The organism is Cupriavidus sp. 94F1 (assembly GCF_057798875.1).
The window spans coordinates 61,487-117,880 of the sequence record NZ_JBYOJT010000003.1 but is presented as its reverse complement, the minus strand read 5'-3'; the positions used below and the strand labels follow the sequence as shown (position 1 = coordinate 117,880).

At 66.2% G+C, this 56,394-nt stretch carries 52 protein-coding genes (1 of these 52 running past the window's edge); 34 read left to right on the top strand and 18 right to left on the bottom strand.

Annotated elements, in window-relative coordinates; all coding sequences use genetic code 11:
* Together AC3FJ6_RS08245 and bcaP are read left to right on the top strand one after the other, a co-directional pair.
* Positions 1-852 carry the 3' portion of a CoA-acylating methylmalonate-semialdehyde dehydrogenase gene (locus AC3FJ6_RS08245; protein WP_400394906.1) on the top strand. Its footprint begins 666 nt before the window's first position, so the window shows 852 of its 1,518 coding nt (coding positions 667-1,518); its start codon lies beyond the left edge, outside the window; its stop codon occupies positions 850-852.
* Between the two features lie 276 nt (positions 853-1,128).
* The gene (bcaP, locus tag AC3FJ6_RS08240) at positions 1,129-2,538 is read left to right on the top strand and encodes a branched-chain amino acid transporter BcaP (RefSeq protein ID WP_488771452.1); all 1,410 of its coding nucleotides are present in this window, start codon (positions 1,129-1,131) and stop codon (positions 2,536-2,538) included.
* On the opposite strand, the gene AC3FJ6_RS08235 is transcribed toward bcaP, so the two are convergent.
* The gene (locus AC3FJ6_RS08235; RefSeq protein WP_488771451.1) at positions 2,539-3,939 is read right to left on the bottom strand and encodes an aminotransferase-like domain-containing protein; all 1,401 of its coding nucleotides are present in this window, start codon (positions 3,937-3,939) and stop codon (positions 2,539-2,541) included.
* Between the two features lie 178 nt (positions 3,940-4,117).
* On the opposite strand from AC3FJ6_RS08235, the gene AC3FJ6_RS08230 reads away from it, so the two are divergent.
* The 4 genes from AC3FJ6_RS08230 to AC3FJ6_RS08215 all read left to right on the top strand — a co-directional run bounded on the left by AC3FJ6_RS08230 (position 4,118) and on the right by AC3FJ6_RS08215 (position 9,532).
* Complete coding sequence (locus tag AC3FJ6_RS08230) at positions 4,118-4,456, top strand: DUF2917 domain-containing protein (RefSeq protein ID WP_488771449.1); 339 nt, start codon at positions 4,118-4,120, stop codon at positions 4,454-4,456.
* Positions 4,457-4,762: 306 nt separating this feature from the next.
* The gene (gene icmF, locus AC3FJ6_RS08225; RefSeq protein ID WP_488771448.1) at positions 4,763-8,059 is read left to right on the top strand and encodes a fused isobutyryl-CoA mutase/GTPase IcmF; all 3,297 of its coding nucleotides are present in this window, start codon (positions 4,763-4,765) and stop codon (positions 8,057-8,059) included.
* 100 nt (positions 8,060-8,159) lie between these two features.
* Positions 8,160-8,597, top strand: a complete 438-nt coding sequence (locus tag AC3FJ6_RS08220) for an HIT family protein (protein ID WP_488771447.1) — start codon at positions 8,160-8,162, stop codon at positions 8,595-8,597.
* Between the two features lie 80 nt (positions 8,598-8,677).
* A complete protein-coding gene (locus AC3FJ6_RS08215) occupies positions 8,678-9,532 on the top strand; it encodes a 3-hydroxybutyryl-CoA dehydrogenase (RefSeq protein WP_400393989.1) in 855 nt (284 codons plus the stop codon).
* A 57-nt stretch (positions 9,533-9,589) separates the two neighbouring features.
* On the opposite strand, the gene AC3FJ6_RS08210 is transcribed toward AC3FJ6_RS08215, so the two are convergent.
* Entirely contained in the window at positions 9,590-10,270 is a 681-nt protein-coding gene (locus AC3FJ6_RS08210; protein WP_153949055.1) for a Crp/Fnr family transcriptional regulator, read from the bottom strand.
* Between the two features lie 240 nt (positions 10,271-10,510).
* Between AC3FJ6_RS08210 and AC3FJ6_RS08205 the strand changes: the two genes are divergently transcribed.
* The 7 genes from AC3FJ6_RS08205 to AC3FJ6_RS08175 all read left to right on the top strand — a co-directional run bounded on the left by AC3FJ6_RS08205 (position 10,511) and on the right by AC3FJ6_RS08175 (position 19,230).
* A complete protein-coding gene (locus AC3FJ6_RS08205; protein ID WP_488771446.1) occupies positions 10,511-12,475 on the top strand; it encodes an AMP-dependent synthetase/ligase in 1,965 nt (654 codons plus the stop codon).
* A 17-nt stretch (positions 12,476-12,492) separates the two neighbouring features.
* A complete protein-coding gene (locus AC3FJ6_RS08200; protein ID WP_488771445.1) occupies positions 12,493-13,434 on the top strand; it encodes an ABC transporter ATP-binding protein in 942 nt (313 codons plus the stop codon).
* Positions 13,435-13,452: 18 nt separating this feature from the next.
* Positions 13,453-14,367, top strand: a complete 915-nt coding sequence (locus tag AC3FJ6_RS08195) for a branched-chain amino acid ABC transporter permease (RefSeq protein ID WP_488771444.1) — start codon at positions 13,453-13,455, stop codon at positions 14,365-14,367.
* An 83-nt stretch (positions 14,368-14,450) separates the two neighbouring features.
* Positions 14,451-15,527 carry a branched-chain amino acid ABC transporter permease gene (locus tag AC3FJ6_RS08190; RefSeq protein WP_400393757.1) on the top strand — a complete coding sequence of 359 codons (1,077 nt, stop codon included), beginning with the start codon at positions 14,451-14,453 and terminating at the stop codon, positions 15,525-15,527.
* Positions 15,528-15,569: 42 nt separating this feature from the next.
* Positions 15,570-16,907, top strand: coding sequence for an ABC transporter substrate-binding protein (locus AC3FJ6_RS08185; protein ID WP_488771443.1), 1,338 nt, complete (start codon positions 15,570-15,572; stop codon positions 16,905-16,907).
* A gap of 237 nt (positions 16,908-17,144) precedes the next feature.
* Positions 17,145-17,960, top strand: coding sequence for an ABC transporter ATP-binding protein (locus AC3FJ6_RS08180; RefSeq protein ID WP_400393760.1), 816 nt, complete (start codon positions 17,145-17,147; stop codon positions 17,958-17,960).
* Positions 17,961-17,979: 19 nt separating this feature from the next.
* Entirely contained in the window at positions 17,980-19,230 is a 1,251-nt protein-coding gene (locus AC3FJ6_RS08175) for a phenylacetate--CoA ligase family protein (protein WP_488771442.1), read from the top strand.
* 28 nt (positions 19,231-19,258) lie between these two features.
* Here the strand turns inward: AC3FJ6_RS08175 and AC3FJ6_RS08170 are convergent, their stop codons facing one another.
* The 7 genes from AC3FJ6_RS08170 to AC3FJ6_RS08140 all read right to left on the bottom strand — a co-directional run bounded on the left by AC3FJ6_RS08170 (position 19,259) and on the right by AC3FJ6_RS08140 (position 24,981).
* Entirely contained in the window at positions 19,259-19,738 is a 480-nt protein-coding gene (locus tag AC3FJ6_RS08170; protein ID WP_228771005.1) for a YbaN family protein, read from the bottom strand.
* 30 nt (positions 19,739-19,768) lie between these two features.
* A complete protein-coding gene (locus tag AC3FJ6_RS08165; RefSeq protein ID WP_488771441.1) occupies positions 19,769-20,746 on the bottom strand; it encodes an NAD(P)H-dependent flavin oxidoreductase in 978 nt (325 codons plus the stop codon).
* Positions 20,747-21,108: 362 nt separating this feature from the next.
* Complete coding sequence (locus tag AC3FJ6_RS08160) at positions 21,109-22,302, bottom strand: class I SAM-dependent rRNA methyltransferase (RefSeq protein WP_488771439.1); 1,194 nt, start codon at positions 22,300-22,302, stop codon at positions 21,109-21,111.
* Between the two features lie 4 nt (positions 22,303-22,306).
* Positions 22,307-22,615, bottom strand: a complete 309-nt coding sequence (locus tag AC3FJ6_RS08155) for a DUF493 family protein (protein ID WP_092603078.1) — start codon at positions 22,613-22,615, stop codon at positions 22,307-22,309.
* Between the two features lie 41 nt (positions 22,616-22,656).
* Positions 22,657-23,862 carry a D-alanyl-D-alanine carboxypeptidase family protein gene (locus AC3FJ6_RS08150; RefSeq protein ID WP_153949047.1) on the bottom strand — a complete coding sequence of 402 codons (1,206 nt, stop codon included), beginning with the start codon at positions 23,860-23,862 and terminating at the stop codon, positions 22,657-22,659.
* Between the two features lie 43 nt (positions 23,863-23,905).
* Entirely contained in the window at positions 23,906-24,550 is a 645-nt protein-coding gene (locus tag AC3FJ6_RS08145; protein ID WP_488771437.1) for an alpha/beta hydrolase, read from the bottom strand.
* A 110-nt stretch (positions 24,551-24,660) separates the two neighbouring features.
* Positions 24,661-24,981, bottom strand: a complete 321-nt coding sequence (locus AC3FJ6_RS08140) for a (2Fe-2S) ferredoxin domain-containing protein (RefSeq protein ID WP_092603084.1) — start codon at positions 24,979-24,981, stop codon at positions 24,661-24,663.
* 462 nt (positions 24,982-25,443) lie between these two features.
* Here AC3FJ6_RS08140 and AC3FJ6_RS08135 point away from each other — a divergent pair, with 462 nt between their 5' ends.
* From AC3FJ6_RS08135 to cmdF, 4 genes are all read left to right on the top strand, one after another.
* On the top strand, positions 25,444-26,733 hold the full coding sequence (locus AC3FJ6_RS08135) for a dicarboxylate/amino acid:cation symporter (RefSeq protein WP_400395160.1): 1,290 nt from the start codon (positions 25,444-25,446) through the stop codon (positions 26,731-26,733).
* A gap of 130 nt (positions 26,734-26,863) precedes the next feature.
* On the top strand, positions 26,864-28,873 hold the full coding sequence (locus AC3FJ6_RS08130) for a sensor histidine kinase (protein WP_488771436.1): 2,010 nt from the start codon (positions 26,864-26,866) through the stop codon (positions 28,871-28,873).
* Positions 28,874-28,896: 23 nt separating this feature from the next.
* Positions 28,897-30,219: a sigma-54-dependent transcriptional regulator gene (locus tag AC3FJ6_RS08125; RefSeq protein WP_400395165.1), complete on the top strand. Its 1,323-nt coding sequence runs from the start codon at positions 28,897-28,899 to the stop codon at positions 30,217-30,219.
* A 67-nt stretch (positions 30,220-30,286) separates the two neighbouring features.
* On the top strand, positions 30,287-31,891 hold the full coding sequence (cmdF, locus tag AC3FJ6_RS08120; RefSeq protein ID WP_488771435.1) for a tyrosine 2,3-aminomutase: 1,605 nt from the start codon (positions 30,287-30,289) through the stop codon (positions 31,889-31,891).
* Positions 31,892-31,898: 7 nt separating this feature from the next.
* Here the strand turns inward: cmdF and AC3FJ6_RS08115 are convergent, their stop codons facing one another.
* The 3 genes from AC3FJ6_RS08115 to AC3FJ6_RS08105 form a co-directional block, all read right to left on the bottom strand.
* Complete coding sequence (locus tag AC3FJ6_RS08115) at positions 31,899-34,007, bottom strand: ATP-dependent helicase (RefSeq protein ID WP_488771434.1); 2,109 nt, start codon at positions 34,005-34,007, stop codon at positions 31,899-31,901.
* A gap of 151 nt (positions 34,008-34,158) precedes the next feature.
* Positions 34,159-34,695, bottom strand: coding sequence for a TlpA disulfide reductase family protein (locus AC3FJ6_RS08110; RefSeq protein ID WP_488771432.1), 537 nt, complete (start codon positions 34,693-34,695; stop codon positions 34,159-34,161).
* A 129-nt stretch (positions 34,696-34,824) separates the two neighbouring features.
* Entirely contained in the window at positions 34,825-35,319 is a 495-nt protein-coding gene (locus AC3FJ6_RS08105) for a thioredoxin fold domain-containing protein (RefSeq protein WP_488771431.1), read from the bottom strand.
* 137 nt (positions 35,320-35,456) lie between these two features.
* Here AC3FJ6_RS08105 and AC3FJ6_RS08100 point away from each other — a divergent pair, with 137 nt between their 5' ends.
* From AC3FJ6_RS08100 to AC3FJ6_RS08090, 3 genes are all read left to right on the top strand, one after another.
* On the top strand, positions 35,457-36,107 hold the full coding sequence (locus AC3FJ6_RS08100) for a hypothetical protein (protein ID WP_488771430.1): 651 nt from the start codon (positions 35,457-35,459) through the stop codon (positions 36,105-36,107).
* 93 nt (positions 36,108-36,200) lie between these two features.
* On the top strand, positions 36,201-36,854 hold the full coding sequence (locus tag AC3FJ6_RS08095) for a LysE family transporter (RefSeq protein ID WP_488771429.1): 654 nt from the start codon (positions 36,201-36,203) through the stop codon (positions 36,852-36,854).
* An 83-nt stretch (positions 36,855-36,937) separates the two neighbouring features.
* Positions 36,938-37,063: a hypothetical protein gene (locus AC3FJ6_RS08090; protein WP_302847671.1), complete on the top strand. Its 126-nt coding sequence runs from the start codon at positions 36,938-36,940 to the stop codon at positions 37,061-37,063.
* A gap of 72 nt (positions 37,064-37,135) precedes the next feature.
* Here AC3FJ6_RS08090 and AC3FJ6_RS08085 read toward each other — a convergent pair whose 3' ends face one another.
* The 3 genes from AC3FJ6_RS08085 to AC3FJ6_RS08075 form a co-directional block, all read right to left on the bottom strand.
* On the bottom strand, positions 37,136-37,969 hold the full coding sequence (locus AC3FJ6_RS08085) for a YEATS-associated helix-containing protein (protein WP_488771428.1): 834 nt from the start codon (positions 37,967-37,969) through the stop codon (positions 37,136-37,138).
* Positions 37,970-37,984: 15 nt separating this feature from the next.
* Complete coding sequence (locus AC3FJ6_RS08080; protein ID WP_488771427.1) at positions 37,985-39,523, bottom strand: YifB family Mg chelatase-like AAA ATPase; 1,539 nt, start codon at positions 39,521-39,523, stop codon at positions 37,985-37,987.
* An 85-nt stretch (positions 39,524-39,608) separates the two neighbouring features.
* The gene (locus tag AC3FJ6_RS08075) at positions 39,609-39,872 is read right to left on the bottom strand and encodes an accessory factor UbiK family protein (protein ID WP_066739835.1); all 264 of its coding nucleotides are present in this window, start codon (positions 39,870-39,872) and stop codon (positions 39,609-39,611) included.
* Between the two features lie 525 nt (positions 39,873-40,397).
* Between AC3FJ6_RS08075 and AC3FJ6_RS08070 the strand changes: the two genes are divergently transcribed.
* The 10 genes from AC3FJ6_RS08070 to bfr all read left to right on the top strand — a co-directional run bounded on the left by AC3FJ6_RS08070 (position 40,398) and on the right by bfr (position 49,837).
* Positions 40,398-41,201 (top strand): TorF family putative porin, encoded by an 804-nt coding sequence (locus AC3FJ6_RS08070; protein WP_488771425.1) that lies wholly within the window; start codon positions 40,398-40,400, stop codon positions 41,199-41,201.
* A gap of 64 nt (positions 41,202-41,265) precedes the next feature.
* Positions 41,266-41,604: a P-II family nitrogen regulator gene (locus AC3FJ6_RS08065; protein WP_066739826.1), complete on the top strand. Its 339-nt coding sequence runs from the start codon at positions 41,266-41,268 to the stop codon at positions 41,602-41,604.
* A 32-nt stretch (positions 41,605-41,636) separates the two neighbouring features.
* Positions 41,637-43,178: an ammonium transporter gene (locus AC3FJ6_RS08060; RefSeq protein WP_488771424.1), complete on the top strand. Its 1,542-nt coding sequence runs from the start codon at positions 41,637-41,639 to the stop codon at positions 43,176-43,178.
* Positions 43,179-43,706: 528 nt separating this feature from the next.
* Positions 43,707-45,002, top strand: a complete 1,296-nt coding sequence (gene gshA / locus AC3FJ6_RS08055) for a glutamate--cysteine ligase (protein WP_066739913.1) — start codon at positions 43,707-43,709, stop codon at positions 45,000-45,002.
* A gap of 99 nt (positions 45,003-45,101) precedes the next feature.
* Positions 45,102-46,055, top strand: a complete 954-nt coding sequence (gene gshB / locus AC3FJ6_RS08050; RefSeq protein WP_488771423.1) for a glutathione synthase — start codon at positions 45,102-45,104, stop codon at positions 46,053-46,055.
* Between the two features lie 125 nt (positions 46,056-46,180).
* Complete coding sequence (locus AC3FJ6_RS08045) at positions 46,181-46,636, top strand: PTS sugar transporter subunit IIA (protein ID WP_153949029.1); 456 nt, start codon at positions 46,181-46,183, stop codon at positions 46,634-46,636.
* Complete coding sequence (locus AC3FJ6_RS08040) at positions 46,605-46,874, top strand: HPr family phosphocarrier protein (protein ID WP_092603109.1); 270 nt, start codon at positions 46,605-46,607, stop codon at positions 46,872-46,874. Before AC3FJ6_RS08045 ends, AC3FJ6_RS08040 begins: the two co-directional genes overlap by 32 nt.
* A gap of 49 nt (positions 46,875-46,923) precedes the next feature.
* Positions 46,924-48,681 carry a phosphoenolpyruvate--protein phosphotransferase gene (ptsP, locus tag AC3FJ6_RS08035; RefSeq protein ID WP_488771422.1) on the top strand — a complete coding sequence of 586 codons (1,758 nt, stop codon included), beginning with the start codon at positions 46,924-46,926 and terminating at the stop codon, positions 48,679-48,681.
* Positions 48,682-48,906: 225 nt separating this feature from the next.
* Positions 48,907-49,188 (top strand): (2Fe-2S)-binding protein, encoded by a 282-nt coding sequence (locus tag AC3FJ6_RS08030; protein WP_488771420.1) that lies wholly within the window; start codon positions 48,907-48,909, stop codon positions 49,186-49,188.
* A gap of 169 nt (positions 49,189-49,357) precedes the next feature.
* Positions 49,358-49,837, top strand: a complete 480-nt coding sequence (gene bfr, locus AC3FJ6_RS08025) for a bacterioferritin (RefSeq protein ID WP_092603115.1) — start codon at positions 49,358-49,360, stop codon at positions 49,835-49,837.
* Positions 49,838-50,095: 258 nt separating this feature from the next.
* Here the strand turns inward: bfr and AC3FJ6_RS08020 are convergent, their stop codons facing one another.
* The 3 genes from AC3FJ6_RS08020 to gpmA all read right to left on the bottom strand — a co-directional run bounded on the left by AC3FJ6_RS08020 (position 50,096) and on the right by gpmA (position 53,513).
* On the bottom strand, positions 50,096-50,848 hold the full coding sequence (locus AC3FJ6_RS08020) for a HesA/MoeB/ThiF family protein (RefSeq protein ID WP_488771419.1): 753 nt from the start codon (positions 50,846-50,848) through the stop codon (positions 50,096-50,098).
* A 102-nt stretch (positions 50,849-50,950) separates the two neighbouring features.
* Positions 50,951-52,561 (bottom strand): S41 family peptidase, encoded by a 1,611-nt coding sequence (locus AC3FJ6_RS08015; protein ID WP_488771418.1) that lies wholly within the window; start codon positions 52,559-52,561, stop codon positions 50,951-50,953.
* Positions 52,562-52,766: 205 nt separating this feature from the next.
* Entirely contained in the window at positions 52,767-53,513 is a 747-nt protein-coding gene (gene gpmA / locus AC3FJ6_RS08010) for a 2,3-diphosphoglycerate-dependent phosphoglycerate mutase (RefSeq protein ID WP_488771417.1), read from the bottom strand.
* A gap of 144 nt (positions 53,514-53,657) precedes the next feature.
* Here gpmA and AC3FJ6_RS08005 point away from each other — a divergent pair, with 144 nt between their 5' ends.
* The 4 genes from AC3FJ6_RS08005 (at position 53,658) to AC3FJ6_RS07990 (ending at position 56,294) form a co-directional block, all read left to right on the top strand.
* On the top strand, positions 53,658-54,071 hold the full coding sequence (locus AC3FJ6_RS08005; RefSeq protein WP_249640892.1) for a rhodanese-like domain-containing protein: 414 nt from the start codon (positions 53,658-53,660) through the stop codon (positions 54,069-54,071).
* Positions 54,072-54,158: 87 nt separating this feature from the next.
* Positions 54,159-54,416: a glutaredoxin 3 gene (gene grxC, locus AC3FJ6_RS08000; RefSeq protein ID WP_066739793.1), complete on the top strand. Its 258-nt coding sequence runs from the start codon at positions 54,159-54,161 to the stop codon at positions 54,414-54,416.
* A gap of 202 nt (positions 54,417-54,618) precedes the next feature.
* A complete protein-coding gene (gene secB, locus AC3FJ6_RS07995; protein ID WP_066739790.1) occupies positions 54,619-55,137 on the top strand; it encodes a protein-export chaperone SecB in 519 nt (172 codons plus the stop codon).
* A gap of 131 nt (positions 55,138-55,268) precedes the next feature.
* Entirely contained in the window at positions 55,269-56,294 is a 1,026-nt protein-coding gene (locus tag AC3FJ6_RS07990; RefSeq protein WP_488771415.1) for an NAD(P)H-dependent glycerol-3-phosphate dehydrogenase, read from the top strand.
* The last annotated feature ends 100 nt before the right edge of the window (positions 56,295-56,394 follow it).

Sequence of the window (56,394 nt, the reverse complement as noted above, 5' to 3'; positions counted from 1 at the left end):
CACCCCGACGTGCAGGCGCTGTCGTTCGTGGGCTCCACGCCGATCGCCGAATACATCTACACCGAAGGCACGAAGCACGGCAAGCGCGTACAGGCACTGGGCGGCGCCAAGAACCACCTGGTGGTGATGCCCGATGCCGATCTGGACCAGGCCGTCGATGCGCTGGTCGGTGCCGCCTACGGTTCGGCCGGCGAACGCTGCATGGCGATCTCGGTGGCCGTGGCGGTGGGCGAGGTCGCCGACAAGCTCGTGCCGCGCCTGGCCGAACGTGCCGCATCGCTGAAGATCCGCAACGGCATGGAAGGCGACGCCGAGATGGGTCCGCTGGTCACGGCCGCGCACAAGGCCAAGGTCGAGGGCTATATCGCCAAGGGCGTGGCCGAGGGCGCGAAGCTGGTGACCGATGGCCGCGGCCACAAGGTGGACGGCCACGAGAACGGCTTCTTCGTCGGCGGTACGCTGTTCGACAACGTCAAGCCGGACATGACGATCTACAAGGAAGAGATCTTCGGCCCGGTGCTGTCGGTGGTACGCGTGCACGACTTTGCCGAGGCGGTGGACCTGATCAATCGTCACGAATTTGGCAACGGTGTGTCGTGCTACACCAGCGACGGCGGCATCGCCCGCGCGTTCGCGCGCCAGATCCAGGTGGGCATGGTCGGCATCAACGTGCCGATTCCGGTGCCGATGGCCTGGCATTCGTTCGGCGGCTGGAAGCGTTCGCTGTTCGGCGACCACCACGCCTACGGCGAGGAAGGCGTGCGCTTCTACACGCGCTACAAGAGCGTGATGCAGCGTTGGCCCGACAGCATCGCCAAGGGCGCGGAATTCACCATGCCGGTGGCGAAGTAAATCGCAGATTCCTGATTTCTCTGATTTCCCGATGCCGGCTGGCATCGTCGTCTTGAAAGCGCCCTGAACAGGGCGCTTTTTTTGTGCGTGCGCGGGCACGGTGGCGGGCATCGCGGTGCGGCCGGTCCGCCATGACAACGCGGCCGCTTGCGCGTATCATCGCGCCCTTCCGCCGGCGCCCCTGTCTTCCCACGATCCAAAAGATGTGCGGTCCAGGCCGCCGGTGCGACTTGTACAACCTATAGTCAATGCACGGACTATCGCCCGGAGCCGCCCATGAGTCTCTTCCGCACCAAGAACATCGAATCCATGCTGGATGTGAGCGAGCATGATGGATTGCGCAAGGTGCTGGGGCCGGTGGATCTGGTGCTGATGGGCATTGGCGCCATCATCGGCACGGGCATCTTCGTGCTGACCGGCACCGGCGCGCTGACGGCGGGGCCGGCGTTGACCGTGTCGTTCGTGATTGCGGCCATGGCCTGTGGCTTTGCAGCGTTGTGCTACGCAGAATTTGCGTCCGCGATTCCGGTTTCCGGATCGATCTACACCTACAGCTACGCCACGCTGGGCGAGATCATCGCGTGGATGATCGGCTGGGATCTGCTGCTCGAATACGGGCTGGCGACCTCGGCGGTGTCGGTGGGGTGGTCGGGCTACTTCCAGTCGCTGATGGCCGGCTTCGGGCTGCACCTGCCGGCCGCGATCACGGCCGCGCCGGGCTCGGTGCCGGGCGTCCATACGCTGGTGAACCTGCCCGCCATCCTGATCATGCTGGCGATCACGTGGGTGGTGTCGTACGGCGTGCGCGAATCGGCGCGGCTCAACAACGTGATGGTGGCCATCAAGATCACCGTGGTGCTGCTGTTCATCGTGGTGGGCATCTGGCATGTGAAGCCGGCCAACTGGCAGCCGTTCGCGCCGTTCGGCTTCACGGGCATCTTCAACGCGGCGGCGCTGGTGTTCTTCGCGTTCATCGGCTTCGATGCCGTGACCTCGGCGGCCGAGGAAGTGCGCAACCCGGGCCGCGACCTGCCGATCGGCATTATCGGATCGCTGGCGGTCTGCACCATCCTGTACGTGGCGGTGGCGGCCATCATGACCGGCATCGTGCCGTTCATGAAGTTCGAGGGCGTCGATCATCCGGTGTCGCTGGCGCTGCAGTACGCGGGGCAGAACTGGGTGGCCGGGTTTGTGGACCTGGGCGCCATCCTGGGCATGACCACGGTGATCCTGGTCATGACCTACGGCCAGACGCGCATCATCTTTGCGATGTCACGCGACGGCCTGCTGCCGGAGGCGCTGTCGGCCGTCCACCCCGTTCACGCCACGCCGTTCACGGCCACGTGGACGGTGGGCATCGTGTTCTCGGCCATCGCCGGGTTCGTGCCGCTGAACGTGCTGGCGGAGCTGATCAACATCGGCACGCTGTCGGCCTTCACGCTGATCTCGATCGCCACGCTGGTGCTGCGCCGTACGCAGCCGCACCTGCCACGTACGTTCCGCTGCCCCGGCGTGCCCGTGGTGCCGCTGCTGTCCGTAGCGTTTTGTCTATTTCTGATGGCGCACCTGCAGACGCTGACGTGGATCGCGTTCCTCTGCTGGCTGGCGCTGGGCCTGGTGATCTATTTCGCCTATTCGCGCCGCAACGCCGTGCTGCACAACCACGGCGGCGACGCCCAGGGCTGATCAGCGCGCGCCGGCCTGTTCGAAGAAGGCGCGCGAGCGCGGCTCGCCGGCGTAGGCCGAGTTGATGCGCACCCAGGCCGATGTCTCGCCGCCGGGGCGGAAAAAATGCCCCGGTGCCAGCGAGATGCCATGGGTCTCGGCCATCGCCACGAGGTCGCGCGAGTCCTCGATCGCGGGCGAGCGCGCCCACAGGAAGTTGCCGCCGGCCGGCTCGCAGAACACCTCCCAGCCGTACTGGCCCAGGATCTTCACGGCATCGGCCGTCACCTCGCGCGTACGCACGCGCAGCCGCTCCACGTACTTGCGATAGGCGCCGCGCTCCAGCATCGTCGCCGTCACGGCTTCGGCAAAATGCGATCCCGCCACGCTGGTCAGCACCTTCACGTCGATCAGGTCCTTGATGAGAGCCTTGTCGGCGACGATATAGCCCACGCGCAGCGCGGCCGACACCGTCTTCGAAAATCCGCCGATGTAGATCACGTGTTCGAGCTGGTCCAGCGTGGCCAGCCGGTCGGTGAAATTGAGCTGGAAGTCCGAAAAGATGTCGTCCTCGACGAAGCGGAAGTTGTGCCGGCGCGCCAGTTCGAGCAGGCGGAACGCCACGGGCGGCGCCAGCGTGGAGCCGGTGGGGTTCTGCAGCACGCTGTTGGTGAAGAACAGCTTGGGCTTGTGGTCGCGCAGCAGCCGCTCGCAGGCCTCGGGGTCCGGGCCGTTCGGCGTGTGCGGCACGCCAACCAGCTGCACGCCATGCATGCGCAGCAGCCCGAACAGGTTGTAGTAGCCCGGGTCCTCGACGAAAACCGTATCGCCGGGCTTGAGCAGGTGGCGCACGATCAGGTCCAGCGCCTGGCTGGCGCCCGACGTGATCAGCACCTGCGACAGTTCCGCTTGGATTCCCACCTGCCGCGCGCGGGTCAGCACATGCTTGCGCAGCGCCGGGTGGCCCAGCGGCGTGGCGTAGTGGATCACGCTGTCGATGTCGTGCCGGGTGATATGGCGGATGGCCTGCGTCAGCCCCTCCACATCGCGCCATTCCTCGGGCACGAAGCCGCCCGCCAGCTTCAGCGTGCCGCTGGGATGGTGGAACTGGTCGATGATATGCAGCGACAGGTCTTCGGCCAGGCTCGGGTCGGACCATCCGCGCCCACGGCGCCCCGTCAGCGCGCTTTCGGCCACGTAGAAGCCCGAACCCTGGCGCGAATCGACCAGACCTTGCGACACCAGCCGGTCGTACGCCTCGATCACCGGAAAGCGGCTGATGCCGTGTTCGGCGGCCAGTGCGCGGATCGACGGCAGGCGGGCGCCCGGCGCGGCCTCGCGCGAGCGGATCCAGTCCTTCACGCCGAGCACGATCTGCTCGGTCAGGGGCACGCCGGTAGAGGAATCGATGACGAGTTTCATGGGTGACGGGAACGGCAACTGTCAGTCAAAACTACTGAACAGTTCAACGAAAACTGTTCGGAACTGTGCATGGGATTGTAGTCCCCGCCATGAATAATGGAAGCGTGGTGCGGCGCCCCCCTTTTGCCTCCGATCCCTTGATCCAGAGCGGCTGCACCGGCAAGACAAGGAGACACCCATGCGTGAACTCAGGACTTTCGAACTCGATGAACCGGGCCGGCCCGTCAGCTGGCGTGCGCGCCATGGCCAGAGCGTGACCGCGCTGGAAGGCAGCCTGTGGCTGACCCTGGAAGGGCAGATGGCCGACATCTGGCTGCGCCCCGGCGATGTGTACGCACTGGTCGAAGGCGAGCGGGTCTGGCTGTCCGGCGAGGCGCCGGTGTCCCGCTTCCTGCTGACCGAGACGCCGGCGCCATGGTCGCTGCGCCGCGCCTGGTGCGTCCTCCGCCAGTTCAAGCGCCGCTGGGACGCCCGCAAGACCGACGCCTTCGGCGACTGCCCGCAAATCCACGCCTGACCGGGCGTCAGGCACGCTCTCCTGGGATCCGGAGCCGCCATCGTCACCTTTGCCGACCTCCCGCGGCGAAGCGGCGGCTTCCGGGCCCTTCTTGCGCATTCTTCCCCCCGTATTCCCCGCCTTCCCCCTGTTTCCGCCCCGGCCGCTGTGCGACGATGCCAGCCATGCCCTCGGTGCTTTCCCGCGCCCCTGGACTTACGTTAACGTAAACGTCATATAATCGTCCCGCCCCTGTCAGCGCGGTCGCAGAACCGCCGGCGCATCGCCAGCATGGGCAGCCAGCCACATAACAGAGCGGTGGAGACCATGACTGATCTTTCGGATGTGAGCAGGACGGCGGCCACCCGGCCGCGGGCGACCCCGGCAACCCAGGGGCAGGGCCCGGCCAACAAGGTGCGCTTTGTCACCGCCGCGTCGCTGTTCGACGGCCATGACGCATCGATCAACATCATGCGGCGCATTCTGCAGTCGCATGGCTGCGAAGTGATCCATCTGGGTCACAACCGCTCCGTCCACGAGGTGGTGACCGCCGCCTTGCAGGAAGACGTGCAGGGCATTGCCATCTCCAGCTACCAGGGCGGCCATGTCGAATACTTCAAGTACATGATCGACCTGCTGCGCCAGCACGGCGGCGAACACATCCAGGTGTTCGGCGGTGGCGGCGGGGTGATCGTGCCCGACGAGATCCGCGAACTGCAGGCCTACGGCGTGGCGCGCATCTACAGCCCCGAAGACGGCCAGCGCATGGGCCTGGCCGGCATGATCGCCGACATGGTCCAGCGGTGCGATATCGACCTGACGCGCTACGCGCCGTCCACGCTCGATGCGGTGACCGCTGGCGACCGTCGCGCGCTGGCGCAGCTGATCACCGCGCTGGAAAACGGCAAGGCCGCGCCGGCGCTGGTCGGCGCGCTGCAGGAGCGGGCCGGGGCCTCCACCACGCCGGTGCTGGGTATTACCGGCACGGGCGGGGCAGGCAAGTCGTCGCTGACCGACGAGCTGATCCGCCGCTTCCGACTGGACCAGCAGGACGCGCTTTCCATTGCCGTGATCTCGATCGACCCGTCGCGGCGCAAGTCCGGCGGCGCGCTGCTGGGCGACCGCATTCGCATGAATGCGATCAACCATCCGAACATCTTCATGCGGTCTCTGGCCACGCGCGATGCCGGCTCGGAAATCTCGCAGGCGCTGCCGGATGTGATCGCGGCCTGCAAGGCGGCCGCGTTCGATCTGGTGATCGTCGAAACGTCCGGGATCGGCCAGGGCGACGCGGCCATCGTGCCGCATGTGGACCTGTCGCTCTACGTGATGACGCCCGAGTTTGGCGCGGCGAGCCAGCTGGAAAAAATCGACATGCTCGACTTTGCCGATTTCGTCGCGATCAACAAGTTCGACCGCAAGGGCGCGCAGGACGCCTGGCGCGACGTGGCCAAGCAGGTGCAGCGCAACCGCGAGCAGTGGCACGCCAGGCCCGACGAGATGCCGGTCTACGGCACACAGGCATCGCGCTTCAACGACGACGGCGTGACCATGCTCTACCAGGGTCTGGTGGCGTCGCTGGCCGGGCGCGGCCTGCATGTCGGGCCGGGCGTGCTGCCGAAGCTGGCCGGCCGGATTTCGACGGGCCAGAACGTGATCGTGCCGCCGGCGCGCAACCGCTATCTGGCCGAGCTTGCCGATACGGTGCGCGCCTACCATCGGCGCGTGGCCGAACAGAGCCGGCTGGCGCGCGAACGTCAGCAACTGCGCGCCGCCGGTGCAATGCTGAAATCGTCGAATAGCGATGCCGATGGGCAGGCGCTGGCATCGCTGGCCGCCGAGCGCGAGGCGTCGCTGGGCAGCGTGGAGCGCAAGCTGCTGGCGATGTGGCCGCAGATGCAGGCCGCCTACAGCGGCGACGAATACGTGGTCAAGATCCGGGACAAGGAAATTCGCACCGGGCTGGTGACGACCACGCTGTCCGGCACGAAGATTCGCAAAGTCGTGCTGCCGCGCTTCGAGGACGAAGGCGAGATCCTGAAATGGCTGATGCGCGAGAACGTGCCGGGCAGCTTCCCGTACACGGCCGGCGTCTTCGCCTTCAAGCGCGAGGGGGAAGACCCCACGCGCATGTTCGCGGGCGAGGGCGACGCATTCCGTACCAACCGCCGCTTCAAGCTCGTGTCCGAAGGCATGGACGCCAAGCGCCTGTCCACCGCGTTCGATTCGGTCACGCTCTACGGCGAAGACCCGCACGAGCGCCCCGACATCTACGGCAAGGTGGGCAACTCGGGCGTGTCGATCGCCACGCTCGACGACATGAAGGTGCTGTACGAGGGCTTTGACCTGACCAGCCCCAGCACGTCGGTGTCGATGACCATCAACGGCCCGGCGCCAACCATCCTGGCCATGTTCATGAACACGGCCATCGACCAGAATCTGGACAAATTCCGAGCCGACAACCAGCGCGAGCCGACCGCCGACGAAGAGGCCAAGATTCGCGCCTGGGTGCTGCAGAATGTGCGCGGCACGGTGCAGGCGGACATCCTCAAGGAAGACCAGGGGCAGAACACCTGCATCTTCAGCACCGAGTTCTCGCTGAAGGTGATGGGCGATATCCAGGAATATTTCGTCCACCACCAGGTGCGCAACTTCTACTCGGTGTCGATCTCGGGGTATCACATTGCCGAGGCCGGCGCCAACCCGATCTCGCAGCTGGCCTTCACGCTGGCCAACGGCTTCACCTTCGTGGAAGCCTACCTGGCGCGCGGCATGCATATCGACGACTTTGCGCCGAACCTGTCGTTCTTCTTCTCGAACGGCATGGACCCCGAGTACAGCGTGCTGGGCCGCGTGGCGCGCCGCATCTGGGCCGTGACGATGCGCGACAGGTACGGCGCCAACGAGCGCAGCCAGAAGCTCAAGTACCACATCCAGACGTCGGGCCGGTCGCTGCACGCGCAGGAGATCGACTTCAACGACATCCGCACCACGCTGCAGGCGCTGATCGCCATCTACGACAACTGCAACTCGCTGCACACCAACGCCTATGACGAAGCGATCACCACGCCCACGGCCGAGTCGGTGCGCCGGGCGCTGGCGATCCAGCTGATCATCAACCGCGAATGGGGCGTGGCCAAGTGCCAGAACCCCAACCAGGGCAGCTTCCTGACCGAAGAGCTGACCGACCTGGTGGAAGAGGCGGTGCTGCAGGAGTTCGAACGCATCGCCGAGCGCGGCGGCGTGCTGGGCGCGATGGAAACCGGCTACCAGCGCGGCAAGATCCAGGAGGAATCGCTGTACTACGAGCAGCTCAAGCACGACGGCACGCTGCCCATCATCGGCGTGAATACCTTCCGGAACCCGAATGGCGACCCGACGCCACAAACGCTGGAACTGGCGCGGTCGAGCGAGGCGGAAAAACAGAGCCAGCTGACCCGCCTGGCGGAATTCCACCGCCGCCATGCCGGGGACGCCCAGGCCATGCTGGACCGGCTGCGCCAGGCCGTGATCGACAATGGCAATGTATTCGCGGTGTTGATGGATGCGGTGCGCGTGTGCTCGCTGGGGCAGATCACGCATGCGCTGTTCGAGGTAGGCGGCCAGTACCGTCGCAACATGTGAAAAAGCCGCCGTGAATGGCGGGCGGCCGGTTCACGGCACGGAGCACTGGGGCTACACTCTTTGCTCCGTCGCCGTCAGGCCATCCATTCCCGAGACACCCATGCAAGCCGAGTACGACAGCAACAACATCTTCGCCCGCATCCTGCGTGGCGAACTCCCGTGCTTCAAGATCTACGAGGACGCCGACGCCATCGCGTTCATGGACATCATGCCGCAGTCCGACGGCCACGCACTGGTGGTGCCGAAGGAGGCTGCCGTGGATCTGTTCGGCCTTTCCGAAAAGGGCGCGGCCGCGGCGATCCGCGCCACCCAGATCGTGGCGCGCGCCGTGCGCGAGGCCTTCCAGCCCGACGGCGTGGTGATCAGCCAGTTCAACGGCGCGGCGGCCGGCCAGACCGTGCCGCACGTGCATTTCCATATCGTGCCGCGCTATGCGGACCAGTCCCTGCGCGGCCATGCCCGCCAGCAGCAGGACATGGAACTGCTCAAGCAGCATGCCGAACGCGTGGTGGCGGCCCTGGCGAAGCTGCAGGGCTGAACGGCCGTCGTTCAGCCGCACCCCGGCCGCACCGAATCAAGCAGACCAATCCAATCAGTGAAATAGCAAGGAAGCGAGACATGGCAATCAAGACAGTGGGCATCGTGGGTGCCGGCACGATGGGCAACGGCATTGCGCAGGCTTGCGCGGTGGCGGGGCTGGACGTGGTGATGGTCGATATCAGCGACGCCGCGGTGCAGAAGGGTATCGCCACGGTGGCCGGCAGCATGGACCGCCTGATCAAGAAGGAAAAGGCGACAGAGGCCGACAAGGCGGCCGCGCTCGCGCGCATCCACGGCAGCACGTCGTACGACGATCTGAAGCGCGCCGACATCGTGATCGAGGCCGCCACGGAAAACTTCGACCTGAAGGTCAAGATCCTGAAGCAGATCGACGGCATCGTCGGCCCGGACGTGATCATTGCGTCGAACACGTCGTCGATCTCGATCACCAAGCTGGCCGCCGTGACGTCGCGCGCCGACCGCTTCATCGGCATGCACTTCTTCAACCCGGTGCCGATGATGGCCCTGGTGGAACTGATTCGGGGCCTGCAGACCAGCGACGCCGCGCACGCCGATGTCGAGGCCCTGGCGAAGCAACTGGGCAAGTACCCGATCACGGTCAAGAACAGCCCCGGTTTCGTGGTCAACCGCATCCTGTGCCCGATGATCAACGAGGCGTTCTGCGTGCTGGGCGAAGGCCTGGCGTCGCCGGAAGAGATCGACGAAGGCATGAAGCTGGGCTGCAACCATCCGATCGGCCCGCTGGCCCTGGCCGACATGATTGGCCTGGATACGATGCTGGCGGTGATGGAAGTGCTGTACACCGAGTTCGCCGATCCGAAGTACCGCCCGGCGATGCTGATGCGCGAAATGGTGGCCGCGGGCTACCTGGGCCGCAAGACCGGCCGTGGCGTGTACGTGTACAGCAAGTAGGCGTCGTTCACCGATTGTTTGCTCCCCTTTCCCGCCTTGCGGGAAAGGGAGAAACCACTACTCCCCGTACTGTCGCAGCCCCTCCAGGTCGAGCACGTCGATCACGCCATAGTCCACGCGCACCAGGCCCTGCTGTTCCAGCACCTTCAGGGCCTGGTTGGCACGCTGGCGTGAAATGCCGGCCAGCAGGCCGATCTCTTCCTGCGAAATTTCCAGTGTCGAGCCGATGCTGGGATACAGGTGTTCGTTGAACAGCGATGACACCGCGCGGGCCACGCGCGAATCGATGTCGAGCAGCCGTTCGTATTCGACCGCCGCGATGAACTGGCCGAGCCGCTCGTTGAACTGCATCAGCAGGAAGCGCGTGAACGGCAGGCTGGTATCCAGCAACCACTGAAAAGTCTCGCGTGGGACGAAAGCGATACGCGAACGCCGCAGCGCCATCACGTCGTACTTGCGGATCTCCTGCTTGAGCACTGCGCCTTCGCCGAACCAGCCGCCGGTGGGCACGCCGGTGAAGGTGACCGACTTGCCCGACGGCGACACGGTGGTGATCTTGACGATGCCTTCCACCACGCCCAGCCAGTGCTCGGCCATTTCACCTTTGTGACAGACGTAATCACCTTGTGCGTATTCGCGCACGGTCATCACACGTTTGACACGGTCGCGCTGTTCCGGGCTCAGGTCGGCGGCCCAGGCACAGCGGTCGATGAACGAGAAGGGGTCGGCGGCAGGCATTGCGCTCCCGTAGGGATTAACCCGGAATTGTCGCCGGCGCGACAACCCGGCGGAATGGCATCGGCTATCTTACGATCACCCGGAACCGCCCCTGCCAGCAATCCTCACCCAACAAGGCAAGGCGGGCGTGATGCGGTGCGGCAATCGTCGCACCGGACAAGGCGCCCAGTATAGCGACCGGTCTGGCGGCTTGATACCCGGCATGGTCCCTAGGCCATCCGAAGGGGAGAGGAGACAGCGATGCAGGAATCGTCGGCAACGACCTTTCCGCGATGGCTGCTGGCGCATGCCCGGCAGCGGCCCGATCATCCGGCCTATCGCGAGAAGGATCTCGGTATCTGGCAGACCTACAGCTGGCAGCAGGCAGCGGCCGAGGTGCGCGCGCTGGCCTGCGGCCTGGCGGCGCTGGGCTTTCGCCGGGGCATGAACCTGGCCGTGGTCGGCGACAACCGTCCGCGCCTGTACTGGGCGATGACCGCCGCGCAGGCGCTGGGTGGCGTGCCCGTGCCGCTCTACCAGGACGCCATCGCGGGCGAGATGGTCTACGTGCTGGACGACGCCGAGATCGAGTTCGCCATCGTCGAAGACCAGGAACAGGTCGACAAGCTGCTCGAAGTGGAATCGCAGCTGGCATCGCGCGGCCGCGCCGTGCGCCACGTCATCTACGAAGACCCGCGCGGGCTGCGCGACTACGATCATCCGTCGTTGCTGTCGTACGCACGCGTGCAGGAAATCGGCCGCGAATTCGATCGCGCAAATCCAGGCTTTTACGATGCGCAGGTGCAGGCCGGCGCGCCCGATGACACCGCGATCATCCTCTATACGTCGGGCACCACCGGCAAGCCGAAAGGGGTCTGCCATGCGCATGCCGGTCTGATTGGTGCCGCGCGCAACGGCTGCCAGTTCGACGGGCTCGGCGCCGATGACGACGTGTTGTCGTACCTGCCGATGGCCTGGGTAGGCGACAACCTGTTCTCGTACGCGCAGGCCATGGTGGCCGGCTTCACCGTGAACTGCCCGGAATCGCGCGAAACCGTGATGACCGACCTGCGCGAGATCGGCCCCACTTACTACTTTGCACCGCCACGGATCTATGAGGGGCTGCTCACGCAGGTCATGATCCGCATGGAAGACGCGGGCTGGGTGAAGCGCCGGCTGTTCCACTGGGCGATGGGCGTGGCGCGCCGGTGCGGATCGGACATCCTGGACAAGCGGCCCGTGCCGGCGCTGGATCGCCTGCGCTACGGAATTGGCGAAATTCTGATCTACGGCCCGTTGCGCAATGTGCTGGGCATGAGCCGTATCCGCGTGGGCTACACGGCGGGCGAGGCCATCGGGCCGGACCTGTTCCGCTTCTACCGGTCGATCGGCATCAACCTGAAGCAGTTCTACGGCCAGACCGAGACCTGCGCCTATGTGTGCCTGCAGCCGGACGGGCAGGTGAAGTTCGATTCGGTGGGGCCGGCCGCGCCGGGCATGGAGATCCGCATCGCCGACAACGGCGAGGTGCTGGTGCGCGGCGTGGGGCTGCTCAAGGCCTACTACAAGCGCGACGATGCCACGCGCGAGGCCATCAACGACGAGGGCTACTTCATGACCGGCGACGCCGGCGTGATCGATGCCGACGGGCACCTGAAGATCATCGACCGCGCCAAGGACGTGGGCAAGCTGGCCGACGGGTCGATGTTCGCGCCCAAGTACATCGAGAACAAGCTCAAGTTCTTCCCGTACATCAAGGAGGCGGTGGCGTTTGGCACCGGCCGTGACCGCGTCTGCGCGTTCATCAATATCGACTTCGATGCGGTGGGCAACTGGGCCGAGCGCCGTCACCTGCCGTACGCCGGCTACGTGGACCTGGCGGGCCAGCCCGATGTCATCGCCATGATTGCCGAATGCGTGGAGCAGGTGAACGCCGACCTGGCTGCCGACGCGATGCTGGCCGGCTCGCAGGTGGCGCGCTTCCTGATCCTGCACAAGGAGCTGGACCCCGATGACGACGAACTGACGCGCACGCGCAAGGTGCGGCGTGGCTTTATCGCCGAGAAATACGCGGTGCTGGTGGACGCGCTGTTCGCGGGCAAGCCGGAGCAGTTCATCGACACGCGCGTGAAGTTCGAGGATGGCCGCGAGGGCAGTGTGTCGGCCACGCTGAAGCTGGTGGACGTCAAGCGATTCCCGCCCGTGGGCGGCGCGCGCGCGGCGTGAGACAGGGAGACGCACAGATGACGGCAACCCAGACAGCGTGGCAGGGCGGCATGACCCGCGTCGATGCCACGGGCGCCATGGCGTCGCCCGGCACCCTCGCCCCGCCGGGCCACGCGGACACCCTCCACGGCGACAGCCCGCGCACCGGCGACGCCCATCGGCCCGACGCCCCGGCCCACGCCAGCACGCGCGGCGACGTGATTCTGGACCTGCAGAACATCTCGCTGTCGTTTGGCGGCGTGAAGGCGCTGACCGATATCTCGTTCGATGTCTGCGAGCACGAGATCCGCGCCATCATCGGCCCGAACGGCGCCGGCAAGAGTTCGATGCTGAACGTGATCAACGGCGTGTATCACCCGCAGCAGGGCCGCATCGTGTTCCGGGGGCAGGAGCGCCGCAAGATGCATCCGACGGCCGCCGCCCGCCAGGGCATCGCGCGCACGTTCCAGAACATCGCGCTGTTCAAGGGCATGACCGTGCTCGACAACATCATGACGGGCCGCAACACACAGTTTCGCACCGGCCTGCTGGCGCATGCGCTGTGGTGGGGCCCGGCGCGCGCCGAGGAAATGCGGCATCGCCGCAAGGTCGAGGAAGTGATCGACTTCCTGGAAATCCAGGCCATCCGCAAGACGCCGGTGGGGCGCCTGCCGTACGGGCTGCAGAAGCGGGTGGAGCTGGCGCGCGCGCTGGCGGCGGAACCGTCGATGCTGCTGCTGGACGAGCCGATGGCCGGCATGAACGTGGAAGAGAAGCAGGACATGTGCCGCTTCATCCTGGACGTGAATCAGCAGTTCGGCACCACCATCGTACTGATCGAGCACGATATGGGCGTGGTCATGGATATTTCCGACCGCGTGGTGGTGCTGGACTACGGCAAGAAGATCGGCGACGGCACGCCGGCCGAGGTCAAGGCCAACCCCGACGTGATCAAGGCCTACCTGGGTACTTCCCACTGAAGAAATCAGGAAACTACGATGACATTCTTCTTCGAAATCCTGATCGGCGGGCTGCTCTCGGGGCTGATGTACTCGCTGGTGGCGCTGGGCTTCGTGCTGATCTACAAGGCGTCGGGCGTGTTCAACTTCGCGCAGGGGGCGATGGTGTACTTTGCCGCGCTGGCGGTGGTGGGGCTGATGGACAAGGGCCTGCCGATGTGGGCGGCCGTGATCGGCGCCTTTGTCGTCATGATCGTGGTCGGCATGAGCACCGAGCGCCTGGTGCTGCGCAAGCTGGTGAACCAGCCGCCGATCACGCTGTTCATGGCCACCATCGGCCTGTCGTTTTTTCTGGAAGGCCTGGGACCGCTGCTGTTCGGCAACGAGGTGCGGCCGATCCAGCTGGGCATCGTCGATGAGCCCATCGATTCGATCCTGACCCACTTCAATATCGTGGTGTCGAAGTTCGACCTGGCCGCCGCGCTGATTGCCGCCGTGCTGGTGGCGGTGCTGGCGCTGTTCTTCCAGTACACCAAGGTGGGCCGCGCGCTGCGCGCGGTGGCCGACGATCACCAGGCGGCGCTGTCGCTGGGCATTCCGCTGCAGAACATCTGGGCCATCGTCTGGGGCGTGGCCGGCTTTGTCGCGCTGGTGGCGGGCATGCTGTGGGGATCGCGCAACGGGGTGCAGTTCGCGCTGACGCTGACCGCGCTCAAGGCGCTGCCGGTGCTGATCCTGGGCGGCTTTACGTCGGTGCCGGGCGCCATCGTCGGCGGGCTGATCATCGGCGCATCGGAAAAGCTGGCCGAGATCTATATCCCGCCCGTGTTCCAGTCGGCGTTCGGGGGCAACTTCGGCGGGATCGAAGGCTGGTTCCCGTATGTGTTTGCGTTGCTGTTCCTGCTCGTGCGGCCAGAGGGGCTATTCGGAGAAAAACACATCGACCGCGTATAGCGCAGCAAATTGAAGTCGCGCAGCGGCGGCCGCAAGCCAAAGCATCCGCGTTGCCGTCACGCATGCCGAGATCGGAGAATTTCATGCTCTACCGCGAATCCGGACAGTTCAAGACCAGCTACGTTGCCGACAGCCAGATCTTCCCGATCCGGCAAGATCGTATTTTCTTTGCTTTGTTGATGGTGGTGGCGTTTGTCGTCATCCCGTTCGCGGGCAGCGAATACTGGTTCAACGCCATCCTGACGCCGTTCCTGATCTTCTCGCTGGCGGCGCTGGGCCTGAACATCCTGACCGGCTATGCCGGACAGCTGTCGCTGGGCACGGCGGCCTTCATGGCCGTGGGGGCCTATGCGGCCTACAACTTCCAGCTACGGATCGAAGGCATTCCGGTGGTGCTGACGTTCATCCTGGCCGGACTGTCGTCGGCACTGGTGGGGGTGGCATTCGGGCTGCCGTCGCTGCGGATCAAGGGCTTCTACCTGGCCGTGGCCACGCTGGCCGCGCAGTTCTTCGTGGTGTGGGCGCTGACCAAGTTCCCCTGGTTCTCGAACAACAGTTCGTCGGGCGTGATCACGGCGCAGCGGCTGGACCTGTTCGGCGTGGCGATCGATACCCCGATCCGGAAGTACCTGTTCGTGCTGGCCATCGTCACGGTACTGGCGATGCTGGCCAAGAACCTGGTGCGCTCGGCCACGGGCCGCGCCTGGATGGCCGTGCGCGACATGGACGTGGCCGCCGAGGTCATCGGCATCCCGTTGATGCGCACCAAGCTGCTGGCCTTCGCCGTCAGCTCGTTCTACTGCGGCGTGGCCGGGGCGCTGTACGCGTTCTGCTACCTGGGATCGGTGGAGCCGGACGGCTTCTCGCTGGACCTGTCGTTCCGCATCCTGTTCATGATCATCATCGGCGGGGTGGGCAGCATCCTGGGGTCGTTCCTGGGCGCGGCATTCATCCTGCTGCTGCCGATCTTTCTCGATAACGTGCTGCCGACGCTGGCCGCGCTGCTGCACCTGCCGTTCACCAACGCCACGGTGTCGCATATCCAGCTCATGGTATTCGGCGCGCTGATCATCTTCTTCCTGATCGTCGAGCCACATGGCCTGGCCCGGCTCTGGCAGATTGCCAAGGAGAAGCTGCGCCTCTGGCCATTCCCGCATTAGTCGTTCCCATAACAACGCCCGTTCGAGGTGAAGGAGACTGTGATGACAACCGTATTCCGCAATGTGCAGCGCGCCGCCCTGGTGGTCAGCGTCGCGGCTGCGCTGCTGGCGCCGGCCCTGCCGGCCCTGGCGCAGGCCAATGACCAGTTCGTGGCGCTGCCCAGCTACCGAGTCGGCCCGTATGGCTCGAACGGTCAATCGTTCTATGGCGGATTTGTCGATTACCTGAACTACGTCAACCTCAAGGAGGGGGGCGTCAACGGCGTGAAGCTGTCGTGGGAAGAGTGCGAGACCGAGTACAACAACGCCAAGGGCGTGGAGTGCTACGAGCGCCTGAAGGCCAAGAACGGCCAGAGCAAGGGCACCGCGTACCACACGATGTCTACCGGCATTTCGTACGCGCTGGTCGACAAGACCGCCGCCGACAAGGTGCCGCTGGTGATGATGGGCTACGGCCGCACCGATGCCGTCGATGGCTCGGTGTTCCCGTACGCGTTCCCGCTGGTCACCACGTACCAGATGCAGGTGTCGGCCATCGTCAAGTATCTGGCGTCGAAGAACGGCGGGTCGCTGGCCGGCAAGAAGATCGTCTACCTGTATCACGACTCGGCCTACGGCAAGGAACCGATCGTCGCGCTGGAGGCCGAGGCCCGGCTCGGCAAGTTCAACCTGGTGGAGATTCCGGTGGCGCACCCGGGCAACGAGCAGGGCGCGCAGTGGCTGAAGATCCGCCAGGAGAATCCCGACTACGTGATCTTCTGGGGCTGGGGCGTGATGAATCAGACCGCGCTGAAGGCGGCCCAGAAGGTGGGCTTCCCGCGCGAAAAGATGATCGGGTCGTGGTGGGCCGGCTCCGAGGAAGACACCACGCCGGCCGGCGACGCCGCCAAGGGCTACATGAGCGCCACGTGGAACGTGGCGGGCAAGAGCGTGCCGCTGATCGCCGATATCGAGAAGGTGGTCTACGGCGCCAACAAGGGCAACATGCAGGACCGCAACAAGGTGGGCTCGGTGCTCTACAACCGCGGCGTGTCGGCGGCGGTGGTGACGGTGGAGGCGATCCGCGTGGCGCAGGCCAAGTTCGGCAAGGGCAAGGTCATGACCGGCGACGAGATGCGCTGGGCCTTCGAGAACCTGAACCTGACCAGCGCGCGCCTGCAGCAACTGGGCGCCACGGGCCTGCTGCCAGAGATCAAGACCAGCTGCGATAACCACGAGGGATCGGGCAAGGTGAAGATCCAGCAGTGGGACGGCACCAAGTGGGTGGTGGTGTCGGACTGGATCGAGGGCAACAAGAACCTGATCCATCCGCTGTTCAAGGCCACGGCCGCGCAGTACGCGAAGGAGAAGGGCATCACGCCAGCCTGCATGAAGTCGTAGTGTCCGCTTGCCGACGGTTTTCTCCCCTCTCCCGCTGTGCGGGAGAGGGGCCGGTGGAGAGGGTATTGAGGCTCAAATTGCGACGTGCCGAGTCTTGATGCGCCGGGCCCTCTCCCCCAACCCCTCTCCCACAAGTGGGAGAGGGGAGCGGATCAGCAGCATCTGAAGCACCATCGGTTTTACTCCCCTCTCCCGTTGCTTTGGGAGAGGGGAGTAAAACCAGTACAGGGACAAGACATGACCCTTCTATCCGTCAACAACATCGAAGTCATCTACGACCACGTGATCCTGGTGCTCAAGGGCGTGTCGCTCGATGTGCCAGAGGGCCGCATCGTGGCGCTGCTGGGCGCCAACGGCGCGGGCAAGACCACCACGCTCAAGGCCATCTCGAACCTGCTGCATGCCGAGCGCGGCGATGTCACCAAGGGATCGATCGAGTACCGCGGCCAGCGCGTGGACCAGCTCACGCCCAACGACCTGGTCAAGCGCGGCGTGATCCAGGTGATGGAAGGCCGCCACTGCTTCGCGCACCTGACCATCGAGGAAAACCTGCTGACCGGGGCCTATACGCGCGGCTTGTCGCGTGGCGAGACGCGCGACGCGCTGGAGAAGATCTACGACTACTTTCCGCGCCTGAAGACGCGCCGCAAGTCGCAGGCTGGCTATACCTCGGGGGGCGAGCAGCAGATGTGCGCGATTGGGCGGGCCATGATGGCCAAGCCGTCGATGATCCTGCTCGACGAGCCGTCGATGGGCCTGGCGCCGCAGATCGTGGAGGAGATCTTCGAGATCGTGCGCGACCTGAACTCGCGCGAGCGCGTGAGCTTCCTGCTCGCCGAGCAGAACACGATGGTGGCGCTGCGCTATGCCGACTACGGCTACATCCTGGAAAACGGCCGCGTGGTGATGGACGGCGAAGCCGAATCGCTGCGCACCAACGAGGATGTCAAGGAGTTCTACCTGGGCGTGGCCGCCAACGACGCCGAAGGCGGCGCGCGCAAATCGTTCCGCGACGTGAAAAGCTATCGCCGCCGCAAACGCTGGCTGGCCTGAATCTCCCCTGGACACCGATATGGCTGAATACTTCGATTCGCTGGAGACGCGCGCCCCTGCGGAGCGCGAGGCCGCGCTGCTTGCCGCCGTGGCGCGCCAGGTCGCGCATGCGCAGGCACATGCACCGTATTTTGCCGAAATCCTGGGCGACTTCGATGCACGCGAGATCACCTCGCGCGATGCGCTGGCGCTGCTGCCGGTCACGCGCAAGTCCGAACTGAGTGCGCGCCAGCGCGTGGTGCCGCCGCTGGGCGGGCTCAATGCCACGGCGCTGGGCGGCCTGCGCCATGTGTTCCAGTCGCCGGGGCCGATCCACGAGCCCGATGGCTTTGCCGCCGACTGGTGGCGCACGGCGCGCGCGATGTTCGCGGCCGGCTTCCGGTCTGGCGAGCTGGTCTACAACACGTTTTCGTATCACTTCACGCCGGCCGGGATGATGATGGAATCGGGCGCCCACAAGCTGGGGTGCTGCGTGTTCCCGGCGGGCGTCGGCCAGACCGAATCGCAGGTGCAGGCGCTGGCCAGCCTGCAGCCCACCGCCTACGCGGGCACGCCCTCGTTCCTGAAGCTGCTGATCGAGAAAGGTGACGAGATGGGGCTGCCGTGCGCCAGCCTGTCCAAGGCACTGGTGTCGGGCGAGGCCTGCCCGCCCGCGCTGCGGGGCTGGCTGCAGAACCACGGCGTCACGGCGCGCCAGATGTACGGCACGGCCGATGTCGGACTGATCGCCTTCGAGACCGACGGCGGCGACGGCTGGGTGGTGGACGAAGGCGTACTGGTCGAGATCGTCGAGCCGGGCGGCACGAAGCCGATGCCCGAAGGCGAGGTGGGCGAGGTGGTGGTCACCGTGCTCGGCAACGGCGACTACCCGCTGATCCGTTTCGGCACCGGCGATCTGTCGGCCATCGTGGCCGAATCGTCGCACAGCGCCAGCCCGTGCGGGCGGACCAATATCCGGCTGAAGGGCTGGCTGGGGCGCGCCGACCAGACCACCAAGGTCAAGGGCATGTTCGTGCATCCGGGGCAGGTGGCCGAAGTGGTGCGGCGCCACCCCGAAATCCGCGCGGCGCGGCTGGTGGTGACCGGCACGATCGGCGCCGACGTGATGACGCTCCATTGCGATACCACGCGCATCGACGAGGGCCTGGCGCTTGCCGTGGCCGATTCGATGCGCGAGGTCATGCGGCTGCGGGGAGAGGTCCGCTTCGTCCCGCCCGGGTCGCTGCCGCAGGACGGCAAATCGATCGAGGACGCGCGCAGCTACGACTGATTGCCGTGGCTCAGGGCCGGCGGCGGCCCTACGCTTGCGACGACGGACCGTCGCTGGCCTCGGGATAGCCGCCGCGCGGCCGTGTGGGCAGCCGTACCATCCAGACCGTCACGGCGATGCCGATGGCGATCAGCGTGAGCGACGACACGGGCCGTGCGCGCAGCAGCCAGGCCGTGATGCTCATCGACGTCCACATCATCGACAGCGCCAGGCACTTGGCGCGGAACGGAATGCTGCGGTGGGCCTGCCAGTCACGCACCAGCGGCCCGAATCGCTCGTGCGTGATCAGCCAGTTGTGGAATTTTTCCGACCCGCGCGCAAAGCACGCGGCCGCCAGCAGCACGAACGGCGTGGTCGGCAGCAGCGGCAGGAAGATGCCGATAAAGCCGAGCACCAGGCTGATGACGCCCAGCGTGACCCAGAATGCGCGGATCACGCGCTCCCGGTGCGTGAGCGTGCCGGGCAGGTCGGCGGGGCCGGTCGGTGTTTCGGGGTCGGAAGAAGGCAACGGTTCAGGAAAAGGGGCGCCAAAACGCCCTTATGCTACCAGCCCCAGCCGGGCGCGCGCCGCATCGTACTCGGCCTTCATGCGCGCCACGATCTCGCCGGCGGTGGGAATGTCGTGGATCTGGCCCACGCCCTGGCCGGCACCCCAGATGTCTTTCCAGGCCTTGGCCTTCGAGCTGCCGCTCGAAAAATCCATCTTGCTCTTGTCGGCCACGGGCAGGTCTTCGGGGTCCAGGCCCGAATTGACGATGCTCTCGCGGATGTAGTTGCCGTGCACGCCCGTGAACAGGTTCGTGTAGATGATGTCCGAAGCGGCCGAACTGGTGATCGATTGCTTGTACTCGGCGCTGGCATGGCCTTCCTGCGACGCGATGAAGCGCGTGCCCACGTAGGCGAAGTCCGCGCCCATGGCCTGGGCGGCCAGCACGGCATCGCCGGTGGCGATCGATCCGGACAGCGCGATCGGACCGTCGAAGATCTTGCGCACTTCGCCGACCAGCGCGAACGGCGACAGCGTACCGGCATGGCCGCCGGCGCCGGCCGCCACCAGGATCAGCCCGTCCACGCCGGCCTCGATGGCCTTTGCGGCGTGGCGGAGGTTGATGACGTCGTGCAGCACGATGCCGCCGTAGCTGTGCACGGCGTCGATCATTTCCTTGGGCGGCGCCCGCAGCGACGTGATGAAGATCGGCACCTTGTGCTCCACGCACACCTTCACGTCATGTTCCAGCCGCGCGTTGGACGCGTGCACGATCTGGTTCACGGCCAGCGGGCCGACGGGCTTGCCGGGATTGGCCGCCCCGAATGCCGCCAGTTCTTCCTGGATCTGCGTCAGCCATTCGTCGAGCAACTCGGCCGGGCGCGCGTTGAGCGCCGGAAACGATCCGACGATGCCGGCCTTGCACTGGGCCAGCACCAGTTCGGGATAGCTGACGATGAACATTGGCGACGCAATGACGGGCAGGGCAAGGTTCTGCAGGGCTGGCGGAATGTGTTTGGCGGCAGGCATGGTGTCTCCTCGAATCCGTCTGATGAAATGACGCGGACAAGCGGTGCGAAATGCACGGTCGTTCGATTATAGGGAGTTTCGCTGGGGCGCGGAGTCGGGGTAGAGGCTCCAGTCTATGCGATGCCGGCAGCGATGCCCTCCCCTATCCCATGCAGTGGGAGAGGGGAGAAAGAAGGGCTGGAGGCAAAAAAAGCCCCGCTGGGTTAGCGGGGCGATTACCACGAAGACTGATAAGAAGAGACGGTCAGGCACCTGCCAATGCCTTACCGTGAGACGAATCTTAGGCAGTGAATATGACCACCGGAAGACAGTTCCGAGGCAATTCCGGAAAACCCGTCACCGGACGCGTTTCCCGGCCCCGACTAGATCTTTTCCAGCAGCAGACCCTTCAGGTATTCGCCTTCGGGGAAGGCCGCCGACATCGGGTGATCGGTGCCGGCCGACAGGCGGCGCAGGATGCGGGCGTCGGCGCGGGCATCGGTGGCGGCGCCGGCCACGATCTTCTGGAACAGCTCCATGCTGATGGCACCGGAGCACGAGTACGTGAACAGCAGGCCGCCTGGGCGCAGCAGCTGCATGCCGACCAGGTTGATTTCCTTGTAGGCGCGCGCGGCACGGTCGATGTGCTGGGCCGACGGGGCGAACTTGGGCGGGTCCAGCACGATCAGGTCGAACTGGCGGCCTTCGGCGCGGAACTCGCGCAGCATCTTGAACACGTCCGCATCGAGCCAGGTGGCGCGCCCGGCGTCGAAACCGTTCAGCGTCACGTTGCTGGCCGCGATCTTGAGCGCCTCGCCCGACGAATCGATCGACGTCACCGACTTCGCACCGCCACGCAGCGCGGCCAGCGAGAAGCCGCCCGTGTAGCAGAAGCAGTTCAGCACGTCGCGGCCCTCGGCCAGGTCGCCCACGAGCTTGCGGTTGTCGCGCTGATCGACATAGAAGCCGGTCTTGTGGCCGTTGCGCACGTCCACGTAGTAGCGCACGCCGTGTTCGGTCACCGACAGCTGCGGATCGGGCTCGGCACCGGCCAGCACGCCGGTGACCAGTTCCAGCCCTTCGCGCTGGCGCACGGCCGCGTCGGAGCGCTCATATACGTTCGGGCAGCCGGTTTCCTTGATCAGCGCCTGGACCAGCGCGTCCTTCCACTGCTCCACGCCCGCGGCGTTGAACTGGCAGACCAGCTGGCCGGTCTCGCCCTGGCCGTAGTAGTCGACGATCAGGCCCGGCAGGCGGTCGGATTCGCCGAAGATCAGGCGTACCGCGCTGGTGTCACTGACCCAACGCTGGCGGTGGGCCAGCGCGGCCGACACGCGGCGCTTGAACATGGCGTGGTCGACCGGCTCGTTTTCGTCGAATGTCCATACGCGCACCCGGATCTGCGATTCGGGGCTGTAGGCGCCGCGCGCCAGGAAGCGGCCATCCGCGCTGCGGACGACCACGGTCGAGCCCGCCTCGCAGCGGCCTTCGGTGGAGGCGATGCCCGTGGCGTAGACCCACGGGTGGCGCCGCAGCAGGGATTTTTCCTTGCCGGGCTTCAGGGTGATGACGTTCATGTGGTTACAGCACCACCTTGACCATCGGGTGCGACGTCAGCGCACGGTACACGCTGTCCAGATGCTCGCGGCTCGTGACGTACACGGTCACGGTCAGCCCCAGGTAATTGCCGTTGCGCGACGGACGCATCTCCATCTTGCCGGCGTGGAAGTTCGGGTCGAATTCCTGGATCAGCGTCACGATGGCCTCGGCAAAGCCGTCCTGCATGGCGCCCATGACCTTGATCGGAAATTCGCTCGGGTATTCGATCAGCGACTGCTCGGGCGGGATGTCACCCGGGATCAGCGGACCGTTGCTGGAATCTGTCGTCATCTTGCGTAACCTTGTGCGCGCTCCATTGCGCCTGCTTGCGCTTACTTGCGCTTGAACCAGAGGCGGATCGTATCCCACAGCCGGCCGAAGAAGCCCGCCTCGGGCACTTCCTCCAGTGCCACCACCGGGAACTCGCCCACCTTGTTGGTGCCGTCCATCAGCTTGACCGTGCCCACCTGCTGTCCCGCGGCGATCGGGGCGATCAGCAGTTCCTGGCGCTCCAGCACCGGCTTCAGGCGGCCGCCCGTGCCCTTGGGCACCGTCACGAACGTCTCGTTGGCCACGCCGATCTTGACCGTGCTGGCGCGGCCCTTGTAGATGTCGGGCGTGGCCAGCACCTGACCCTTGTCGTACAGGCGCAGCGTGTCGAAGAACTGGAAGCCGTAGTTCAGGATCTTCAGGCTTTCCTGGGTGCGGATCTGCTCGGTGGCCGTGCCGATCACGATCGACACCAGCCGGCGCGTGCCATTCGGCACATTGGCCAGCGGGCGCTGGGCCGACGAGATCAGGCAGTAGCCGGCGGACTTGGTGTGCCCCGTCTTCAGACCGTCCACGGTCGGGTCGATGTACAGCAGGCGGTTGCGGTTGGGCTGCCTGATCTTGTTATAGGTGAACTCCTTCTGCGAGTACATTCCGTAGTACTCGGGGAAGTCCTTGATCAGGCGCGTGGACAGCGTGGCCAGGTCGACCGCCGTGGTGTAGTGGTTCGGATCGGGCACCCCGTCGGTGTTCGTGAAGTGCGTGCCCTTCATGCCCATGCGCTGCGCTTCGCGGTTCATCATCGCCACGAAACCTTCTTCCGAGCCGCCCACGGCCTCGGCCAGCGCCAGCGACGCGTCGTTGCCCGACTGCACGATCAGGCCCATCAGCAGGTCGTTCACGCTGACCGGCTTGCCGGCCTCGATGAACATGCGCGATTCATCGCTTTTGACCTTGCGCACGATCTCGGTCGGCGTGACGGTCTGGTCCAGCGTCAGGCGCTTTTCCTTGAGCGCCTCGAACACCAGGTAGGCGGTCATCAGCTTGGTCAGCGACGCGGGCTCGATGCGCAGGTCGGCATTCTGCGACGCCAGGGCCTGACCGCTGGTCACGTCGTACAGCATCCACGACTTGGCGGCCACCTGCGGCATCGGGACGCCCTGCGCCAGGACGGCGGCGGGGGCGGCGGCAAGCACGGTGGCAAGCGTTGCGGCGACGGCAACGGGAGCAAGGGCGGATGCGAAATGCGGCGTGGCTCTGTTCAGCATGGGTAGTGTTCCAACGATAAAGGGATGGCGCGGGCGGGACGGTTCACCGTTCCCACGCGTTGACGACAAGCTGCTTGATCAGGTGCAGCTTGCGGTGAAATAAGTGGTCGGCGCCGGGAATGACGATGACCGGCAGTTCCTGCGGACGGGCCCAGTCCAGCACGCTGGCCAGCGGCACGGTGTCGTCCTGTTCGCCGTGGATCACGATGGTGTCGGCCGGCACGGTGGCCACGTCCCAGCGGCTGGTGGCCGTGCCCACCAGCACCAGCCGCTGCGCGGGCGTGCCCGCTTCGGCCAGGCGGCGTGCCACGTGCGTCTGCACGAAGCTGCCGAACGAGAAGCCGCCCAGCGCCAGCGGCAGCGCGGCCACGTCCGGCGACCACGCGGTCTGGGCGCGCATCCAGTCGATCACGGCCAGCAGGTCGTCCTGCTCGCCGATGCCCTGGTCATGCTCCCCGGCCGTGCCGCCCACGCCGCGGAAGTTCGGCCGCACCGTCGCATAGCCCAGCGCCACGAACGTGCGTGCCAGCGTCTGCGCCACCTTGTTGTCCTTGGTGCCGGCGAATAGCGGGTGCGGATGCGCCACCAGCGCCAGGCCACGCACCGGCTCGTTCTGCGGCAGATCGATCGAGATGTCGATGGCGCCGACGGGGCCGGCGATGGTGGTGACCTGGGTATGCGCGTTCATGGCGAGAGGGCAGGAAGGTTCGGCGACAACAGCACGACAAAAGCGGCACGGCAAAAGCGGCACAACAAAAAACCGGGCAGGCGGCCCGGCACGGCCCGGCGGGTACCGGATCAGCGATCGACCATCAGGCGTTCGACGGGCTTGCCGTGAATCAGATGGCTGTCGATGATCTCGTCGATGTCCTGCTCGTCGACGAAGGTGTACCAGACGGCCTCGGGGTAGACCACCAGCACCGGACCAAGTTCACACCGGTTCAGGCAGCCGGCCTTGTTGATGCGCACGCGGCCTTCGGCGCCGGCGATGCCCAGTTCCTTGCAGCGCTTCTTGGCGTATTCCTGCATGGCCTTCGCATTGTGATCGGCACAGCAGGCCTTGCCGTCGTCGCGCTGGTTCAGGCAGAAGAAAACGTGGTGCTTGTAGTAGCTGCTCATGGCGGCGAACTGGACTGCGTGGCGCCGGACCGCGGTAACGCGGGCGCCTGGCGCGGCATGAATCGAGGAAGCTCGGAATTATACGTGGTCGCGCGCGCCGTTCCGCGCGGCGGCGCTGCCCGGAATGCCGGAAATCGCGATGCGCGTGGCCGTCCGGCGGGGGCTCCGGCGGCCGGAGACGGCCTCACACGTGCCTGACGCGGCACTTTTTGGGCCGAAATCGGCCGGTAGCCGTCCGAATTCCCGGAGGCACCGATTCCGGATTTCCGGACTCCCGGATCGATCCGCCCGCCGGTACGGATGTCTTCTCTTGCAAATCAAGGACTTGGCGGCGCCGGCGTGCGTGGCACGGCTGTTGCAAATAGTTACTTCCAGACGCGCCGCCCGCTCATCGCGGGCCAGGCGTGCGACGTGGGCGCCTTCCGAGCGCCCGGCACCGGTCAAAACACCGAGGACGACATCATGAGGAAACCCTTTTACAAGATCCTGTACGTGCAGGTCCTGTTCGCGATTGCCGTGGGCATCCTGCTGGGACATTTCGCGCCGGCCACCGGCGTGGAAATGAAACCGCTGGGTGACGCGTTCATCAAGCTGATCAAGATGATCATCGGCCCGATCATCTTCTGTACCGTGGTGTCCGGCATTGCCGGCATGCGCGACATGAAGAAGGTGGGACGCGTGGGCGGCAAGGCGCTGCTGTACTTTGAGATCGTGTCCACGTTCGCGCTGCTGATCGGCCTGATCGCATCGCACGTGCTGAAGCCCGGCGTGGGCTTCAACATCGATCCGGCCACGCTGGACACCAAGACGATCTCGCAGTACGTGTCGAAGGCCCACGGCCAGAGCACGGTCGAGTTCTTCATGCACATCATCCCGGACACGATCTTCAGCGCGTTCGCCAATGGCGACATCCTGCAGATCCTGCTGGTCTCGCTGTTCTTCGGCTCGGCCCTGGCCATCATCGGCGACCGCGCGCAGATCATCCACGACATGGTCGACCAGGTGTCGAAGGTGTTCTTCCACATCGTGCACGTGATCACCAAGGTGGCCCCCATCGGCGCGTTCGGCGCCATGGCCTTCACGATCGGCAAGTACGGCCTGGGTTCGCTGATTCCGCTGCTGAAGCTGATCGGCACGTTCTACTTCACCGCCATCGTGTTCGTGCTGGTGGTGCTGGGCACCGTGGCGCGCCTGACCGGCTTTTCGATCATCCGCTTCGTCGCGTACATCAAGGAAGAACTGCTGATCGTGCTGGGTACCAGCTCGTCGGAAGCCGCGCTGCCGCACCTGATGGAGAAGATGGAAAAGCTGGGCTGCTCGAAGTCGGTGGTCGGCCTGGTGGTGCCTACCGGTTACTCGTTCAACCTGGACGGCACCAACATCTACATGACGATGGCCGTGATCTTCATCGCCCAGGCGACGAACATCGAGCTGACCCTGATGCAGCAGCTGACCATCCTGGCCGTGGCCATGGTGACGTCCAAGGGCGCCAGCGGCGTGACCGGTTCGGGTTTCATCACGCTGGCGGCCACGCTGGCCGTGGTGCCGACCATCCCGGTGGCCGGCATGGTGCTGATCCTGGGCATCGACCGGTTCATGAGCGAATGCCGCGCGCTGACCAACATCATCGGCAATGGCGTGGCCACCGTGGTGGTGTCGGCCTGGGAACGCGAGCTTGACCGCGCCCGCCTGAACCGCGTGCTGCGCGGTGGTGGCGATGACAACGTCGAACTCGCCGACGCCAGCGCCTGACATGTCTGGCCAGGTGCCCGCCGACCCGCTGAACGGCGTCGCGGGCACCCCGCAGCATCCCTCCGCTGGCTCGGGAGCCCCCCAAGGCGGCCAGCGGGTATCATCGGCGCGAGAGCTTTCGCCCGCGCCGATGCCCCATTCCGACGACTTCCTTGCCGTGCATGACCCCGCACCGCCTGACTCCGTGCACGCGCCGGAGCACAGTTCGCGCTGGTGGGGCTTTGCCGTTGCGCTGCTGGCCGGCCTGCTGGTGCTGTGCACGCTGACCTGGCTGCTGTCGGTGCAGCGCGGCATCGTCGCGTTGCAGCAGTCCACGGCCATGCGTGCCGACCGGTACGCCGGCACCCTCGAATCCACGCTCGACCGCTACGAATTCCTGCCTGCGCTGGTGTCGCTGCACCCGTCCGTGCGTGCGCTGCTGGCGTCGCCGCAAGACCCGGCACGCATCGCGGCCGTCAATGACTACCTGGTGGAGGTCAACCGGCGCGCCCGGGCATCGGCCACCTACGTGATCGCCGCGAACGGCCTGGCGCTGGCCGCCAGCAACCACGGGGAGCCGGGCAGCTTCGTCGGCACCGACTATCGCTTCCGTCCGTATTTCCAGATGGCCTCGCGCGGCGAGGTGGGCCGCTTCTATGCCATTGGCGTGACCAGCGACGAACCGGGCTACTACATCGCCCAGCCGATCGAGGCCGGCGGCAAGGTGATCGGCGTGACGGTGGTCAAGCTGAACCTGGAATGGTTCCAACGCGCCGGCTCGGGCCGGGGAGAGCCGCTGATGGTGTCCGACGACCACGGCGTGATCTTCCTGTCGTCGGTGCCCGGCTGGCAGTACCGCACGCTGCGGCCGCTGCCGCCGGCGCTGCAGGCCGAACTGCATCGCACGCGCCAGTACCACGATGTGGACGTCACGCCGCTGCCGATGCAGTCGCTGGCGTCGCCCGTCATGCGCTGGCTGGCCGACAACACGCTGTCCGATGGCCAGCGCCTGGTGCGGGTAGGCCCGACCGGCCGGCGCGATGGCGAGGGCGCGTCCGATGGCGGGGAGGGTGCGGGCCTGGGCTTCGGCCTGGCCGACACCGGCGGCGACCGCTACCTTGAAATCAACCGCACGGTAGGCCCGGCCGGATGGAACATGCAGGTCATGGCGCCGCTGGACCCGGTGCTGGCCAATGCCCGCAGCGCGACCATCGGCGCCGCGCTGGCGTACGCGTGCATCTGCCTGCTGCTGGTGAACCTGCGCCAGCGCCGCCAGCGGGCGCGCGACATGCTGTACAGCCGCCGCCTGCTGGAAGCCGCCTACGACGAGCTGGAGCGCCGCGTCGAAGCGCGTACCGCCGACCTGATGGCCATCAACGAACAACTCGAAGGCGAGGTGGCCGAGCGCACGCGCGCCGAAGGCGAATTGCGCGCGACCCAGGACGAACTGGTGCAGGCCAGCAAGCTGGCCGCGCTGGGCCAGATGGCGGCGGGCATCACGCACGAACTCAACCAGCCGCTCGCGGCGCTGCGTACGTTCTCCGACAACACCCGGGTGCTGCTGGAGCGCGGGCAGCTCGATGCCGCGACGGGCAACCTGTCGGCCATCGCCGACCTGACCGAGCGCATGGGCAAGATCACGGGCCAGCTCAAGCTGTTTGCCGGCAAGGCACGCCAGCGCCGCAATGCCGTGCGTGTGCGTGCCGCGCTGGATCATGTGCTGCAGCTGATCGCCCCGCGCCTGGGCCAGGTGATGCTGCGCATACGCGGGCTGGACGGCGAGTCCGCCGACCTGGCCGTGTGGGCCGACGAATTGAAGCTCGAACAGGTGCTGCTGAACCTGGTGGGCAACGCGCTCGACGCCATTACCGCCGTGGGCCGACCCGATGGCCGGGTGGACATCGACGTCGCCGCCACCGACGAGCAGGTACGTATCGCGGTGCGCGACAATGGCACCGGCATTGCGCCGGACGCGTTGCCACGCCTGTTCGAGCCGTTCTACACGACCAAGGAAATCGGCCAGGGCCTGGGGCTCGGGCTGGCCATCTCGTCGTCGATCGTGCGCGAGTTCGGCGGCCAGCTGGTGGCCGGCGATGCAGAAGGCGGCGGCGCGGAATTTGTGGTGACGTTGCGGCGGGCGCGCCAGCCCGTGGCGGCGTGATGAGGAAACGCGAAATGATTGCGATGCAAGACGGGCTGCGCGTGCTGTTTGTCGAAGACGAACCGCTGGTGCGCCAGGCCACGGCACAGAGCCTGGAACTGGCCGGATTCGCGGTGCTGGCGCTGCCGTCGGCGGAGGCCGCGATGCCGCACCTGAGCGCCGACTTCCCGGGCGTGCTGGTGACCGACGTGCGCCTGGGCGGCGCGTCGGGGCTGGACCTGCTGCACCACTGCCGCAACGTGGCGCCAGGCCTGCCGGTGATCCTGGTGACCGGGCATGGCGATATTACGATGGCGGTGCAGGCGATGCGCGAGGGCGCCTACGACTTCATCGAGAAACCGTTCGGCGCGGACCGCCTGACCGATACCGTGCGCCGGGCGCTGGAGCGCCGTGCACTGGAACTCGAAAACGTGGCGCTGCGCCGTGAACTGGCCGGCCCGGCGGCCGGCACGCGCATCATCGGCCGGTCGCCGGCCATTGCCCAGGTGCGCGGGCTGATCGCCAATGTGGCCGAAACCGATGTGCCGGTGATGATCAACGGCGAGACCGGCACCGGCAAGGAACTGGTGGCGCGCAGCCTGCACGCGCTGTCCACGCGCCGCGACGCGCCATTCATCGCGCTGAACTGCGGCGCGGTGCCGGAATCGATCTTCGAAAGCGAGATGTTCGGCCACGAGGCGGGCGCGTTCACGGGCGCGGGCAAGCGCCGCATCGGCAAGCTCGAACATGCGTCGGGCGGCACGCTGTTCCTGGACGAGATCGAGAGCATGCCGCTGGCGCTGCAGGTGAAGCTGCTGCGCGTGCTGCAGGAAGGCACGCTGGAGCGGCTGGGCTCGAACGCATCGCTGCCGATCGACGTGCGCATCGTCGCCGCCGCCAAGGGCGACATGGAGTCGCTGGTGGCGCAGGGCGCGTTCCGGCAGGATCTGCTGTACCGCCTCAATGTGGTGACGATTCCGCTGCCGCCGCTGCGCGAGCGTCGCGAGGATATCGTGCCGCTGTTCGAGCACTTCATGCTGGTGGCCGCCGTGCGCTACCAGCGGCCGGCCCCGATCCTGTCCGAGATGCAGCGCCAGCAGCTGATGCAACGCCCGTGGCCCGGCAATGTGCGCGAGCTGCGCAATGCGGCAGACCGCCTGGTGCTGGGCGTGCCCGAGGGCGGCCATGCCGGCAAGGCCGAAGGCGGCGACGAATCGATTCCGCTGCGCGAGCGGATGGAGCGCTACGAGCGCGCCGTGATCGCCGATACGCTCGCGCGCACGGGCGGCGCCGTCAGCCAGGCCGCCGATCTGCTGCAGGTGGGCAAGGCGACGCTCTACGACAAGATCAAACGCTACGGACTGTAACGGCTGCGGCAGGGCGAATCGGGCGCGGTACACTCTCGCCCCTGCCTTGATCCCTACCGCACGCCCCATGACCGACACCGCATCCCAAGCCGCCATCGACGGCTACCAGCTCCGCCCCGAAGCCGTCGCCGCCATCGCCCAAGGCAAGTTGACCGCGCACGTTCCTGCCGACGTCCTCGACAAGGTGCGCGACGCCCGGGCCCGCTTCGAGCAAGTGGCAGCCACCAATGTGCCGATCTATGGCGTGTCCACCGGGTTTGGCGAACTGGTCCACAACTGGGTCGATATCGAACACGGCCGCGCGCTGCAGGAGAACCTGCTGCGCAGCCACTGCGCCGGCGTGGGGCCGCTGTTCTCGCGCGATGAAGTGCGGGCCATGATGGTGGCGCGCGCCAACGCGCTGTCGCGTGGCTATTCGGCGGTGCGCCCGGTGGTGATCGAGCAGCTGCTCAAATACCTGGCCGCCGGCATCACGCCGGCCGTGCCGCAGGTGGGATCGCTCGGTGCCAGCGGCGACCTTGCGCCGCTATCGCACGTGGCCATCACGCTGATCGGCGAAGGCAAGGTGCTGACCGCCGATGGCGGCACGGCGCCCACTGCCGACGTGCTGCGACAGCACGGCATTGCCCCGATCACGCTGGCGTACAAGGAAGGGTTGGCGCTGATCAATGGCACTTCCGCCATGACCGGGGTGTCGTGCCTGCTGCTGGAGACGCTGCGCGCGCAGGTCCGGCAGGCCGAAGCCATTGCGGCGCTGGCGCTGGAAGGACTGTCGGCATCGGCCGATGCGTTCATGGCGCACGGCCACGACATCGCCAAGCCACACCCCGGCCAGGTCAGCTCCGCCGCCAACCTGCGCGCGCTGCTGGCCGGCTCGACGCGGCTGGCCGGGCACGACACGCTCAGCGCGGAGATGAAGCATCGCGCCGGCGACGAAAAGAACACCGGCACGGGCGTGTTCATCCAGAAGGCCTACACGCTGCGCTGCATCCCGCAGGTGCTCGGCGCCGTGCGCGATACGCTGGATCACTGTGCCAACGTGGTGACGCGCGAACTCAATTCATCGAACGACAACCCGCTGTTCTTTGACGATGACGCGCTGTTCCACGGCGGCAATTTCCACGGCCAGCAGGTGGCCTTCGCGATGGACTTCCTGGCCATCGCCGCCACGCAACTGGGCGTGATGGCCGAACGCCGCCTGAACCGCCTGCTGAGCCCGCACCTGAACAATCGCCTGCCCGCCTTCCTGGCCGCCGCCAACGAAGGCCTGTCGTGCGGCTTTGCCGGCGCCCAGTACCCGGCCACGGCGCTGGTGGCCGAGAACCGCACGATCTGCAGCCCGGCCAGCATCCAGAGCGTGCCGTCCAACGGCGACAACCAGGACGTGGTCAGCATGGGGCTGATCTCGGCCCGCAACGCGCGCCGCATCCTGGATAACAACCAGTACATCCTGGCGCTGGAGCTGCTGGCCGCGTGCCAGGCGGCGGAACTGGCCGGCGCGGTCGAGCACCTGTCGCCAGCCGGCCGCGCGGTCTTCGCCTTCGTGCGCGAACACGTGCCGTTCCTGGACACGGACCGCTACATGACCGACGAGATCGAACGCGTGGCCGCGCTGCTGCGCGACGGGGCGCTGGTGGAAGTGGTGCGTCAGGCGGGGGTGGCGCTGGCCTGATGGCCGCCTATTTCCACATGTTGCGCATGCGGGATGCCAGATCGACCTGCGGCAAGGACGCCTTGTCCTGCCCTTCGCCGGGCATCGGCGGGGGCGGCCACGACCGGCTGTAGAAATTCGGCATCACGCGGTTCGGCAGGAAGCGCGTGCGCGACGCGTAGACATGGCGGTCGCCAAAACCCACCTGGTTGTGCACGTAGAACCGCTGGGGGACGATCACGTCGAGATGGTCGCGCGCGCGCGTCATGGCCACGTACAGCAGGCGGCGTTCTTCCTCGATTTCCTCGGTGGTGCCGGTGGCCAGGTCGGACGGCATGCAGCCGTCCACGGCGTTGAGCACGTACACGGCCTTCCATTCCTGGCCCTTGGCCGAATGGATGGTCGACAGGATCAGGTAGTCCTCGTCACGCGACGGCACGCCCGATTCGTCACTGGACGCGCTGGGCGGGTCCAGCGTCAGTTCGGTCAGAAAACGCTCGCGCGACGCATAGGTGGCCGCGATGCGCTCGATCTGCTGCAGGTCGGCCTGGCGCGCGGCGGCATCGTCGTGCATGCGCTCCAGATGTGGCGCGTACCACGCCACCACCTGTTCGAACTCCGACGGCCACGGCGACGTGGGCGCCATCAGCGTGCGGGCCAGCGTCAGCAGGTCGTCCCACGCGGGCGCGGCAGCGGGCGGGGCCTCGAAGGCCTCCAGCGCCACCAAAGGCTCGGTGGCCGCTTCCAGCCCTTCGAGCACGCGCGCGGCGGTCTTCGGCCCGATACCGGGCAGCAGCTGCAGCGTGCGGAAGCCGGCCATGCGGTCGCGCGGGTTTTCCAGCCAGCGCAACACGGCCATCACGTCCTTCACGTGCGTCGATTCCAGAAATTTCAGGCCGCCGAACTTCACGAACGGGATGTTGCGCCGGGCCAGTTCGATTTCGACCTGCGCACTGTGGTCGGCGGCGCGGAACAGCACCGCCTGCTGCATCAGCGCCAGGCCCGATTCGCGTCGTGCCAGCACCTGCTCGACCACAAAGCGCGCCTGGTCGGCTTCGTCGTTGACCACCACCACGCCGGGCTTTTCGGCCGACTCGCGCAGCGACCAGAGGTCCTTGGTGAAGCGTTCGGCCGCCAGGCCGATCACTGCGTTGGCGGCTTGCAGGATCGGCTGCGTGGAACGGTAGTTCTGCGACAGCGTGACCTGTTCGGCAGCCGGCGTGAACTGCGTCGGGAAATCGAGGATGTTGCGCACCGTGGCGCCACGGAAGGCGTAGATCGACTGCGCGTCGTCCCCCACCACGGTCAGGCCACGGCCCTGCGGCTTCAGCGCCATCAGGATCGACGCCTGCAGCGCGTTGGTGTCCTGGTACTCGTCGACCAGCACGTGGTCGAAGCGCGCGCCCATGTCCCGCGCCAGCGCGGGCTCGGTCATGGCCTGCGCCCAGTAGAGCAGCAGGTCGTCGTAATCCAGCACCTGCTGCTTCTGCTTGGCCTCGACATAGCCGGCGAACAGCGTCTTGAGCGCGTCCGCCCACATCGCGTAGCGCGGAAACTGGGTCTTGAGCACCACCTCGATCGGCAGTTGGGTGTTGACCACGCGCGAATAGATGGCCAGGCAGGTTTCCTTGCGCGGAAAGCGCGACGCCTGCTCGGACAATCCCAGGTCGTGGCGCACCACGTGCATCAGGTCGGCCGAATCGCCGCGGTCGCTGATCGTGAAGCTCGGCGCCAGGCCAAGCGTCTCGGCGTATTCGCGTAGCAGCCGGGCGCCGATGGCGTGGAAGGTGCCCGACCACTGCAGCGCGGCACGCCCTGCGCCGGACTGGATGCCCAGTGCCTGATCGACAATGCGCTCCACGCGGCGGCCCATCTCGGACGCCGCACGGCGCGAGAACGTCAGCAGCAGGATGCGCCGCGGGTCGGCGCCGCCCACCACCAGGTGCGCGACGCGATGCGCCAGCGTATTGGTCTTGCCCGAGCCCGCGCCGGCAATAATCAGCAGCGGCGCCTCGCCCGCATATTCCACGGCGGCGCGCTGCTCCGGATTCAGCTTGGACAGGTAGGCAGCCGCGTCGCCCGTCTCCGGGGAGAAATCGGCGGGCACGTCGGCTTCAGGGGCGAGATCCGGTAGCACAGCGGGAAGGGCAGAGGGGAGGATTGAGAAAAATCTGGCGCCCACTGTATATCCATACAGCTTCGACTGGCAAGCCGCACGTGCCTGCGCGGCGTCCGGGCAACAAAAAAGGTGCCGCTTGGGCACCTTTTCGACCGGGGACGGCACGCAATCAGGCCGCGCTGGCCAGCGCACCATCCAGCAGCTTGTGCAGCGCATCCCACTCGGGCTCGCCCACGTAGCGTTTCAGGATCTTGCCGTTCTTGTCGACCACGAACGTGGTGGGCGTGAGCTGGACGTCGCCAAAGGCCTTGGCCGCCGAGCCGTCCGAATCCATGGCCACCTTGAACGGCAGTTCGCGCGTCTTGGCGTAGTTGGCCACGTACATCGGCGGGTCATAGTTCATGGCCACGGCCACGAAATCCAGGCCCTTGTCCTTGAACTGCTTGTAGGTGTCGATCATCTGCGGCATTTCCTTGACGCAGGTGGCGCAGCTGGTGGCCCAGAAGTTGACCAGGTAGACCTTGCCCTTCAGATCGGCCGTGCTGACTTTCTGGCCCGACAGCAGCGTGAACGTGGCATCGGGCACCTTGCTGGCTGGCGACATGGCGCGATAGCCAAAGACGCCAAGCAGGGCGACGATCACGACCGCGACGGCGAGCGGCCAGCGTTTGCGCGGGGAAGTGGCGGAAGCAGCAGTATTGGACATGGAATAACGGTACCGGGACAGCCATCGGACAGCGGCTATTCTACTGCCGGGCGCGGAAGCCGGCATCGTGGACGGTCAAGCCCGCCGGGGCTGCGGCAATTCGCCGCAATATGGAAGCGTGTGCCCGCGCTACTGCTGCGCGCCGGGCCGGGCGGCCACCTTGGCGCGGGCCTCGTCGATGGCCTGCTCCAGGTAGGCACCATAGAAATCGGGCTGCATGCCGCGCAGCGGCTTGGCCAGGTTGCGGCCGTGCGGGTCCAGGAACATCACGGTCGGGGCGACCGAGATGTTGTGGGCCTGCGCCCAGCGTTTGGCGGTGGTCATGGTGCCATCGACGTCACGGACCGGCGTATCGGCCGTCATGTCGATTTCCCGCGCGGCAATGTCCCCGGCCGCCACCTGCGGGCCCAGATAGTTGCGGCGCACCGTCTCGCAATAGGTACAGCCGGGCAGGCTGACAAGCACCACCAGCGGCTCGCCCTGCCTGGCGGCTGCGGCCGACTGGGCGCCGATATCGGTCACCGGAGGCAGGTGCACGGTGCCGGCCACGGCGCTGAAGCCGGCCACTGCGGCCAGGCTGGCCAGCCACGGTGCGGCAAGGCGGGGCAGGGAACGGAAGGGCATGGTCACCTCACGGGAAAACGGGCCGGCCGGCGCCTGGGTGGTCGGCAAGGGACGATGGGCGATGAAAGCCACGGGTCGGACATGCGCGGGCGGGCGGCTTCCCGGATAATACCGGCTTGCGCACGAATGCGCTGCCCATGCCGATGCCCCCATCCACGCTCCGCCCCCGTCCGCCCGGTTCGTCCGGTTCGTCCAGCTCGTCCCGTCCCGGCCTGTTTCGCCCCGGTCATTGCCGGCTGCCGCTGCTCGCCCTGCTCTGGCTGGCGCTCGCCGGCTGCTCGCCGCGCTATGACTGGCGGACCATCGTGTCGAACGACGGCAAGTACACCGCCATGTATCCGGCCAAGCCGACCAGCGCCGCGCGCGATGTATCGATTGCCGGCCACAAGCTGCCGATGACCATGGATGCCGCGAACATCGAGGGCACGCTGTTCGCGGTGGGCGTGGTGACGTTGCCCAGCGACGATGCCGCCATGCGCCGCGAAGCCATGGACGCCATGCAGGCCGGACTGGTGGCTAACCTGGGTGCGCACCCCGGGGCACCGGCCCAGGCGCACCCCGTCACGGTGATGTCGGCGGCCCAGCCGCCCGTGTCGCTAGCCGGCGTGGAAGTGTCGGTGGCCGGCGTATCGCCGCAGGACAAGGCGCCGCGCCGCCTCACCGCGCGGCTGGTGGCGTCGGGCGCCCGCGTCTACCAGGCCGTGGTGCTGGAAGCGGGCGACGCCGCCCGCGATACGCGCCAGTCCGAGCAGGTCGAACAGTTCCTGACCGGATTCCACCCGTTCTGAGGCAGACTCGACCGCTTGATCCGATTGAACCGGCTTTAGCCTTTTGCCTTTAGCCTTTCGTCTTTAACCGTTGTTACCTTCAGGAGTGCAGTGATGCGTTGGGAAGTGTGGCTGGCATATTTTGCCGCGTGCTGGGTGATCGCCGTTTCGCCAGGATCGGGCGCGGTGCTGTCCATGAGCCATGGCCTGTCGTATGGCCTGAAGAAGACGTCGACGACGATCCTGGGTCTGCAGACCGGCCTGGTCATCATCCTGCTGGTGGCCGGCGGCGGCCTTGGCGCGCTGCTGCTGGCGTCCGAGGAAGCCTTCCTGGTCGTCAAGACGATTGGCGCGATGTACCTGATCTACCTGGGCTTCCAGCAATGGCGATCCAAAGTGGAGACGACCCCGGAGGACGGCGCCAACGGCCAGGGCGGCGCGGTACGCACGGCGGTCATGAGCCGTCGGCGCCGCTTTGCCACGGGCCTGCTGACCAATGTCACCAATCCCAAGGGCATCATTTTCATGGTGGCGGTCCTGCCGCAGTTCATCGACCCGGGCCATCCGCTGGGCGTGCAACTGGCCATCCTGGCCGCCACGATGTGCTTTGTGGACCTGATCGTGATGCACGGCTACGCGCTGCTGGCGTCGCGCATGCAGGGCCTGTTCCGCAACGCCCGCGCCGTGCGCTGGCAGAACCGCTTCTTCGGCGGCGTGCTGGTGGCCGTGGGCACCGCGCTGTTCTTTGTGCGCCGGCATCACACCTGAAGCCACCCCGGCGGCCGAATGGCTGGCGTAGTGCGGCAGCGTTTGCTTCAATGGGGAGTGACCCGGCGTACATGGAGCCCCCGATGCACGATGTCCCCCTGACTGCCCACCGCGAACCCCCTCCCGACGAGCCGCCCCCGCCCGGCTTCCCGGCGGACCAGCCGCCCATCGAGGAACCGCCCCCGCCGCCGCTGGAACCGCCGGTGTGACATGACGAAGGCCCGCGATGCGGGCCTTTTGTCTGGGGATACGCCATGCTTAATGGGTCGGAGGGGTGTCGCTCATGTGGCATTCCTTTTGAAAATTGAGACAAGGGCTGAGAATTCCGGATCCTGACGCACGCGCTCGAGATCGTCCTCGGACGTGAGCGCGGCGACAAGCCAGTCGCGCTGGCTTGCCGTGGCACAGTGCCACGCTCTCAACAGCAAGGGTTTGATCTGGATAAATGGTGTATCGATTAGCGCGCGATAGCACGCGGCGTTGAAGAGCCAGCTAAACACCTCGCTGCCGTCCAGCGCCAGCGCGCGGTCGATGGCGGCTACTGCTTCGGCAGCCCGACCAAGACGCTTCAGACAGTAGGCACGCCATGCCAGGCAGCCCGCATGGTCCGGGTCCGTAGTCAACACGCGGTCTGCTGCGGCAAGTGCGTCTGCATACTGGCCGTTGTCGACCAACTGCATGACTTTCCACATGGCAACTGCACGATTGTTCGCGCGATGCGCATGATCTGTTGCACTTCGTGCCGTGCGTTCTGCCGTCTCTGCAATGGCTTTTGCCTCTTGCGATATTCTCAGGGCCCTGCGGCCGACTGAATCGATAAATTGCTGAGCGAAGTACGCTGCCGCAATGCAAAAGCCAATCAGTACGAAGAGCTTTTCCGGGTGTTCCCTGGATTGGGCGATCAAGGCGCTTGAAATCGAATTCAGGAACATCGGCACCAGAAATGCTGCGGCAACCCCCACGACGGCGCTGGTAATCCAGCCGGGCTCCCGGGTTCCGGTGCGCCACTGCATGAACCGGGCGATGCCACCGCCAATACCGGAAAGCAGGATCGTCGCGAACACGATCCACCACCAGAACTCGGAAAACCATTCGAATGCAACGGAAGTAGTCATTGTTCAATCCCCAAGCTAAGCCGACCGCAGCACCCGCCGATACTGGATCGCCTCCGCCACATGGGCGGCGTTCAGCACCTCGGCGCCTTCCAGGTCGGCGATGGTGCGGGCCACTTTCAGCACCCTGAAGTACGCGCGGGCCGACCAGCCCAGCTTGTCCATCGCGCCGCGCAGCAGGGTCTGCGCGGCGTTGTCGAGCGGGCAGTGGGTGTCGATGGCGCGGCCGGACAGTTCGCTGTTGGGCATGCCCTGGCGCGCCAGCTGGCGGTCTCGGGCGGTCACGGCGCGGGCGCGGACCGTTTCGCTCGGTTCGCCGGGCGGGCCGTCCAGGATGTCGTGCTGGCCCTGGGCGGGTACCTCGATCTGCAGGTCCACGCGGTCGAGCAGCGGGCCCGAGATCCGCGATTGATAGCGTTGCACCTGGTCGGGTGTGCAGCGGCACATGCGGGTGGGGTGTCCCAGGTAGCCGCACGGGCACGGGTTCATTGCCGCGATGAACTGGAAGCGGGCCGGGAAGTCGATTTGCGCCGCCGCACGGGAAATCGTGATTTGGCCGGTTTCCAGCGGTTCGCGCAGGACTTCCAGCACGCGGCGCTCGAACTCTGGCAATTCGTCCAGAAACAGCACGCCATGGTGGGCCAGCGAGATCTCTCCGGGGCGAGGATTGCCGCCGCCACCCACCATCGCGGGCCCGCTCGCGGTGTGGTGCGGGCTGCGGAACGGCCGTCGGCCCCATTGCGATGGCTGGAAACCGCCCGGCGTCAGGCTCAGCACGGCAGCGGCATCGAGCGCCTCGGCCTCGGTCATGGGCGGCAGCAGCCCCGGAAATCGCTGGGCCAGCATCGACTTGCCCGTGCCGGGCGGCCCCACCAGCAGCACGGAATGCTGGCCCGCCGCGGCCACTTCCATGGCACGCCGGGCCTGCAGCTGCCCGCGCACGTCGCGCAGGTCGGGCGCATCGCGCGTATCGGCCACCCGTTGCGGCGGGCGGGCGCGCCGTAGTGCCTGCTCGGGCGGCAGCCCCACGTGATGGCACACCTCGCGCAGCGTGGCGCCGGCATGGACCGTCAGATCCTCCACCAGCGCGGCCTCCGGGCCGTTTTCCATGGCGACGATAAACGCGCGCGGGGGCTGGCCGGCGTCCATCCGTGCCCGGTTGTCGCGCGCCAGGCCCATCGCCATGGCCAGGGCGCCGCGCACCGGGCGCAGATCGCCAGCCAGGGACAGCTCGCCGGCAAACTCGAACGCATCGAGCCCTTCCACCGGCAACTGTCCGCCAGCGGCCAGAATGCCCAGCGCGATGGCCAGGTCGAAGCGCCCCGACTCTTTCGGCAGGTCGGCGGGCGCAAGGTTGACCGTGATACGCCGGTTCGGAAACTCGAAGTCGCTGTTGAGCAGCGCCGCCCGTACGCGCTCGCGGCTTTCGCGGACTTCGGTATCGGCCAGCCCGACGATATTGAGTGCGGGCAGGCCATTGGCAAGGTGGATCTCCACCGACACCGGCGGCGCGTCGATGCCGCTCAGCGCGCGGCTGCGCAGGACTGCAAGGCTCATACGTTTGCGGATTTGTTAAAGAAAAAGGCCACCGGGTGACGGTGGCCTTTCTGGCGATGCGGGGCAGGCGGCTGGTGCCTAGGGGTCATACCCCGGTCGAAGGTGGCGGATTGACGCCGGCGCGGGCTTCCAGGGCGGCCACACGGGCCTCCAGTTCCTCCAGCCGGGCGCGCGTACGTGCCAGTACCTGCGATTGCACGTCGAATTCCTCGCGCGTGACCAGGTCCAGCCGCGCAAAGCCCTGGGTCATCATGCTGCGCACGTTTTTCTCGATGTCCTTGGCCGGCGAATTGCGCAGCGCCTCGCTGACCTTTTGCTGCAGGTCGTTGAAGAGATCGGTCGGTTTCATGGTGAAGCTCCTGTTGTGACCAATGGATCGTTCGGGTCAGGCCGCGCCGGGCAGGCAGTGGCCCAGGCGACGGGCAGTGGCGAATCGGCCAGCCATGCACCGCATTGGGGCGACGGCCCGGGGCCCCGGGCACACGGGACCAGCAGGCCGATGCACCCGACTGGGGCGTATCGCGCCGCTTGCTCGCCGGGCTGGCCCGGCTGTCTCACCGGGACGCCAAGCACGCAGCACTTGACCCGTCATGACGCGGATTATGGCGCTTCGGCGCCCGCCATGAAAGCTCTGACAAGGGCTGGTCACATCTTTTAACGCTTTCCGGGCGCGGCCGAGGGCACTGCGCGGTCTCGTTCCATGTGGTTCCGGAGCCCCGTGGACGCTGCTGCCAGCATGCGTCGCCGCCGGGCGGCGATAGCTGGCACGGCTGTTGCAGTATCGATTGCCAGGAGCGTCAACACCACAAAGCAATAAAGCAGCAGATCCTCAAAAACGAGCCCGCGAAGATTTCAAGGAAAAGGAGAGAACCAGATGAAGACGTCGAGCCTCGCAGTCAGCGCCGCTGCGGTCCTGTTGAGCCTGGCAGCCCCGGTGGCGTTCGCGCAGACCGCCCCGGACACCGCCGCGCCGGCAGCCGCACCCGCCGCCGAGCCGGCATCGCCCCACACATTCAGTGCCAACGTGTCGCTGGTGTCTGACTACCGCTATCGCGGTATCAGCCAGACCAACCTGCGTCCGGCCATCCAGGGCGGGTTCGACTATTCGCACGAGAGCGGCTTCTACGTCGGCAACTGGAACTCGAGCATCAGCTGGCTCGAGGATGCGGACTCGTCGGTCTCGGCGCCCGTGGAAATGGACTTCTACGGCGGCTACAAGAACAAGTTCGGCGTTGGCGGCGAGGAATTCAACTATGACGTCGGCGTGCTGCAGTACTACTACCCGGGCGGCTACACGACCACCCGCCCGTACACGACCGAACTCTACGCCGGCATCGGCTGGGGCCCGGTGTTCCTGAAGTACTCGCACGCGGTGACCAACCTGTTCGGCATCGACGACAGCAAGAACAGCTACTACGTCGACCTGTCGGCCAACGTGCCGCTCAATTTCTGGGATCTGACGCTGAACGCGCACGTGGGCTACCAGGGCGTGACGCATCACAGCGACGCGTCGTACACGGACTGGAAGATCGGCCTGACCAAGGACCTGGGCAAGGGCTTTGCGCTGTCGGTGGCCTATGTGGACACCAACGCCAAGGAGTCGTTCTACACCAGCGCCAACCGTGGCCGCTACCTGGGCAAGGCAGCCGCCTGGGCATCGATCACCAAGACGTTCTAACGCAAACAGCACACATCCCAGCCGGGCGGCCCGAGCCCATCGGGCCGCCTCAAGGAGAACCCCAATGAAACTGATCATTGCAGTCATCAAGCCGTTCAAGCTCGACGAGGTGCGCGAAGCCCTCTCGGACGTGGGCGTATCGGGCATCACGGTTACCGAGGTCAAGGGCTTTGGCCGCCAGAAGGGCCACACCGAACTCTATCGGGGCGCCGAGTACATCGTCGACTTCCTGCCCAAGGTGAAGATCGAGGTGGCGGTGCCCGACGATGTGGTGGAACGCGCCATCGAGGCCATCGAGAAGTCGGCCCGCACCGGCAAGATCGGCGACGGCAAGATCTTTGTCGCCCCCGTTGAACAGGTCATCCGCATCCGCACCGGCGAGACCGGCGGCGATGCGCTGTGACGACAGAACTACGAGAGACAGAGGTTAGACCCATGAAAACCTGGTTCAAGCGATTCCTGACGGCTGGCGCGATGACGCTGGCGCTCGGCACGGCCGGCCTCGGCCTGTCCACCCATGCCGTGGCGCAGGACAAGCCCGCCGCCGAGGCTTCGGCCCCGGCAGCGGCCACCGCGCCCGCGGCGGCCCCGGCGGCAGCGGCAGCGGCAGCGGCTCCGGCAGCCGCCGCGCCGGCCGAAGCCGCACCCGCCGCCGCGCCGGCCCCTGTTCCCAACAAGGGCGATACCGCCTGGCTGCTGGTGGCCACGGCGTTCGTGATCCTGATGACGCTGCCCGGTCTGGCGCTGTTCTACGGCGGCCTGGTCCGGTCGAAGAACATGCTGTCGGTGCTGATGCAGTGCCTGGTGATCTTCTCGCTGGTGGCGATCCTGTGGGCCATCTACGGCTACAGCTTCGCGTTCACCGAGGGCAACGCGTTCTTCGGCGGCACCGACCGGCTGTTCATGAAGGGCCTGAACGTCGATGCCGTGGCGGCCACCTTCAGCAAGGGCGTGGTGATCCCGGAACTGGTGTTCTTCGCGTTCCAGTGCGCGTTCGCCTGCATCACCTGCGGCCTGATCATCGGCGCCTTCGCCGAGCGCGCCAAGTTCTCGGCCGTGCTGGTGTTCGTGGTGCTCTGGTTCTCGTTCGCCTACATCCCGATGGCGCACATGGTCTGGTTCTGGCCGGGCCCGGACGCCTACACCGACGCCGCTGCCGCAACCGCAGCCACGGCCAAGTCGGGCTGGCTGTTCCAGAAGGGCGCGCTGGATTACGCTGGCGGCACCGTGGTGCACATCAACGCCGCCGTGGCGGGCCTGGTGGGTGCCTTCATGTTCGGCAAGCGTATCGGCTTTGGCCGCGAGGCAATCCGCCCGCACAGCCTGACCTTCACGATGGTGGGTGCGTCGCTGCTGTGGTTCGGCTGGTTCGGCTTCAACGCCGGTTCGGGCCTGGAAGCCAACGGCGGTGCCGCGCTGGCCTTCGTCAACACGCTGCTGGCCACCTGCGCCGCCGTGCTGGCCTGGACCTTCGGTGAGTGGATTGGCAAGGGCAAGCCGTCGATGCTGGGCGGTGCCTCGGGTGCCGTGGCCGGCCTGGTGGCCATTACCCCGGCAGCCGGCTTCGTCGGCCCGATGGGTTCGATCGTGATGGGCCTGGTGGCTGGCCTGCTGTGCCTGTGGGGCGTGACCGGCCTGAAGCGCATGCTGGGCATGGACGACTCGCTGGATGTGTTCGGCGTGCACGGCGTGGGCGGTATCGTCGGCGCGCTGCTGACCGGCGTGTTCGCGGCACCGAGCCTGGGCGGCGTGGGCATCTACGACTACGTGGCCAACAAGGTGGCCGACGACTATTCGATCGCTGGCCAGCTGTGGATCCAGTTCGAAGGCGTGCTGACCACGATCGTGTGGTCGGGCGTGGTGTCGCTGGTGGCCTACAAGCTGGTGGACATGCTGATTGGTCTGCGCGTGCCGGAAGAGGAAGAGCGCGAGGGCCTGGATATCACTTCGCACGGCGAAACCGCCTATGAAGGTTGATATCCACAACAGAGTTGTGCTGGAGAGCTGATTGGGAATCTTCTCTCAGGAGTTTTGCCCCGGCCTTGCGCCGGGGCTTTTTTATTTTCAGGCGCGGAATCCCAGTGTGATCGCTGACTGGCATTCCGCGCTGCGGAACCGCCCGTTTTGCACGCCCCAAGGCGGGACAAGGGCTGCCGGCCCTATTCGCAGGGTGCTTAAATCGGATCTTAAAAAGTCTCAATTGTATTTAATGGGGTGCGCGCATAGAGTGCCAGTGAGGCAGTTTCCTCCACCTGCAGAACGCTCCCCGTATCTGTCAGGCCATTTGAAAGCGCGGCACCACGCCGCGCTTTTTTTTTCTGCGGCCGTTCCGGCCCCCCGGCGGCACCCCGGCCGGCCCGGCTCCGGGGTTTGAAAACCGCCGATCAGCCCCATATCCCCATCCCTGGCCAGGTTCCGCATAAGGTTATGCAAGGCGAGCCTGCAGCCAGATAGCCGTTCCCTTACAATCGGGGCGGACAATAAAGCTGATTCCTTAGGATGGATATGGTCCCGCATCTCATCACCGCGCTGAACGGTCCGCTGCTCGAACTGGAAAAGAAGATCCTGGACGCTACCCCGTCCATCGAGCGTTGGTTCAGGCTGGAATGGCAGGAACATACCCCGCCGTTCTACTGTTCCGTCGACCTGCGCAATGCCGGCTTCAAGCTGGCCCCGGTCGACACGAACCTGTTCCCGGGCGGTTTCAACAACCTGGCGCCCGAGATGCTGCCCCTGGCCGTGCAGGCCGCCATGGCCGCGATCGAGAAGATCTGCCCGGACGCCAAGAACCTGCTGCTGATCCCGGAACGCCACACGCGCAACATGTTCTACCTGCAGAACGTGGCGCGGCTGTCGCTGATCATGCGCCAGGCCGGCCTGAACGTGCGGCTGGGCTCGCTGTCCGAGGAAATCACCGAACCGACCCCGATCGAACTGCCCGACGGCCAGACGCTGGTGGTCGAGCCGCTGGCGCGGCTGGGCACCAAGGGCCGCCGCCTGGGGCTCAAGGATTTCGATCCCTGCTCGATCCTGCTCAACAACGACCTCTCGGCCGGCATTCCGCCGATCCTGGAGAACATCAACGAGCAGTACCTGCTGCCGCCCCTGCATGCCGGCTGGTCCACGCGCCGCAAGAGCAGCCACTTCGCCGCCTATGACGAAGTGGCCAAGAAGTTCGCCAAGCTGATCGACATCGACCCGTGGATGGTGAACCCGTACTTCGCGCGCCAGTCGGGCGTGAACTTCCACGAGCGCATCGGCGAGGAAGAACTGGCCGATTCCGTCGAAGGCGTGCTCAAGAAGATCGCCAAGAAGTACCGCGAGTACGGCATCAAGGAAACGCCGTACGTGGTGGTCAAGGCCGATGCGGGCACGTACGGCATGGGCATCATGACCGTGCGCGACCCGTCCGAGATCAAGGGCCTGAACCGCAAGGAACGCAACAAGATGAGCGTGGTGAAGGAAGGCCTGGAGGTCTCCGACGTCATCATCCAGGAAGGCGTGCACACGTTCGAGAAGGTCAACGAGGCCGTGGCCGAGCCGGTGGTCTACATGATCGACCGCTACGTGGTGGGCGGCTTCTACCGCGTGCACACGGGCCGCGGCAACGACGAGAACCTGAATGCGCCGGGCATGCATTTCGTGCCGCTGGCGTTTGCCCCGAACGGTATTCCGGACAGCCACGCCAAGCCTGGCGCGGCGGTGCCCAACCGCTTCTACATGTATGGCGTGGTGGCTCGCCTGGCGCTGCTGGCAGCCTCGGTGGAGCTCGAGAAGACCGATCCCAACCCGATCCTCTGACCTGCGGCGCCCGCCGCCTGTCACGCACGCCCCCGGTCCGGCGCGGTCGATCCGAACCCGCCGGACGCTTTTCACCTGACGCCAACGCGACGAGCCATCATGCGCATCCTTTTCATCACCGACCCGCTGGAAACCTTCAAGACGTACAAGGATTCCACCTACGCCATGATGACCGAGGCGGCGGCGCGCGGGCACGAGCTGTTCTTCTGCCTGCAGTCGCAGGTGTCGCTGTCGGCCGGCGTGGTCGAGGCCGTGGCACGGCCGCTGACGCTGCTTGACGATGCGCAAGACTGGTTCCGCCTGGGCGAGGCCGCGCTGCTGCCGCTGGCCACCTTCGATGCGGTGCTGATGCGCAAGGACCCGCCGTTCGACATGGAATACGTGACCAGCACCTGGCTGCTGGAACTGGCGGAAAAGCAGGGCGCGCGCGTGTTCAACAAGGCGCAGGCCATCCGCGACCAATCCGAGAAGCTGGCGATTGCCCAGTTTCCGCAGTTCGTCACGCCGACGCTGGTCACGCGCGACGCGGGCCGCATCCGCGCCTTCCACGCCGAACACAAGGACATCATCGTCAAGCCGCTCGATGGCATGGGCGGGATGGGCATCTTCCGCGTGGGGGCCGACGGCATGAACCTGGGCTCGATCGTCGAGACGCTCAGCGACAACGGCGCCCGCACGCTGATGGTCCAGCGGTACATCCCCGAAATCAAGGCGGGCGACAAGCGCATCCTGCTGATCGGCGGCAAGCCGGTGCCGTACTCGCTGGCGCGCATTCCGCAAGGCAGCGAGATTCGCGGCAACCTGGCCGCCGGCGGCGTGGGCCGCGCCCAGGAACTGAGCGCGCGCGACCGCGAGATCGCCGAGACGCTGGCGCCGGGCCTGTTCAAGCAGGGCCTGCTGCTGGTGGGCCTGGATGTGATCGGCGACTACCTGACCGAGGTAAATGTGACGAGTCCGACCTGTTTCCAGGAAATCACCCAGCAGACCGGCTTCAACGTGGGGGCGATGTTCATCGACGCGCTGGAGGAGGCCGTGGCCAGCGACCGCCGTTGAGCCGGCAGGCAGGGCGGTACGCCGGGGTTGATGCGAAGGCGCCACAGTCGCGGGGGCGCACATAAACACGGGAGAGGCCGCAAGGCTGCCTGCTACAATTTGGGCAGTCCAACGGATTCACCATCATGGCAGGAATTCTGATCATCGCGCACGCGCCGCTTGCTTCGGCGCTGCGCGATTGCGCTGCCCACGTCTACTGTGGCCAGCCGCCCCGGCTGGCAGCCATCGACGTCGTCGCCGACGCCGATCCGGCCGCCGTGCTGGCCGAGGCCCAGCGCAGCCTGGCCGCGGTATGCGAAGAAAACGGTGCCCTGGTGCTGACCGATATCTTTGGTGCCACGCCCGCCAACATTGCCGCGCGCCTGGCCGAGCCGGGCCGCGTCAAGGTGCTGGCTGGCGTGAACCTGCCGATGCTCGTGCGCGCGATCTGCTATCGCGCCGAAAAGCTTGACCAGCTGGCCACCAAGGCATTGGCCGGCGGCTCGCAAGGGGTGCTGCAGATTGGCACGACCGCCGTCCAGAATCAAACCGCAAATCATCCCGACAAATATGCTGCAGAGGGACACCACCATCATCAATAAGCTCGGGCTCCATGCCCGCGCATCCGCCAAGCTGACGCAGCTGGCGGGCAATTTCAAAAGCCAGGTCAAGATGTCCCGGAACGGCCGCCAGGTGGATGCCAAGAGCATCATGGGCGTCATGATGCTGGCCGCCGGCATTGGCTCGACGGTCACCATCGAAATCGACGGCCCCGACGAGCAGGAGGCGATGGACGCCGTGCTGGCGCTGATTGCCAACCGCTTCGGCGAAGGCGAGTGAGGCCTGGCGCCACACCCAGAATTCCTTAACGTTCCTGACGGAGCGGGTCATGCCCTTTGCCTTGCACGGCATTCCGGTTTCTCGTGGGGTCGCCATCGGGCGGGCCCATATCCTGGCGCCGGCTGCGCTGGATGTTTCGCACTACCTGGTCGACGAAGACCGTCTCGACGCCGAGGTGGAGCGATTACGCGCGGCGCGCGCGGCCGTGCGGGCGGAACTGGTGACCCTGAAGCGCGACCTGCCGCGCGACGCGCCCGAGGAAATGGGCGCGTTCCTGGACGTCCACGCGATGATCCTCGACGACGAGGCGTTGTCGCGCGAGCCCGAGGAACTGATCCTCCAGCGCCGGTACAACGCCGAGTGGGCGCTGACCACGCGGCTTGAAGAACTGATGCGGCAGTTCGACGAAATCGAGGACGAGTACCTGCGCGAGCGCAAGGCCGATATCCAGCAGGTGGTGGAGCGGATCCTGAAGGTGCTGGCCGGCGCGCCCGTGCTGGCCCCCGCGCCGGTGCCGGCCCTGGCCCCCGATGGCGAGGCCGCGCCCGGCGTGATCGTGGTGGCGCACGACATCGGCCCGGCCGACATGCTGCAGTTCAAGCACACGGTGTTCCACGGGTTCGTGACCGATCTGGGCGGGCGCACGTCGCACACCGCGATCGTGGCGCGCAGTCTGGACATTCCGGCCGCCGTGGGCGTCAAGAGCGCCAGCGAGCTGATCCGCCAGGACGACTGGATCATCATCGACGGCGATGCCGGCCTGGTCATCGTGGATCCGTCGGCCATCATTCTCGAGGAATACCGCCACCGCCAGAGCGAACGCGCGCTGGAGAAAAAGCGGCTGCAGCGGCTGCGGCACATGCCGGCCGTCACGCTGGACGGGCTGGAAATCGAGCTGCTGGCCAATATCGAACTGGCCGAGGATGCCGGTGCGGCGCTGGCCGCCGGTGCGGTTGGCGTGGGCCTGTTCCGCTCGGAATTCCTGTTCATGAACCGCCGGAACGAAATGCCCGACGAGGACGAACAGTTCCTGGCCTACTGCAATGCCGTGGAGGCCATGCACGGCCTGCCCGTGACGATCCGCACGATCGACGTGGGTGCCGACAAGCCGCTGGACGGCCTGGGCGAAGACTTCGAGACCGCGCTGAACCCGGCGCTGGGGCTGCGGGCCATCCGCTGGTCGCTGTCGGAACCGGCGATGTTCCTGACCCAGTTGCGCGCGCTGCTGCGGGCGTCGGCGTTCGGGCCGGTGCGGCTGCTGATCCCGATGCTGGCCCACGCCAGCGAGATCGACCAGACGCTGGACCTGATCGCGCAGGCCAAGCGCCAGCTGGACGCGCGCGGCCAGCCGTACGATCCGGGCATCAAGATCGGGGCGATGATCGAGATCCCCGCTGCCGTGCTGCTGCTGCCGCTGTTTCTCAAGCGGATGGACTTCCTGTCGATCGGCACCAACGACCTGATCCAGTACACGCTGGCGATCGACCGCGCCGACAACGCCGTGGCCCACCTGTACGACCCCCTGCATCCGGCGGTGCTGCAGCTGATTGCACGCACCATCCGTGACGCCAACCACGCCGGCGTGCCGGTGGCGGTCTGCGGCGAAATGGCTGGCGATCCGGCGATGACCCGCCTGCTGCTGGGCATGGGCCTGCGCGAATTCTCGATGCATCCGGCCCAGCTGCTGCGGGTGAAGCAGGAAGTCATCCACGCCGACTGCGAGCGGCTGTGCAAGGTCGTGGACCAGATCCTGACCTGCTACGAGCCCGAGGAACAGGCGGCCGCCCTGAAGCTGCTGTCGGCATAGCACAACCCTTAAATCCTTAGGGTTTTTGTCTCGATGTTGGCGGATCTGACGCCACTTTTCCATGCGAAAAGTGGCGTGCCAGATGCCTTTTCCGGTCATTTCCATGGCGCTGTGCACGACGCTTCCCATGTGGATTAATGGGAATTGTTATCATTTTCGATCTCTGTTATTCTGCCTCTCATCGCGTGCGGCATGCCGGTGCCGCCAGCCCTCAGGAGGCAAGTTGTGTACGTCTGCATCTGCAATCAGGTTACCGACCATGAGATTCATGGTGCCGCTCATCTTGGCGTGACCACGCTCGACGAGCTGGCCGAAACGCTAGGCGTGGGAACCTGCTGCGGCCGCTGCCGCGACTGCGCGAAGCAAGTGCTTTGCGAAGGCGTTGCCGCTGTGAAGACCATCCAGATCGTTGACATTTCAGCCTGTTCGCCGGCTGCGTCACATGCCATAATGGACGCTCGTGACCCGGCAGTCGCGAACGACCAGCGTACCGCGCTGGTTGCCTGATTCAGGAAGCGTTCACACACCGAACAACGCGTGAATTGAAAAGCGCGCCCACGGATTCGTCCGCGGCGCGTTTTGTCGTTCCCGACCGTTGCATCTCGCTGCATTTCGTCGCCTTCGTCCATTCGCCGGGTCCGTTTGTGGTCTGCAACATCCGCATCAGGAGCCCCGAATGAAAGGTGACAAGAAGGTCATCCAGCATCTGAACGCCCAGCTCAAGAACGAGCTGACCGCGATCAACCAGTATTTCCTCCACGCACGCATGTACCGCCACTGGGGCCTGAAGAAGCTCGGTGATGTCGAGTACAAGGAGTCGATCGGCGAAATGAAGCACGCCGACCGGCTCATCGACCGCATCCTGATGCTCGACGGGCTGCCCAACCTGCAGGACCTGCACAAGCTGCTGATCGGCGAAGACACGCCCGAAATGCTCAAGTGCGACCTGAAGCTGGAGCAGACCGCGCACGCCACGGTCAAGGAAGGCATTGCGTACTGTGAATCCGTTGGTGACTACGTCAGCCGCGAACTCCTGGTCGATATCCTCACGGACACCGAAGAGCATATCGAGTACTTGGAGACGCAGCTGGACCTGATCGACAAGGTCGGCCTGCAGAACTACTTGCAGTCGCAGCTGGAACCGGGCGAGCAATAAGCGCGCTGGCTTCCGACCCAGTCGCGGCCTGACCGATCACCGGCAGGCGCGGCAGGGCAAGCGCGTGGCGCAGGATGGCGCCACGCCCCGGTGCGGAGCGGGTTGGTAACCCTTCTCATTCGGATTCTTGTCTCCATCCAGTCACATTGCGCCAAAAATGGCGACCCGGCGGGGAGGGGGCTCCACCGCGGGTCGCCAGGTTTCCAGGCGACATTCCTGCCTTTTTCCGTTTTCCTACGCGGTTCGGCCTCGCCGGCCCTAATGCGCCTGTCCGCAGACCTCGCAGCCGGGCGTGCGCGCCAGGCGCATCGTGGTCCATTCCATCGTCATCGCATTGACCATCAGCAGCCGGCCGGCCAGCGTTTCGCCCACGCCGGTCAGCAGCTTCAGCGCCTCGGCCGCCTGCACGGTGCCGACCATGCCGACCAGCGGCGCGAACACGCCCATCGTGGCGCAAGCCGCTTCCGGGGCCGGTTCCGACGGCGGAAACAGGCAGCCGTAGCACGGCGCCTCGGGGTCGCGCAGGTCGTACACGCTGACCTGGCCGTCAAAGCGCAGCGCCGCGCCCGAGACCAGCGGCCGGCGATGCTTCAGGCAGGCCCGGTTGACGGCCTGGCGCGTGGCGAAGTTGTCGCAGCAATCGAGCACGACATCGGCCTGTGCCACTAGTGCATCGAGCTCCACACCGCCCACGCGTTGCGCCACCGGGCGGATATCGACGTCGGGATTGATGCGCAGCAGACCTTCCCGGGCCGACTCCACCTTGGGCCGCCCCACGTTGGCAGTGGTATGCAGGATCTGGCGCTGCAGGTTGGTCAGGTCGACATCGTCGTCGTCGACGATCGTGATGCGGCCCACGCCGGCCGACGCCAGGAAGGGCAGGGCGGCCGCACCGAGGCCGCCGGCACCGATCACCAGCGCATGGCCAGCCAGCAGACGCTCCTGGCCCTCGATGCCCACTTCATCCAGCAGGATATGGCGCGAATAGCGCAGCAGCTGATCGTCGTTCATGGTTTGGCGGCAAATGAAAAACGGCCCGACGGTGGCATGCCGCGGGCCGCAGGATGAGGGGGGAAGCGCGCCGCGCGCCCTGGGACGGGCAGCGCGTATCCGTTACTTCTGACCGGTCGGCGTGCCCAGCGGCTGGCCGATCGGCGCGCTCGCGGGCGGCTGGCTGGCCGGCGCGGGCTTGGCCGGAGCCGGAGCGGGCTTGGCGGCCGGCTTGGCCGGGGCCTTGCCTGCCTTTTCTTCCTTGGTGTCGGGCTTGCCGGCCGTGCCCGTGGCTTCCAGGCGCGACTTCGACTTCTGCACCGGCTTGCCGTCGAGCTGGGCGATGGCCTGCTGCAGCATGAAGTCCTCGGCCGAACCGAATTCCACCGGCTTCTTCTTGCGATCCTTCTCGCGTTCTTCCGGCGTTTTCTTCGCGTTTTCCTCTTCCAGGCGGCGCAGCTCGTCCACGCGGCGCTGTTCGCGCTCGTTCATTTCCGGCTCTTCCGACTCCTGCTTGTTGTGCAGGTGGCGCTCGGTGTCGATCTCGCGCGTGATCAGTGCGTCATCCGGATCGCCTTCCGGGTTCTGGTCGACCGGGATGTCCGGGCGGATGCCCTTGGCCTGGATCGACTTGCCCGACGGCGTGTAGTAGTACGCAATCGTCAGCTTGATGCCGGTGTCGTTGGTCAGCGGGCGCACGGTCTGCACCGAACCCTTGCCGAACGTGGTCTTGCCCATGATCAGCGCGCGCTTGTGGTCCTGCAGCGCGCCGGCCACGATTTCCGAGGCCGATGCCGAGTAGGCATTGGTCAGCACGATCATCGGCAGTTTCTTGAACTGCGCGGGCAGGTCCTTGAGCGGATCGTCCTCGAGCGACGAGAGGCGGTAGTTGTTGAACGTGGCCTTGTAGACGCGCTTGGCGTCGGGCACCTGTCCGTTGGTGGACACCACGGTCGCATCGTCCTGCAGGAAGGCTGCCGCCACGCCCACCGCGCCTTGCAGCACGCCGCCGCCGTTGTTGCGCAGGTCCAGGATGATGCCCTTCAGGTTCGGGTTCTTGTCCGCCATGTCCTTCAGGCGGCGGCCCAGGTCGGCCACGGTGCGTTCCTGGAAGCTCGTCAGGCGCACCCAGCCGATGGTGTTGTTGTCGAGCATCTTGGTCTTGACCGACTGCACGCGGATTTCGGCGCGCGTGATCGAGACCGGGAACGTGCGTTCCTCGCTCTTGCGGTAGATGGTCAGCGTGACCTTGGTGCCCGGCTCGCCGCGCATGCGCTTGACCGCCTGTTCCAGCGGCAGGCCGCGCACGGGCTTGTCGTCGATACGGGTGATCAGGTCGCCCGGCTGGATGCCGGCGCGGAAGGCGGGGGTGTCCTCGATCGGGTTGATGACCTTGACCAGGCCTTCTTCCTGCGAAATCTCGATGCCCAGGCCGGCAAAGCGGCCGCGGGTGCCTTCCTGCAGTTCCTTGAAGTCCTTCTCGTCCAGGTAGGCCGAGTGCGGGTCGAGGCTGGCGACCATGCCCTTGATGGCTTCGGTCAGCAGCTTCTTGTCGTCGACCGGCTCCACGTACTCGCGCTTGATCTGCCCGAAGATGTCGGACATCAGCCGCAACTGGTCGAGCGGCAGCGGCCCAGAGCTGTTCTGCGCGGTGGCCGAGATTTGCAGCGTGGCCAGCACGCCGGCGACGACGCCGACTGAGACGAGGCTAATGTTCTTGAGCGTCTTACGCATGAGGGCTGCCTGAGCTTTTGTGGATGATGCGAAAGGGAAATCCCTGGCCGGACGGGTTACGCCCGGCGCGGATTGACCGACAGTATAAGAGGGTGCGCAGAAAAAGACCTGCGGGCCACCACACCATGGTGGGGGCGGCCACACAAGGCCGTGTCGCGCCTACCCGGATGCCGCCCGGGCCGGCGCGTGCGCGCACCGGCGGCGGTCAGCGGGCCTTGCCCTGGTTGGCCACGGCGGCCAGCGAAGCGGCAATCGCTTCCTGGTCGCCCAGGTAGTAGTGGCGCAGGGGGCGCAAGTCGGCGTCCAGCTCGTAGACGAGCGGGGTGCCATTGGGGATATTGAGGCCGACGATATCGTCATCCGAAATCTGATCCAGATACTTCACGAGCGCGCGAATGCTGTTGCCGTGAGCGGCAATCACGACGCGCTTGCCGGATTTGATGTCGGGAGCGATGGATTCGTTCCACAGCGGCATGACGCGGGCGACCGTATCCTTCAGGCATTCGGTCAGCGGCACCTGCTCGCGCGGCACATTGGCGTAGCGCGGGTCGTTGAACGAGGCGCGTTCGTCGGTCGGCTCCAGCGCGGGCGGCGGCGTGTCGTAGCTGCGGCGCCACACCAGCACCTGCTCGTCGCCATACTTCTTTGCGGTTTCCGCCTTGTTCAGGCCGGCCAGGGCGCCGTAGTGGCGTTCGTTCAGGCGCCATTCATTGCGCACCGGAATCCACATCAGGTCCATTTCGTCCTGGACGTGCCAGAGCGTGCGGATGGCGCGCTTGAGCACCGACGTGTAGGCCACGTCGAACGTGAAGCCGGCTTCCTTCAGCAGTTGACCGCCCTGTCTGGCCTGCGCCACGCCGGTATCGGTCAGGTCGACGTCAACCCAGCCGGTGAAGCGGTTTTCGAGATTCCACGTGGATTCGCCGTGGCGGATGAGAACGAGCTTGTACATTGCAGCTTCCAGGGTAGTAAGTAACCTGCGGCGCGCGGCGCCTGCGTCACGCCCGGGCGTGGCAGGCGCCGCCCGAAATAATCGGCGCTGGCGCGAAACCGCGTATTTTATAATGCCGCCGACCCAACCCAACGGAATGCCAACGTGAATTTCTTCGCCGATTACAACAACCTGGCTCTGATCGCGATCGCCGTGGTCTCGGGCGGCCTGCTGGCCTGGCCGCAAATCAAGGCCGGCACGGGCGGCAAGCGCGTCAATACGGCTGCCGCCACGCAGCTGATCAACAAGCGCAACGCGGTGGTGGTGGACATCCGCGACGCCGCCGAATTTGCCAAGGGCCATCTGCCCCAGGCCAAGAGTGCGCCACTTGCCGATATCGGCAACCGCGCGGCCGGCCTTGCAAAGGACAAGGCGGTCCCCATCATCGTGGTGTGCCAGAACGGCCAGCGTTCGAGCAAGGCCCAAGCAGCCCTCAAGGAAGCCGGTTACAGTGAGGTATATGCGCTGGAAGGCGGCATGGCTGCGTGGCAGCAGGCCGGCCTGCCGGTGATCAAGTAATACAACAGCCCCCTTCAACATGCAGCACGCGGCGCGGTACTGCCCTGGGCGGTCCGCGCCGCTGTTTTTCAGTCAAGGAGAATCCGCATGGCCCGCGTCGTCATGTACAGCACGGTTGTGTGCCCCTATTGCCAGATGGCCGAGCGCCTGCTCAAGCAGCGTGGCGTGGAAACGATCGAGAAGATCCTGATCGACCGCGAGCCGGGCCGGCGTGAGGAAATGATGACCCGTACGGGCCGTCGTACCGTGCCGCAGATCTATATCGACGAAACCCATGTGGGCGGCTTCGACGACCTGTCCGCGCTGGATCGCCAGGGCGGCCTCGTCCCGCTGCTGGCTGCCTGAGCCGGCCGGACGCTCGCGGCCGGAGTGCGGGGCGCCGGCTTCGCTGCGCTGCAGCAGATCAAGCGATAAATCTGATAATGCCGCGGTACGGTGAATTCGCCATCGGCGTCATGTACCATATGCGCTTTCCAAACAGCCGGGGCTTCGGCATCCGGCTGCGCATGGCGCAGCGCGCCCAAACCGATCCATCCGGAAGCCTTTCATGAGCGACCAGCAACAAGCCACCCAGCAGGACGACCAGCCCTTCTTCAACATCCAGCGCGTGTACCTGAAGGACATGTCGCTCGAGCAGCCGAACTCGCCGGCCATCTTCCTCGAATCGGAAGCCCCGTCGGTGGAAGTGCAGGTCAACGTCGGCGCGGCCCAGCTGCAGGAAGGCATTTTCGAAGTGGTGGTGACGGGCACCGTGACGACCAAGGTGCAGGACAAGGTGGCATTCCTGGTGGAAGCCCATCAGGCCGGCATCTTCGATATCCGCAATGTGCCGGCCGAGCAGCTGGACCCGCTGCTGGGCATCGCCTGCCCGACCATCCTGTACCCGTACCTGCGCGGCAACATCGCCGACGTGATCACGCGTGCCGGTTTCCAGGCCATCCACCTGTCGGAAATCAACTTCCAGGCGCTGTACGAGCAACGCCTGCAGGCTGCCATGGAAGAGGCGCAAGCCCAGGGCGGCGACTCGGGCATCGTGCTGCCGGACGGCAGCCAGGCTCGCCACTGATCCGCGCCACGCCCGGATTAGACGAAAAACGGGGCTTCGGCCCCGTTTGCGCTTTCTGATGGCCCACGCTCCCGTGACATCCATACTGTCTGCATGACCGCGCATCCGTGCGGCCCGATCCTCGATCTGCCATGAAACTGACCATCCTGGGCGCCGGAGCATGGGGCACCGCTCTGGCCAGCCACGCTGCCGCCGATACCCGCCACGATGTGGTGCTCTGGGGGCGCGATGCGGACCAGCTGGCCGACATCGCCACCACAGGCACCAATGCGGCCTACCTGTCTGGCGTGACGCTGTCGCCCCGGCTGGCCTGCGAAGCCGATTTCGACCGCGCCGTCGATCATGCGCTGGCCGACGCGCAGGGCCTGCTGGTGGTGGCCACGCCGGTTTCGGGCCTGCGCGAGATGACGCGCCGGCTGGCGCCGCGCCGCCGCGGGCCGCTGGCCATGCTGTGGCTATGCAAGGGCTTCGAGGCCGATACCCACGCGCTGCCGCATCAGATGGTGCGCGAGGAACTCGACGCGCTGGGCGTGGCGCCCGGCGAGATCGAATACGGCGTGCTGACCGGGCCGAGCTTTGCCCGGGAGGTGGCGCAGGGGCTGCCGTGCGCGCTGACCGTGGCGGGCTCGACGCACGCGCTGGCGGATCTGGCCCAGACGGCGTTCCACCATCACGCGATGCGCATCTATGGCAGCGACGACCTGATCGGCGTCGAGGTCGGCGGTGCGGTCAAGAACGTGCTGGCCATCGCCACGGGCGCCAGCGACGGGCTGGGGCTGGGCCTCAATGCGCGCGCGGCGCTGGTGACGCGGGGCCTGGCCGAAATGACGCGCCTGGGCCTGGCGCTCGGCGGCCGCATGGAGACCTTCATGGGTCTGGCGGGCATGGGCGACCTGATCCTGACCGCCACGGGCGACCTGTCGCGCAACCGCAAGGTGGGCCAGCAACTGGCCAGCGGCAAGACGCTCGAACAGATCCTGCATGACCTGGGCCACGTGGCCGAAGGCGTGCGCTGCGCGCGGGCGGTGGCCGACCTGGCCGCGCGCAAGGGCGTGGAGATGCCGATCACGCGCGCGGTGTGCGCGGTGCTGTTCGACGGCTTGCCGGCGGCCGATGCCGTGGACCGCTTGCTGCAGCGCGACGCCCGGGACGAGTAACGCATCGGGTGATGGAACGGCCGGCCCTCTCCCCCCCCCCCCCCCCCCCCGCCGGGGCGGGGGCCGGGGGGGGGGGCCCCCCCCCCCACAACCCCAGCGA

Bases quoted from the DNA above. Each gene is read 5' to 3' on its own strand.
- bfr (WP_092603115.1), top strand. From the start codon at position 49,358: ATGAAAGGTGACAAGAAGGTCATCCAGCATCTGAACGCCCAGCTCAAG.
- bcaP (WP_488771452.1), top strand. From the start codon at position 1,129: ATGAGTCTCTTCCGCACCAAGAACATCGAATCCATGCTGGATGTGAGC.
- AC3FJ6_RS07990 (WP_488771415.1), top strand. From the start codon at position 55,269: ATGAAACTGACCATCCTGGGCGCCGGAGCATGGGGCACCGCTCTGGCC.
- AC3FJ6_RS08065 (WP_066739826.1), top strand. From the start codon at position 41,266: ATGAAACTGATCATTGCAGTCATCAAGCCGTTCAAGCTCGACGAGGTG.
- AC3FJ6_RS08205 (WP_488771446.1), top strand. From the start codon at position 10,511: ATGCAGGAATCGTCGGCAACGACCTTTCCGCGATGGCTGCTGGCGCAT.
- AC3FJ6_RS08195 (WP_488771444.1), top strand. From the start codon at position 13,453: ATGACATTCTTCTTCGAAATCCTGATCGGCGGGCTGCTCTCGGGGCTG.
- AC3FJ6_RS08150 (WP_153949047.1), bottom strand. From the start codon at position 23,862: ATGCTGAACAGAGCCACGCCGCATTTCGCATCCGCCCTTGCTCCCGTT.
- AC3FJ6_RS08135 (WP_400395160.1), top strand. From the start codon at position 25,444: ATGAGGAAACCCTTTTACAAGATCCTGTACGTGCAGGTCCTGTTCGCG.
- AC3FJ6_RS08110 (WP_488771432.1), bottom strand. From the start codon at position 34,695: ATGTCCAATACTGCTGCTTCCGCCACTTCCCCGCGCAAACGCTGGCCG.
- AC3FJ6_RS08085 (WP_488771428.1), bottom strand. From the start codon at position 37,969: ATGACTACTTCCGTTGCATTCGAATGGTTTTCCGAGTTCTGGTGGTGG.
- gshB (WP_488771423.1), top strand. From the start codon at position 45,102: ATGCGCATCCTTTTCATCACCGACCCGCTGGAAACCTTCAAGACGTAC.
- AC3FJ6_RS08130 (WP_488771436.1), top strand. From the start codon at position 26,864: ATGCCCCATTCCGACGACTTCCTTGCCGTGCATGACCCCGCACCGCCT.
- secB (WP_066739790.1), top strand. From the start codon at position 54,619: ATGAGCGACCAGCAACAAGCCACCCAGCAGGACGACCAGCCCTTCTTC.
- gpmA (WP_488771417.1), bottom strand. From the start codon at position 53,513: ATGTACAAGCTCGTTCTCATCCGCCACGGCGAATCCACGTGGAATCTC.
- AC3FJ6_RS08200 (WP_488771445.1), top strand. From the start codon at position 12,493: ATGACGGCAACCCAGACAGCGTGGCAGGGCGGCATGACCCGCGTCGAT.
- AC3FJ6_RS08155 (WP_092603078.1), bottom strand. From the start codon at position 22,615: ATGACGACAGATTCCAGCAACGGTCCGCTGATCCCGGGTGACATCCCG.
- AC3FJ6_RS08080 (WP_488771427.1), bottom strand. From the start codon at position 39,523: ATGAGCCTTGCAGTCCTGCGCAGCCGCGCGCTGAGCGGCATCGACGCG.
- AC3FJ6_RS08100 (WP_488771430.1), top strand. From the start codon at position 35,457: ATGCCGATGCCCCCATCCACGCTCCGCCCCCGTCCGCCCGGTTCGTCC.
- AC3FJ6_RS08095 (WP_488771429.1), top strand. From the start codon at position 36,201: ATGCGTTGGGAAGTGTGGCTGGCATATTTTGCCGCGTGCTGGGTGATC.
- AC3FJ6_RS08185 (WP_488771443.1), top strand. From the start codon at position 15,570: ATGACAACCGTATTCCGCAATGTGCAGCGCGCCGCCCTGGTGGTCAGC.
- AC3FJ6_RS08165 (WP_488771441.1), bottom strand. From the start codon at position 20,746: ATGCCTGCCGCCAAACACATTCCGCCAGCCCTGCAGAACCTTGCCCTG.
- AC3FJ6_RS08075 (WP_066739835.1), bottom strand. From the start codon at position 39,872: ATGAAACCGACCGATCTCTTCAACGACCTGCAGCAAAAGGTCAGCGAG.
- gshA (WP_066739913.1), top strand. From the start codon at position 43,707: ATGGTCCCGCATCTCATCACCGCGCTGAACGGTCCGCTGCTCGAACTG.
- AC3FJ6_RS08090 (WP_302847671.1), top strand. From the start codon at position 36,938: ATGCACGATGTCCCCCTGACTGCCCACCGCGAACCCCCTCCCGACGAG.
- AC3FJ6_RS08175 (WP_488771442.1), top strand. From the start codon at position 17,980: ATGGCTGAATACTTCGATTCGCTGGAGACGCGCGCCCCTGCGGAGCGC.
- AC3FJ6_RS08020 (WP_488771419.1), bottom strand. From the start codon at position 50,848: ATGAACGACGATCAGCTGCTGCGCTATTCGCGCCATATCCTGCTGGAT.
- AC3FJ6_RS08230 (WP_488771449.1), top strand. From the start codon at position 4,118: ATGCGTGAACTCAGGACTTTCGAACTCGATGAACCGGGCCGGCCCGTC.
- AC3FJ6_RS08070 (WP_488771425.1), top strand. From the start codon at position 40,398: ATGAAGACGTCGAGCCTCGCAGTCAGCGCCGCTGCGGTCCTGTTGAGC.
- AC3FJ6_RS08015 (WP_488771418.1), bottom strand. From the start codon at position 52,561: ATGCGTAAGACGCTCAAGAACATTAGCCTCGTCTCAGTCGGCGTCGTC.
- AC3FJ6_RS08145 (WP_488771437.1), bottom strand. From the start codon at position 24,550: ATGAACGCGCATACCCAGGTCACCACCATCGCCGGCCCCGTCGGCGCC.
- AC3FJ6_RS08235 (WP_488771451.1), bottom strand. From the start codon at position 3,939: ATGAAACTCGTCATCGATTCCTCTACCGGCGTGCCCCTGACCGAGCAG.
- AC3FJ6_RS08220 (WP_488771447.1), top strand. From the start codon at position 8,160: ATGCAAGCCGAGTACGACAGCAACAACATCTTCGCCCGCATCCTGCGT.
- grxC (WP_066739793.1), top strand. From the start codon at position 54,159: ATGGCCCGCGTCGTCATGTACAGCACGGTTGTGTGCCCCTATTGCCAG.
- AC3FJ6_RS08045 (WP_153949029.1), top strand. From the start codon at position 46,181: ATGGCAGGAATTCTGATCATCGCGCACGCGCCGCTTGCTTCGGCGCTG.
- cmdF (WP_488771435.1), top strand. From the start codon at position 30,287: ATGACCGACACCGCATCCCAAGCCGCCATCGACGGCTACCAGCTCCGC.
- AC3FJ6_RS08180 (WP_400393760.1), top strand. From the start codon at position 17,145: ATGACCCTTCTATCCGTCAACAACATCGAAGTCATCTACGACCACGTG.
- icmF (WP_488771448.1), top strand. From the start codon at position 4,763: ATGACTGATCTTTCGGATGTGAGCAGGACGGCGGCCACCCGGCCGCGG.
- AC3FJ6_RS08040 (WP_092603109.1), top strand. From the start codon at position 46,605: ATGCTGCAGAGGGACACCACCATCATCAATAAGCTCGGGCTCCATGCC.
- ptsP (WP_488771422.1), top strand. From the start codon at position 46,924: ATGCCCTTTGCCTTGCACGGCATTCCGGTTTCTCGTGGGGTCGCCATC.
- AC3FJ6_RS08125 (WP_400395165.1), top strand. From the start codon at position 28,897: ATGCAAGACGGGCTGCGCGTGCTGTTTGTCGAAGACGAACCGCTGGTG.
- AC3FJ6_RS08215 (WP_400393989.1), top strand. From the start codon at position 8,678: ATGGCAATCAAGACAGTGGGCATCGTGGGTGCCGGCACGATGGGCAAC.
- AC3FJ6_RS08210 (WP_153949055.1), bottom strand. From the start codon at position 10,270: ATGCCTGCCGCCGACCCCTTCTCGTTCATCGACCGCTGTGCCTGGGCC.
- AC3FJ6_RS08140 (WP_092603084.1), bottom strand. From the start codon at position 24,981: ATGAGCAGCTACTACAAGCACCACGTTTTCTTCTGCCTGAACCAGCGC.
- AC3FJ6_RS08190 (WP_400393757.1), top strand. From the start codon at position 14,451: ATGCTCTACCGCGAATCCGGACAGTTCAAGACCAGCTACGTTGCCGAC.
- AC3FJ6_RS08060 (WP_488771424.1), top strand. From the start codon at position 41,637: ATGAAAACCTGGTTCAAGCGATTCCTGACGGCTGGCGCGATGACGCTG.
- AC3FJ6_RS08160 (WP_488771439.1), bottom strand. From the start codon at position 22,302: ATGAACGTCATCACCCTGAAGCCCGGCAAGGAAAAATCCCTGCTGCGG.
- AC3FJ6_RS08105 (WP_488771431.1), bottom strand. From the start codon at position 35,319: ATGCCCTTCCGTTCCCTGCCCCGCCTTGCCGCACCGTGGCTGGCCAGC.